This window comes from Pseudomonas rossensis, from assembly GCF_039888995.1.
Taxonomy (GTDB): domain Bacteria; phylum Pseudomonadota; class Gammaproteobacteria; order Pseudomonadales; family Pseudomonadaceae; genus Aquipseudomonas; species Aquipseudomonas rossensis.
This window is the reverse complement of record NZ_JBBWCB010000004.1, coordinates 56,612-114,282: the sequence shown is the minus strand read 5'-3', so window position 1 is coordinate 114,282 and position 57,671 is coordinate 56,612. Positions and strand designations below refer to the sequence as shown.

Here is a 57,671-nt window from a genome sequence, read left to right as displayed (position 1 = left end):
ACCACCGAGTGGCACGACATCGTCAACCCGGCAACCCAGCAAGTGCTGGCCAAGGTTCCGTTCGCTACCGCACAGGAAGTCGACGCCGCGATCAGCGCCGCCCATCGCGCCTTCCAGACCTGGAAGCTGACGCCCATCGGCGCGCGGATGCGCATCATGCTCAAGCTCCAGGCGTTGATTCGCGAACACTCCAAACGCATCGCCGTGGTACTCAGCAACGAGCAAGGCAAAACCATCGCCGATGCTGAAGGCGATATCTTCCGCGGCCTGGAAGTCGTCGAACACGCCTGCTCCATCGGCAGCCTGCAAATGGGCGAGTTCGCCGAGAACGTTGCTGGCGGCGTCGATACCTACACCCTGCGTCAACCAATCGGCGTTTGCGCCGGCATCACGCCGTTCAACTTCCCGGCCATGATTCCGCTGTGGATGTTCCCGATGGCCATCGCCTGCGGCAACACCTTCGTGCTCAAGCCGTCCGAACAGGACCCGATGTCGACCATGCTGCTGGTGGAACTGGCGATCGAGGCCGGTGTTCCGGCGGGCGTGCTCAACGTCGTTCATGGCGGTAAAGACGTGGTAGATGCGCTCTGCACCCACAAGGACATCAAGGCTGTTTCCTTCGTCGGTTCGACCGCCGTTGGCACTCACGTCTACGACCTGGCCGGTAAACACGGCAAACGCGTGCAATCGATGATGGGCGCGAAGAACCACGCCGTTGTTCTGCCGGATGCCAACCGCGAACAAGCGCTCAATGCGCTGGTGGGTGCCGGTTTCGGTGCGGCCGGGCAACGCTGCATGGCCACGTCCGTGGTGGTGCTGGTGGGCGCGGCCAAGCAATGGCTGCCTGACCTGAAAGCGCTGGCGCAGAAACTCACAGTGAATGCCGGCAGCGAGCCGGGCACTGACGTCGGTCCGGTGATTTCCAAGAAGGCCAAGGCGCGGATTCTGGATCTGATCGAGAGCGGCATCAAGGAAGGCGCCAAGCTGGAACTGGACGGTCGCGATATCACAGTTCCAGGCTTCGAGAAGGGCAACTTTGTCGGCCCGACCCTGTTCTCCGGCGTAACCCCCGAGATGCAGATCTACACCCAGGAAATTTTCGGTCCGGTGCTGGTGGTGCTGGAAGTCGATACCCTCGATGAGGCCATTGCACTGGTCAACGCTAACCCGTTCGGCAACGGTACTGGCCTGTTCACCCAAAGCGGTGCGGCGGCGCGTAAATTCCAGACGGAAATCGACGTCGGCCAGGTCGGCATCAACATCCCGATTCCGGTGCCGGTCCCGTTCTTCAGCTTCACCGGTTCGCGCGGGTCCAAGCTCGGCGACCTCGGTCCGTATGGCAAGCAAGTGGTGCAGTTCTACACTCAGACCAAGACTGTCACCAGTCGCTGGTTCGATGACAACAGCGTCAACGACGGTGTGAACACCACCATCCACTTGCGTTAAGGAGCCGGACATGAAAATCGCTTTTATCGGTCTCGGCAACATGGGCGCGCCGATGGCGCGCAACCTGATCAAGGCCGGCCATTCGCTACGGCTGGTCGACCTGAACAAAACCGTTCTGGCCGAGCTGGAGCAACTGGGCGGCAGCATCAGCGCTTCGGCACGAGAAGCCGCTCAAGGCGCGGAGCTTGTGATCACCATGCTGCCCGCCGCGGTGCATGTGCGCAGTGTGTGGCTGGGTGAAGACGGCGTGCTGGCGGGGATCGGCAAGGGTGTGCCGGCCGTTGATTGCAGCACCATCGATCCGCAGACGGCGCGTGATGTTGCCGCGGCGGCGGCCAAGCAAGGCGTGGCCATGGCGGATGCACCGGTCTCTGGTGGTACTGGCGGTGCTGCGGCCGGGACACTGACCTTTATGGTCGGCGCCACGCCTGAACTGTTCGCCACCCTGCAACCGGTATTGGCGCAGATGGGCCGCAACATCGTCCATTGCGGTGAAGTCGGCACCGGGCAAATCGCCAAAATCTGCAACAACCTGCTGCTGGCGATCTCCATGGTCGGTGTCAGCGAAGCCATGGCGCTGGGCGATGCGCTCGGCATCGACACGACGGTGTTGGCGGGAATCATCAACAGTTCCACCGGCCGTTGCTGGAGTTCGGAGATGTACAACCCGTGGCCGGGTATCGTCGAAACGGCGCCGGCTTCGCGCGGCTATATCGGTGGTTTCGGTGCCGAACTGATGCTCAAGGATCTGGGGCTGGCCACGGAAGCTGCACGTCAGGCGCACCAACCGGTGGTGCTCGGCGCGGTAGCCCAGCAGTTGTATCAGGCGATGAGCCAGCGTGGGGAAGGTGGCAAGGACTTCTCGGCAATCATCAACAGCTATCGCAAACCCTAATAAAACCTGTGGGAGCGAGCTTGCTCGCGATGGGGGCGGCACAGTCAACACTGGTTGTGGATGATCCACCGCCATCGCGAGCAAGCTCGCTCCCACAAGTACGGCATGTTCCTATCGACATTTACCGGGAAATCACGTCGGGTGATCTCCCGGTTTTTTTGCATCAGGCAAACACGAAATATTTGCGCACGGTTTCAACCACTTCCCACGTGCCTTTCATGCCCGGCTCAATGACGAAAATATCACCGGCGCGCAGATGGATCGGCTCCTTTCCCTCTGGGGTGATGATGCAGTACCCCTCGCGGAAATCGCAGTATTCCCACTTCACGTATTCCACATACCACTTGCCCGGCGTGCAGATCCAGGTGCCCATGATTTTGCTGCCGTCTTCGCTGGTGTAGGCGTTGAGGTTGACGGTGTGCGGGTCGCCTTCGAGTTTTTCCCATTTGCAGGCGTCGAGCACCGGCAGTGGGTGGGTGTCGCGAAGAACGGTAATAGGTGCGGTCATGTGGACTCCGGGGCAGTGGACTAGAGAACGGAAGTCGCACCCTATAGCGCCCGTCCACCGGTCAGTTGTCTGTGCTCGACATTGAGCTGTCCAGAAACGCGCATTGCCCTCAAAGACTGTTCAGCGGGCAATCGAATCGGCTCTGTTCGAGGCTGGCTTCGAACTCGACCAATTGCGAATGCTGCTGCGACAGCGCAGCGATCCGTTCGCTGATTTCCTGCTTCTTGGCGGCGATGACCTGATGGGCCAGTTCCCACGGCATTTGCGGCCCTTGATGACCGGCGAAGATCGACTGCAATTCCTTGAGCCTGAAACCCAGCTGCTGCGCGCACTTGATGAAGATCAGCAGGTCAACGCTTTGCTGGTCGTAGACGCGGTATTTGCCCAACCGTTGAGCGGCAGGCAGCAGGCCGATCGATTCGTAATGGCGGATGCTCTTGATCGTGGTGCCGGAGCGTTGCGCGGCTTGGCCGATGTACATGGAAAGTCCCTTTTCGCCGTGGTAGCCCGGTGCATTATCGGCAGACTCAGCGACTGGCGATAGCCTGGGCCTGCAGCAACCAGGTTTCACGCTGATCAGCGCTGGAACCGAGAATCGGGCCGAACGTGAGCGTGCGTTGTGGCTCGATGCCGCAGAACGCGAGCGTGGTTTTGCGTACCTGATGCAGTCCAGGCATGCGATAGATCCAGTTGTAATACCAGGGTGGCGTGTCCATGGTCACCAGCAAATGGGCGCTGCGGCCGTGCAGGAGTTTGTCGGGAAAGGCTTTGCCTTCGCGGTATTTGAAAGCGAAACCCGGCAGGAACACCCGATCGAAAAAGCCCTTGAGCAACGCCGGAACTCCGCCCCACCAGATCGGATAAACCAGCGTCAGGTGCTCGGCCCACACAATGTCCGCCTGGGCACGGCACAAGTCGGCTTCCAGCGGCTGGACCTGTTGATAGCCTTCACGCAGCACCGGGTCAAAGTCCATTGCGCCCAGAAACAACTGGCGCACCTCATGCCCGGCACGCACCGCCGACTGGGCGTAACGTTCGGCGAGTGCGCCGCAGAAACTGTTGCTCGCCGGATGACCGAGAATCACCAGAATTCGTTTGCCCATCGTATCTGTCCTTGAAGATGAAAACTCAAGGGTAAAGTCTGCCCCTCAGGGGAGAGTCAAGGCGTGCAGCAAGGCCTTGGCATAACCGGGCAATGCGGTGAAATCCCGAGCGCAGAGCAACAGTTTGCGCATGGCCCAAGGTTCTTGCAGGGCGAGGCTCTTGAAGGATTGTTCGCCGCGCCAGCGCTCAACTGCCGCGAGGGGGACGATCGCCAGCCCGGCCCCCCGGGCGACCATGCGCATCACGCCATCGAAACCGTCTGCGCGGATTCGGATCTGCAGGCGTGAGCCGGTGTGCAGCGCCTGTTCTTCCAGGTACACCGCCAAGGCGCTGTTGGCGTTCAGGCCAACGTAGTCGTGGTGCAAGGTGTCGCTGAAGCTTACGACACCTGCATGTGCCAAGGGGTGATCGCGGGGCATTATCAGCACCAGCGGATCGTCGCGAAACGGGCGGGTCTGCAGTTCATCGGTGTCCACGGCGTCCGAGACGATGCCCAGGTCTGCCGCACCTTGGCGCAAGGCGTGGGTGATGCGTGCACTGGGCAGTTCTTGTAGATCGATGTCGAGGTTGGGGTGGTCGCGAAGAAAGTCCGCGAGCAACTCCGGCAGGTACTCGGTAATCGCCGTGGTATTGCACAACAGTCGCACTTGACCTTTTACGCCGTTGGCGTATTCGGCCAGATCCTGCTGCATGCGTTCAGCCTGTTGCAGCAGGACGCGGGCATGTTGCGCCAGGGCTTTGCCGGCCGGGGTCGGGCTGACACCGCGGCGACCTCGCTCCAGGAATTCGATCCCCAACGAAGCCTCCATGGCGCGGATGCGCGCACTCGCCGCCGCCAGGGACAGATGACTGCGAGCCGCGCCGGCGGTGATGTTGCCGCTGTCGAGGATGTTCAGATAGAGGCGCAGGTCAGTCAGGTCGAAGTGCATCGCAACAAGCCCAGAATATTTGTTGTCTGAAAGGGCGCTTTCGCGAGCCTGCTCGCGAAAGGCGTCAGTAAAAACGACGAAGCCTTAAGCCTCTTGTTAAACAAGAGGCTGTCTCAGTATATGGCAGATTTCCAAGGAGCCGATCCAGGCCCACGATAGCGCCATGGATACTCTCGCCGCGTTCTATCAAAACATCGGTCTGGCCCTTTCCTTGATGGTCATCGCGACCTTTCTGCTGGCCGGCATGATCAAGGGCGTCATCGGCCTCGGCTTGCCGACCATCGCCATGGGCTTGCTCGGTCTGGCTATGGCTCCGTCACAGGCTGCCGCGCTGCTGATCATCCCCGCGACGCTCACCAATGTCTGGCAACTGGCATTCGGCGGGTATCTGCGGGGGTTGATCAAACGCCTGTGGCCGATGTTGCTGGCGATCTTCATCGGCACCGGAGCCGGCACGTTGTGGATCGGCATGGTCGGTGGTCATTGGGTCGTGCGGGGATTGGGTGCGGCGCTGTTGCTCTATGCGTTGAGCGGGTTGTTTCTGCCGACCTTGCGTGTCGGCAGTCACACCGAGCGTTGGCTCGGTCCGCTTTGCGGCCTGTTGACGGGCGTCATCACCTCGGCCACCGGCGTCTTCGTGATTCCGGCCGTGCCTTATCTGCAAGCCTTGGGCTTGAGCAAGGATGAACTGGTGCAGGCGCTGGGCCTGTCATTCACCGTCTCGACCCTGGCTTTGGCCGCCGGCCTGTTATGGCGCGGCGCACTGGGCGGTGGCGAGTTAAGTGCGTCGTTGCTGGCGCTGATCCCGGCAGTGCTCGGCATGTTGCTGGGGCAATGGCTGCGCCAGCGGATCAGCGCCGTGCTGTTCAAGCGTGTGTTCTTCATCGGCCTGGGCGTGCTCGGCGGCCACTTGCTGATCAGCGGGTAGCGGACGACGGGCTGAGCATGTCGATGGCGCGGATATCGAAATCCCGTTCCAGGTACTCATCGCGCTGCTCGAGGAACTGCTTCATGTGCGGCAGGTTCGAGTGCACGTCGAGGTGAGCCTGAGACTGCCAAATCTCGTAGAAGATAAACAGCGTCGGGCGGGATCGGTCGCGCGCTATGAGCAGCATTTGACCGAGGTGTTCAGCCTGCCAGCGTAAGGTTCCTTTTGCCCCGCATCCAGCTACTATCAAGCCAGTTTTGAATGAGGGGCATCCGTGAAAGCCAGATCCGATGAGTTGCAGATTTTCGTCTGCGTGATTGAATGCGGGTCGATTTCCGCTGCGGCCGAACAGGTCGGGCAAACGCCTTCGGCAGTCAGCCGCACGCTGTCGCGGCTGGAGGCGAAACTCGATACCACGCTGATCAACCGCACCACGCGGCGCATGGACTTGACCGAAGAGGGCAAGTACTTCTTCGAGCACGCCAAGCTGATTCTCGATCAAATGGACGAGCTCGAAGAACGGCTGACCTCACGCCAACAAACCCCATCCGGGCGTCTGCGGATCAACGCCGCATCGCCGTTCATGCTGCACGCCATCGTGCCCTACATCGATGAGTTCCGCCGGCTCTATCCGGACATCCAGCTGGAACTCAACAGCAACGATCTGATCATCGATTTGCTGGAGCAAAGCACCGACATCGCCATCCGCATTGGCACGCTCGCCGACTCGACCTTGCACGCTCGATCGCTGGGATGCAGTCCGCTGCACATCGTCGCCAGCCCGGCCTATCTTGAAAAACACGGTGTGCCGGCCGAAGTGGCGGATTTGTCCGGGCATACGCTGCTGGGCTTTACCCAGAACGAAGGCCTCAACCAATGGCCGTTGCGCTACGTGCATGGTGATCGCTGGCCGATTCAGGCTTCAATCAGCGCGTCCAGCGGTGAGACGATCAGGCACTTAACGCTGGAAGGTCAGGGCATTGCCTGCCTGTCGCATTTCATGACGATTGATGACATCCGCGCCGGTCGTTTGCAGGTGCTGCTGGCGGATTTCAACAGCGGCTATCGCCAGCCGATCAATGCGGTGTACTACCGTAACTCGCAACTTGCGCTAAGGATTCAATGCTTCCTGGACTTCATCCAGGGCAAATTGGCGGCTTACGCGAACGCGGATTTCAAGGGCTGATTCGTGACCCCTGCGCAAGAGTGAATTGGGCAACGCTGTCTGTTTCCACAAGCATCGGTCCTCGATACTGGCTGCATCACTTATTAACGCAGGGAGTTTCTCCATGAACGTATTCATTACCGGCGCCGCGGGTTTCATCGGCGGCTCCATCGCCACGGGTCTGGTCCGCGCCGGCCACAACGTCACCGGTCTGGTGCGCAGCACCGAACAAGCTAATGAATTGCGCGAACTGGGCATCACCCCGGTAATCGGCACGCTTGACGACAGCGCATTGCTGGCCGAGCAGGCCCGTGCTGCCGATGCCGTGATCAACGCCGCCAGCAGCGACCATCGCGGTGCGGTGGACGCGTTGCTCGATGCACTTCGCGGTTCCAACAAAGTGTTCCTGCACACCAGCGGCTCGAGCATTGTTGGCGATGCGTCGGGCGGCAAATCCAGCGACGTTATCTATTACGAAGACAACCTGCCGGCACCTACCGTCGACAAGGCTGCTCGCGTGGCCATCGACAACCTGATCCTCGCCGCAGCAAAGGACGGAGTGAACTCGGCAGTCATCTGCAACACTTTGATCTACGGCCACAGCCTGGGCGTCAAACGTGACAGCGTGCAATTGCCGCGCTTGCTGAAACAGGCGCGTAAAAGTGGTGTGCTCCGGCATGTCGGTACCGGCCAGAACATCTGGTCCAACGTACACATCGAAGACGTGGTTTCCCTGTACCTGCTGGCGCTGACCAAAAACGTACCGGGCACCTTCTACTTCGTCGAAAGCGGTGAAGCGTCGTTCATCGACATGACCACTGCGATTGCCCAAGCGCTGAATCTGGGTGAGCCAAAAGACTGGCCGCTCAAAGCGGCCGAAGCCGAGTGGGGTTATGAAATGGCCAACTATGGCCTGGGCTCCAACAGCCGGGTTCGCGGTAAAAAGGCGCGGGAGTTGCTGGGCTGGGCGCCGAAGCGGACATCGGTGATTGAATGGATTCGTGACGAGATGGTTTGAGTTCACTCTAGACCGCGTCGCTGCCTTCGCGAGCAAGCCCGCTCCCACATTTGATCTCTAGCCGACACAGATTGTGTACGACGAAGATCCACTGTGGGAGCGAGCTTGCTCGCGATTGCGTTTCTGGCGACCCAATAACTGGCCGGGTCGCCCTCAATTCCGTAACATCCGCCCCCTCTTTTCCCGCCTGTATTCTAGGTCAGCCATGAAACCCAAACGTCTGCGCGCCGATACCCTGGCCGGACTCACCACGTCTTTCGCCCTGCTACCCGAATGCATCGCCTTCGCGCTGGTTGCTCACCTCAATCCATTGATGGGGCTTTACGGCGCCTTCATCATTTGCACCCTGACCGCGCTTTTTGGTGGGCGGCCGGGCATGGTGTCCGGCGCCGCTGGATCGATGGCCGTGGTGATCGTCGCTTTGGTGGTGCAGCACGGTGTGCAGTACTTGCTGGCCACCGTGTTGCTGGGTGGGTTGATCATGCTCGCGTTCGGGTTGCTGAAGCTTGGCAAGCTGGTGCGCATGGTGCCGCACCCGGTGATGCTCGGCTTCGTCAACGGCCTGGCGATCATCATTGCTCTGGCGCAGCTGGAACACTTCAAGAGCGGTGACGTCTGGCTCAGCGGCACGCCGCTGTACTTGATGGCAGGGCTGGTTGCCGTGACGATGGCCATCGTTTACTTGCTGCCGCGTCTGACGCGCGCCGTGCCGCCGGCGCTGGTGGCGATTCTGGGCGTTGGTCTGGCGGTTTATCTGCTCGGTCTGCCGACTCGCACCTTGGGCGACATGGCGCACATCGCCGGCGGCTTGCCGACCTTTGCGCTGCCAGACATCCCCTGGAGCCTGGAAACCCTGCGCATCATCGCCCCTTACGCGATATTGATGGCGTTGGTCGGTCTGCTGGAGACCCTGCTGACCCTGAACCTCACCGACGAGATCACCGAGAGCCGTGGCTACCCGGATCGCGAGTGTGTGGCGCTGGGGGCGGCCAACATGGTCTCCGGTGTGTTTGGCGGCATGGGCGGCTGCGCCATGATCGGCCAGACGGTGATCAACCTCAGTTCCGGTGGTCGCGGTCGGCTGTCCAGTGTGGTGGCCGGGGTGATGATTCTGCTGTTCATCCTCTTCCTCTCGCCGCTGATCGAGCGCATCCCGCTCGCTGCATTGGTCGGGGTGATGTTCGTGGTGTCGCAGCAGACCTTCGCCTGGGCCTCGCTTCGGGTGTTGAACAAAGTGCCGCTGAACGATGTGTTGGTGATCATCGCGGTAACGGTCATTACGGTGTTCACCGATCTGGCCACTGCGGTGCTCTGCGGGATTATCATTGCGGCGCTCAACTTTGCCTGGCAGCAGGCCCGCGAGCTCTATGCTGACGCTCATATCGAAGCCGACGGCAGTAAGCTCTATCACCTGCATGGCACGCTGTTCTTCGCATCGACTGCGCCTTTTCTCAACCAATTTGATCCTGCCAATGACCCGTCCGTGGTGACGATTGACTGTCGCCACTTGAGCTTCGTCGACTACTCGGCCATCGCCGCGCTCAAGACCTTACGCGAGCGCTACGCCAAGGCCGGCAAGCACCTGCGCGTGCTGCACTTGTCCGAACGCTGCAAGAAGCTGCTCAAGCGCGCCCGCGTGAATCACGACTGAGAGTGACAACTGATCGTTCCCCCGCATGGGAACGATCATGTAAATAACTCCCCTTGATTTTCATAACCGGCGACCGCCCATACCTCAGCGCGACAACCCTTATCCCTCCACGAAAATTACTTTCACCTCGTTTGAAAATCACACCTCGAAATGTTTTATGAGTTTCACAGCCCATTCGACGTGACCCTTTCGAGGAGTACCGCATGACACCGTCCTTCGGCTATTGGCTGCTGGTTTACGCCGCCATTGCCATCATCGCGCTGATCGTTCTGATCGCCCGTTACCGACTCAATCCGTTCATTGTCATCACCCTGGTGTCCATCGGCCTGGCGCTGCTGGCGGGGATGCCACCGTCGGGTGTGGTGGGGGCGTACGAAGCGGGCGTCGGCAAGACGCTGGGCCATATCGCGCTGGTGGTCGCACTGGGCACGATGCTCGGCAAAATGATGGCTGAGTCCGGCGGTGCCGAGCAGATGGCGCGAACGTTGATCGACCGCTTCGGTGAGAAAAATGCGCACTGGGCGATGGTCTGCATCGCTTTCCTTGTAGGACTGCCGCTGTTCTTCGAGGTCGGTTTTGTACTGCTGGTGCCGATTGCTTTCACCGTGGCGCGGCGCGTGGGCGTGTCGATCCTGATGGTCGGTTTGCCGATGGTGGCCGGGCTCTCGGTGTTCCACGCGCTGGTGCCGCCGCACCCGGCGGCGATGCTGGCGGTGCAGGCCTATCAGGCCTCGGTGGGGCAGACCTTGCTCTATGCGATTCTGATCGGGATTCCGACCGCGATCATCGCCGGTCCGCTGTACGCCAAGTTCATCGTGCCGCGCATTCAACTACCGGACGATAATCCGCTGGAGCGTCAGTTCCTTGAGCGTGAACCGCGCGACAGCCTGCCGGGTTTCGGCATCACCATGGCGACCATTCTGCTGCCGGTGGTGCTGATGCTGGTCGGTGGTTGGGCCAATCTGATTTCCACGCCGGGCAGCGGCTTCAATCAGTTTCTGTTGTTCATCGGCAATTCGGTGATCGCCTTGCTGCTGGCGACCTTGCTGAGCTTCTGGACGCTTGGCCTGGCCCAAGGCTTCAACCGCGAATCGATCCTCAAATTCACCAACGAATGCCTGGCACCGACCGCCAGCATCACCTTGCTGGTGGGCGCGGGCGGTGGCTTGAACCGGATTCTGGTGGACGCTGGCGTCACCGACCAGATTGTCAGTCTGGCCCAGGTATTCCACCTGTCGCCGCTGTTGATGGGCTGGCTGTTTGCTGCATTGATGCGCATCGCCACCGGTTCTGCCACGGTGGCCATGACCACCGCGTCGGGCATCGTCGCGCCGGTGGCCATTGGTCTGGGTTATCCCCATCCAGAGCTGTTGGTGCTGGCGACAGGCGCGGGGTCGGTTATCTTTTCCCACGTCAATGACGGCGGCTTCTGGTTGATCAAGGAATACTTCAACATGACCGTCGCCCAGACCTTCAAGACCTGGACGGTGCTCGAGACCATTATCTCGGTCGTCGCCTTCGGCCTGACCTTGGGACTTTCTTATCTGCTTTAGCCGGAGCCGCCTGCCATGGACATCCTCTACCAGATCCGCGCCCGTCAGGATTCCTTCAGCGCCGGCGAAGGACGCATCGCTCGGCTGATGCTCGACGACGTGGGATTTGCCTCCGCCGCCAGCCTCGATGAACTGGCGCTGAGAGCGGAAGTCAGCACCGCCACGCTCTCGCGTTTTGCTCGCACCGTCGGCTGCCGCGATTTGCGCGATCTGCGGCTGCAACTGGCCCAGGCCAGCGGCGTCGGCAGTCGTTTCCTCGACCCGGCGGGCACACCCGAGCAGTCGGCGTTCTATGGGCAAATTGTTGGCGATATCGAGTCGACCTTGCGCCAGCATCTGTCTGCGTTCGACGAGTCGCGTTTCGCCGACGCGGTGAAGCTGCTGGGCAAGGCGCGGATGATTCACGCCTTCGGCATGGGTGGTTGCTCGACCTTGTGCAGCGATGAACTGCAAGTGCGGCTGGTGCGATTCGGCTATCCGATTGCGGTGTGCCACGACCCGGTGATGATGCGCGTCACCGCCGCGAGCCTAGATGCCGAACGCGCAGTCATTGCCTGTTCGCTGACAGGCATCACGCCCGAACTGCTCGAGGCCGTCGAGCTGGCGCGCAGTTACGGCGCACGAATCCTCGCCATCACCCGCGCCGACTCGCCGCTGGCGCAATTGGCTGATGTGCTGCTGCCGCTGCAAGGTGTCGAAACCTCGTTCATCTACAAACCCACGGCGGCACGCTACGGCATGCTGCTGGCCATCGACGTGCTTGCCACCGAGCTGGCACTGGCCAATCCTGAAGACAATCAAGAGCGTCTGCGGCGGATCAAACTCGCTCTGGACGATTACCGCGGCGGCGACGATCACTTGCCGCTGGGAGACTGACATGATGTACGACACGCTGATCCGCAACGCCCTGATTATCGACGGCAGCAACGCGCCCGGTTATCCCGCCGACGTGGCGATTCTGAACGGCCGCATCGAGCGCATCGGCGACTTGCACGATGCTAGCGCCACCGAAGAAATTGACGCCGCCGGCCGGGTGTTGGCGCCAGGTTTTATCGACGTGCACACCCACGACGACACCGTGGTGATCCGCCAGCCGCAAATGCTGCCCAAGCTCAGCCAGGGCGTGACCACAGTGATTGTCGGCAACTGCGGGATCAGCGCATCACCGGTGAGTTTGCGCGGCGATCCTCCCGACCCGATGAACCTGCTCGGCACCGCAGCAGCGTTCGTTTATCCGAGGTTCAGCGACTACCGCGCAGCCGTCGAAGCGGCGAACACCACGCTGAACGTGGCCGCACTGGTCGGTCACACGGCGCTGCGCAGCAATCACCTCGACGATCTGTTCCGCACTGCCACGCCCGATGAAATCACCGCGATGCGCGAGCAACTGCGTGAAAGTCTTGAGGCTGGTGCGTTGGGCCTGTCCACGGGGCTTGCCTATGCCAACGCGTTCTCGGCTTCCACCGATGAAGTGATGCAATTGACCGAAGAGCTGACCGCTTTCGGTGCGGTCTACACCACCCATTTGCGCAGCGAATTCGAGCCGGTGCTGGAGGCTATGGATGAGGCGTTCCAGATCGGTCGTCATGCGAAAACACCGGTGATCATTTCCCACCTCAAATGTGCCGGAGCCGGTAACTGGGGGCGTAGTCCGCAACTGTTGGCGTCCCTCGAACAGGCGGCGAAAACCCACCCGGTAGGCTGCGATTGTTATCCCTACGCGGCGAGTTCTTCGACGCTGGACCTCAAGCAAGTCACCGACGCTCATCGCATCACCATCACCTGGTCAACGCCGCACCCTGAAGTGGGTGGTCGCGACCTGATGGACATCGCCGCCGAGTGGGCCGTGCCGCTACTTGATGCCGCTCGACGCCTGCAACCGGCCGGCGCGGTGTATTACGGGATGGATGAGGCGGATGTACGAAGAATCCTCGCGCATCCGCTGTCGATGGTGGGCTCTGACGGATTGCCGGAAGACCCGTTTCCGCATCCACGTTTGTGGGGCGCTTTCCCACGGGTGCTCGGACACTTCAGTCGCGACGTGGGGCTGTTTCCGCTGCACACCGCGGTGCACAAGATGACCGGGTTGTCGGCGGCGCGATTTGGCTTGAAGGAACGTGGCGAAATCCGTGAAGGACATTGGGCGGATCTGGTGTTGTTCGATCCTGTAACGATTCGCGATGTGGCGGATTTCAATGATCCGCAACGAGCGGCGGAAGGTATCGATGGGGTTTGGGTCAACGGTGTCTTGAGTTACAGCGACGGGCAGGCGAACGGCAGAAGGGAAGGGCGGTTTCTGGCGCGGCAAGGGGACTTGCGTGATGGTTTCCAGTAAACATTCCGAGTGCTGCGTCACAGTGATGGCACATTGAGACTAAAGAAAGCCATCGCCAAGCCGAAGCGCTGACATCTCGCCCAGCTACACTCTGGGCCTTATCAGTCTGGGAGCAACTCCATGAGCTTCGGCAAAACCACCCCGATCCTGCGGATTTTCGATGAAATCAAGGCCGTGGAGTTCTACGTCGACTTCCTGGGATTCAAGATCGATTGGCAGCATCGCTTCGAGCCGAATTTTCCGCTGTACCTGCAGGTTTCCCGAGGCGAATGCGTGCTGCATTTGTCAGAGCATCACGGCGACAGCACACCGGGCTCGGCGCTACGTATCGAGACGGACGAGCTGGAGGCGTTTCAGCAGCAACTGCTCGCCAAGGAATACAAGTTTTCGCACCCGCAGATCCAGGCCATGCCCTGGGGGAGCCAGGACATGACCATCAGTGATCCGTTCGGCAATCGGTTGGTGTTCACCAACGCGATTAGCGTATGAGGTTCATAACCTTTTGTATGGGTTAGGGTGCTGTTGCAGATGAGTTATTGCATAGATGTCAGGAAGTAACGCGCTGGCATCCAGCCTGTTCCAATCGTTCGGGGGAACATTTGCGAAGTTGATGAAGCCATTATTTGTAACACCCCAAACGTCATTGGAGTGCTGTTGTGATGAAATTTGATTCCAGACCCAGCTGCTTACGCCGCTGGTGTTGAGATCATGTTGAATGTCTTGATCCAGAGGCCTGGGCAATGGTTGCAGTGGTCCGGTGTACAGAGGCGCGTGGGCGGCGACGTTGGCAACTGATATGTGAAATCTCGGGTCTTGGGGCATGGCCGCCGAGTTGTTGAATTGAATCAAGTTCGGGTGGTTGTAGCGGCTGGTCGAAAGTTTATCCGGGATCGGATAAGACACCCAGGGATCGACGACTACCGGATCCTGCACCGCCCTGTCACCGAGCAAGGTAAAGGTATGCCCGGGTATTTGCGCGATAAAGACAGGTGTTCCGAATCCGTGCAATGACGAGGCGGCCAAATGTGAGCTGACCGCTGCAAACTCATCGCACAGTCCGGCACTGGCTGCGACGGCATGTTCTGCCACCAGTTGGCTTGAAGCACCTGGGCCCAGGTTTGCTCTTAGATGCTCCGTCAGCATAGAAGACATCTCACCGCTGTTAAGTATGTCCCCTATCTGGTTGCCCGCTCCCATGTAGAGCAGACTTCGCGTTGTCCAGTTAAGGTCGTAGGCCAGTTGATGCCTATGTGTATCTTGCATGTTTGCTGTGAACGTCAATCCGTTCGGGTTGTAATTGTTGTGATTGGCAAGCTGGTGAACACTTGGCGGTACAGGTCCAGTCGCGCCGGCACTGTAGGGTACGATTTCGTACTTCATCAGACCCAAGTAATCTTGATGAGAGACCGGGTTGTTGCCGACGAACCTATACCTATTCAACCCATCCACGGCCCCCGCCGGGTCGGGGCTAATCCAGCGCTGCAACCACGGTGCGTAATAGCGACGGCCATAATAATAAAGGCCGCTGGCGTCGCGCTCTTTGCCTGAGTAGCGGATAGTTCTGTATTTCGCTTCGAGCTCGTTACGCGCGGCCCTCCACGCCGTACCACCAAAGGGGTAGTAGCTCTCCTCGCTGGTCAGTTCGCCGTCGACGTTCAGCTCCAGGGTCGTTGAGCCCAAATGGTCGGTGAAGTTGTGACGCAAAGCGTCGTTAGCGATTTTCGGGGGGATGCCTCGGCTCCAATGGAGGCAGTGTACCGAACAGCCTCCAGCCTGAAGGGTGATGACCTCCAGTTCTTGAGCGTCGGTGACGCGGATTTCCAGCCCCGGCAGATAGCTCACGTCTCTCACAGTGGAGAGGGTGCGCACTTTTTTCGTCTGTCGTTTGCGGGCACGCTGACCGTTGCCGTCGTAAAGATAGGTTTCGGTGTCCGCGGCCTCAGCGTCGCGTTCGATCAGTATCACGCTTTGTAATTGGTTGCTCGCGTTCCATTGCAGGGGTTGACCTGTCTGCAGCCACTGCAAGTTGCCGTTGCTGTCGAAACCTTTTGCAAAGTCGGGTGGCGACTCGTCTGATTTCCATGGCAATGCGTGATTGCTGTCAGTGGCGATATGCATTTCGCGGGTGTAGTTGTTGCCTTCGCGGCGGTGCTGCAGTTTGACCAGATTGGCGCGATCATCGTAGGTGTAGTGCTCAGTGAAGTTGAGCAGTCGGCTTCGGTCTCCCGGCCTTGCCGACCAATCGGGAAGCGGGGCACCTCTGCTTGCTTCCTGCTCTTCACGACCCGAAGCCTTGATCAGTTGATAGAGGCTATCGTAGACATAGGTGCTGATCGGCTCGATACGTTGGTTGGCGTTGTATTGGATCGGTTTGGTGTGGTCGTGGATGCTCACTACATTGCCGACAGCATCATAGGCATAGCGGATTTTTTGCAGAACCCTGCCTCGCTCGCGCGAAATCGTGCGCTGAGTCGCGCGACCATTTTCGGGTGTGTAAACTGCCTCGCTGACGATCTTGCCGTTCATGGTTTGCGATTCGATCTGCCCTTGAACGTTGTATATAACCTCATCAAGGATCAGTTTTTGCTCGGCGCTGCCCTTGAGTTGCAACGTGACTTTTTTGAGCTGGCCGGCGACATCGAACCAGAAACGTTGCACATTTCCTTTTGCGTCTTTCTGTTCCAGGTTTTCGCCCGTTGGTGCGTACCGCCAGGTGGTGGTGTAAGCGCTATTGGCTTCAAGCAGCTTGTCGCGGTCATCGGGCGCTTGCGGCCAGCTCACGCCCTGATGTTCTTTCACAAATTCTCGCGTCTCTTCCAGCACTCGCCCTGTCAGGTCATACGCAGATACCAAACGCTTTCCTGCCTGATCATCATGGCGAGTCAGACGTCCACACTGGTTGTTTCGCGCATGGGCACTGGAGTTGTCCGCGTAGGTAAAGCGCTGGATGGCCTGGCGGGGTTGGCCGCTGGGTTGTTCGTAAATCACTTGTGGACGTATCTGGTCGTCATAGTCCGTTTGCCAACGGCTGCCGCGAGAGTCCCAGCTCTGCAGCGCTTGACCGGCTTCGCCACACAGCGTCAGCCGCCACCCTGCATCGATACTTGAGGTCTTTAACAGAACACCCGACAAGCTATTGACCTGCATGAGGTCTGGCGTATCTCTGTCATTGGCGTGCGAGCGTTGCTCGAGCACCTGTCCATTGATGTCATGCAAATGACGAGTGATGCGTGCCTGGGGCCGGGTGATGGTTTCATTACATAAGTAGGTCACTTCGCGGACTTGAACACCACGACCGTCGACGACGTTCAACGTGGGCGTATGGCGATGAATAGACGTGCTCATTGAACACCTCCCTGAGTCACAGTATCTGGCTGGGTATCGTTTTCGTCCTCGGTCGTTGAATACCAGGGATGATAGGTATACCGACGCTCGTCGCCCTTGGCATTGATGACACGAAGCAGGCGGCCCATCGGATCGTAGAAGTGCTTGTCGCACAGCCCTGATTTGCGCAGGGCGTCATCCTTGACGTAGCGGTGGCGTCCGCTGAAATAGGGGCGATAAGTACGAATGACCAAGCCTTTGTTGTCGTATTCGATTCGTTCGCTGACACGCCATCGAAAGTTAACTTCACGCTCTTGCACTGTGTCGTTTTCAAGTTTCAACGTGCCGTCTTCATTGATGTCCAGGGCTTTACCCGGGTCCACTCGTTGTTTTTTTTGCAGTTGTCGGCCAAAGCCGTCCCAGCACACGGTGGTGATCCTTACCTGCTTTTCGCTATCTGAATAGAGCCTGTCCGCCTGCATCGTCACGCAGTGAACCGGTTCACGCTGCACGCTGGCCATCGCAGTTTGAAGCGTTTGCTCGTAGGGCGTTTTGGTGCTCAATCTGGCAAGGCGAGCACGGGTGCTTGCGCGTATGTGTCCGGTGGGCAGCAAATCACCTTTTTTTACGGCCTCTTCGTGCCAGATCTTGTTGTCCGCAATGTAGGGAACTCTGCCCATCCAACTCAGCGAGTCGTAGTAAAAAGTGCTCGCGATATCCTTGAGCGCAGCGCCAGGATCATTAATGGCGATGTCAGGACGGTCATCGGAGTTGCGCTGGTAAGTGTCCAAGGGTCTGAAGCCCGAACTGTCGTCCTCGTACCAGGTGAAGGCATGTACCTGTCCCAGAGCGCTGTACTGAGTTTCCTGTATGTTCGCGTTGGGGTCGATCAACCGTGTTGGCTGAAGTGTTCGATAGTCAATCCTGGACAGGTGAGTAGTGCATTGGTCGGGTAGTTTTATTGTTGCGGTCAAGCAGCAATAGGGATCTGAGGTGAGGGTTGTCAGGCCCTGTTTTTGGCTTTTCCTGACAGTCAATGGCCTGTAAAAACCTGCCGGATTATCGTATGTAATAAAACCGCGACGTGCGGACCACAGTTGATTCCGTTCATCCCAGCCTTTGTCAGTTGGTAAAGCGATGGGCATTTTTTGGTAGCCACTGCTTTGCAATTGCCCGGTCATATCAAAAGACGGCGTCGTTGCTTTAAGTCCGTTATAGGCAGCCAGGGCGACGTCATTGAATTCGGCGGTTTCCTGGAACGCAATTAAACCTTCAATGCTAGCCTCGCCTTCATCGTAATTGCTGTTTGCATCAGGTTTTCGGTAACGCTGTGCCGACAGACCTGTCATGACCTGCATGGTTTTCCAGGATTGCGAGGCGCTCAGTTCAAGCAACTGTTCATGGTCGATGGCTCCAGGCGATAACCCGTCGGTCAATGGCGCCTTCGGCAGCTTTAACGCATTGGTTCTCTGCAAAAAGGGCAAGCCCAGACGTTGTGCATCATCGGTAATGACATGAATGAATTGAGCCTTGGTTTCGCTCACGTAGTAATACTGTTGCTCCTCGTCATGGCTATCGTTCCACCATGTGTTCTGCCAGACATCTGTGTACGGCGAGGTGTCAGCAGGTGTTTTGCGCCGCGCGTAGCTGATCTCTACGCCGTGGGTGAGGTGACCATACTCGTCCCATTCAACGTTGATTGTGTGGCTACAGCGAGGATCTTCAGGGATGCGCTCATACTGATAGCGGATGGATTCCGCTACCAACGGCTGCACGATCGAGTAGGGTTGATAAATACCCCTACTCTGGAGTTCAACAAGCCGATATCGATGATGCACAACCGAATAGGGGGGCTTTTGTTTTTCGTTTTCTTTGTCGAGGCCGAACGTTTCGACTCTTAATGTCCGCCCGCTCAGCGCTCGAGCGAACTCGCGCTTTCGGTTGTTCGTCATACCGTCCGCCATCGAGTTTTTGTCCAATGACAGGATTGTTTTTTTGAGCGCGATGGCTGCCTTGTCACTTTGGTCGTAATCAAGGTTGAGTGGGTCTATGACCTGGCCAGTATGGAACCAGGTCTTTGTCAGGATGGGTGGGTTATTCAGGCTGGCTTGTGCATCAAGGCCGGCCGTAGGGTTATCGGTTTGGATGAGCAGCCCGAAACCCCGGAACTCTCGCTCGACACTGTCGTACACACCACGACGATATTTGAAGTGTTGGGTCAGTTTATTACCGGTAATTTCATCGTTCTGGCTCTGATTCGTCACCAGAAACAGTGGAAATGGTAGATGAGAAATCACCGGTTTATTGTCTTCGAGCAACTGCTTCTTTTCATCCAGCCATTCCTGGGCAGAGCTGCGATAACTGACGCTGCAGGCAGCCCCCATGTTGTTGTTGCTGGTATCGAGCAAGTAAGGCTTGGTGTCGACAAAGTCGCAGCGCCAGTGACGGCGAGTATCCCCCGGCACGGTAAACACAAGACTTGAACAGCCAAGCCCCTGCAGATCGATTGCGCTGACCTTGCAGAATCGGTCATGGCGTAGCCCTTCAGGCCAGGGTAAATCCACGGCAGGCGCAAAACTGTTGCCGCCGCGGTTCATGAAAATCCTTGCGCAATCGGGTTGTAGATAAATCAGGTCTGCGGAACCCGAGCCATCCAGGTCGGCCAGCAGGATATGCGATGCATCGAAGTGCTCGTTGGAAAAGTCCAGAGAAGCCATTACGCGACCCTTACCAAAGCGACCTTGACCCAAATTGGGCCAGCATTTCACTTCGTTGTGTCGAATACGAACCAAGTGTTGTTGACCGCTGCCCAAAAGATCGCTGAAAGCCACCAGCTCACCGGGTAAGTTGCCGGGCAGCGGTAAATCATCTTCTTCGCGACTTCGTGGCATTTCGGTGGCGGCGCCAAACTGGCCTGTTTCCTGATTGCAATACAGGCGCACGCTGCGGGGCCCGATCAATATCAGATCGTTACGGCCAGTCCCTATTACGTTCGCCAGCTGTCCTTGAGGATGAAAAAACTCGTTGGGAACCGCGTCAAAAGGTGTGAAGCCGGACCAATTTCCATTTGAATCCTGTGTGAAGAAACCGCATAGCTCAGGGTGAGCTACGATCCAGTCTGGACGACTGTCCCCATTCAGGTCGGCCAGATACTGTCGTGTGGGTTTTCGGTGGTCTGACATCGGGATCTGAGGCAGCTCGCTCCAAGGTGCATACGTCACGTGATCGCCACCTTTCTCATCGCGCACAGGCGAGCTGTATCGCCAACTTTTATCCGTTCGATGAAGAATACCGGGCAGTCCTTCTCCTCTTAGGTCAATGAGCTGGAATTGCTCTTGGTGATTGAGCTGGCTCAACGCCTCAAAGGGTTTAAAGGGGCGTCCCTCTGGCGTTAGCGTGAAACCGGTGTATGTAAATTCCAGAGGCGGCTGGTACATATCAGTGAATGTGGCGCCATAGGAGCGGGGCAATGCCGCACTCAGGCAGCTATAAGACAATGCGCAAGTCTGGTACGTGAGCAAGAGACGACGCACCAGTACCGGTTTGGCACCCATTGATGGTTCATTGGGGAAATGATGAAACATCAGGACTTGCCGGCACAGACGTCGAGTGCCCAATTCAAAGCCATACGCGAAGTGCGAAAACGGATCGCTGCGCAAGAGGCTTGGAGCCGTCACTTCATATGCAGGGGTGTCCTGCAGCCCAACACTGCGTTCGCCATAGTCGAAACACAGGTCGAAATGCCATTTTTTATCGGTAAGGCCATCAACGGAGCGCAGATACAACTGTGAATCGGCGTTGAAGTTGCCATAGCGCACGCGAGATAGATAACGTTGTGCCCGGTAATCGGCAGGGCCCTGATTTGCCGCTGTATCAACGCTGTATTCGTAAAGAATATGTTCGCCATGAGCATTCATGCTTTCTTCGAGCAGCCATTCTCCTACCCGTGAAGAGGTGTCGGGGTCCGCGCACCGTGCCGCCGTGGTTTTTCCGAACAGATGTTGACTGCCATCCGCGCTGCGTATCAACCAATAGCCCGCTTTGTCGGTCGCGCTGGACCAGTGCTCGATCAGGTCGAAAGTGCTCTCGACCCGCGGGCGATATCGCACGACAGCATGTTTCTCCTGCGTACCCCTATTGCTGCGCGTTACCTGCCTGGAGATCAGAACGCCGCTTGTCTTGTTTCGCTCAGGTAACCAGACCTCACCATCGGGGCCGTGAAACAAGTCGCTGTCGGTGTAAGTCGGCGCGCCCAGGTGAGTGCGCCGTTTGATTTTCCCCAGGGAAAGATTCCAGCCAAGGCCAAAGACGCCGTTGCCTTGAGAGCTGCTATAACGCAGCGCCAGTGCCGGTGCATACCCGCGCCCCGGCGTCACTGGTAAGGGGATTTCAAAGGAGGCGGCGCCACTGGTCCCGACGGCGCCCATCTCGTTACCGATGCTTTGAATGGCCCCCCCGCCCTTGGGCAGAGTCGCGGTGGTAATCGGGATGGAAGTCGCATTGATCATTGCGCACCTCCAGCAGCCCTGGCGGTGTACCGCACATGCACGATGATATCGGTCAGCGATTCGAGCATGGCTCTCTGAGCGCTGGGGTTGGGAAACGACAGCCTCCATTTTGAAATTGCACCGGTGTATTCAAAAGGAAGGTAGCGTTCGTCCTGAAAGTTCAGTGTGAACAGACCGTTGTCATCGATACCTGTCGAAAGAGCAATTTGTTGATTGGCCCGTTGAGTGCTCTTCGGCTGCTCGGCGGTGCTGCTCTCCCAAACCTCGGCGCTGACCTGGGTCAGGATGGCGCGGACGTCCTCATAAGGCCCCAAAATGGCAGGAAAGGAGATGCTGATGCTTTTTATGCGTCGTAGATAGTGACCGGGGTAATCATGGTCAAACAAGGGTTTGGTGAGTTCGAAATCACATGCGCCTTTGATGATGTCCGCCTTGAGTCCCGAAACGATCGGCCCAGCATCAGTTGAGTCATCCTTCGGCACCGCATCAGTTGAGTCATCCCATGGTTTGTTCAGGGTTTTGTTTGCAATCGTCTTGTTGTTCAGCTCGAGTATCGCATCTTCCTTTTTCTTGAGATGGCGCAACGACACGGTCTTGCGGATCTCCAGTTCGCGCTCACCACCGGCAAGGTAGGCATTCTTCATCTTCAGTAATCCCACTTTCATAGACTCACCAGGGCCCAGGCCGCGGTATGTACTGTTCCAGGTCTGCGGCTGAAAAAAAGATTGTGCCGATTCGTCGGCCATCTCGTAGCGCCAACACGATTCGGCAAGTCGGCCCAACGACAACGCTTCGTCATACACCTGCTGATGGAAGCTGGAGAGTTGGCCAATGAACCATTGATAAAGCTGCGAATTGGTAAAGCGCTTACTCAAGAACTCGTAGGACATTTTGGCTTGGGCCAGTGCTTTTTGGGTTTGTTGTAACTGCAACAAGGAAGCGGTTTCGCGTTCGGCTTCAACGCGCAGCAATGTGTCCAGATGCGCGATTTCAAGCCTTGCCTGATCACGCGCGAGTGTCCACTCTTGATGGCGACGCCGGTATTGCGCAGTACGTTCCAGGGTCTCCCCCGTACCATGAGCCACTGCCGCCAGGCTCTGAGCACCTGCCATGAACGCAAAGGGCATGCCTTCGACACGATGGCCCCCGTCCGCCAGGCCGAAGATATTGGGCAGGAACTTGACCCCTTGACCGATCGCTTGGGCCGCATAGCCAGAGACTTCTGCAAGGCGTCCCGTCAGGTGCAATGCGGCGGCCATTACTTCTTCCGGATTGACCACTTCATCGACCAATTGACTGTAGTGATTCAGACGGTCTTCGATAATGTTCCTGCTCGCCAGCAAGGCTTCCTTGTTTTTCTGGTCGACCTTCAATGCCTGGGTTTGAATCTGTACTGCGACGTTTGCCAGGTCCCATAGATGTTGCTGCTGAATTTCCTGATAACTGGATTGCTCGGTTCGCTCGATGAATGACAGCAACGTATTTGAAAACTGGATCACGGTGTCCACGGCATTCGTGGCTTGGGCGTGTATGACACTGAAGCGGTAAGGCGGGATGTCATTCCGCTGACGTTGGTAAACACCGGGCTCGGCAGCGCGTTGAGGATTAGTGCGCAGCAGATTTGCCGGCGCGGCGACTTGCGCAAAAAGCGGGAGTCTCAATGGCTTGCCGACGATATCGAGGTTGTGCCTGAGGTTGTGCAGGCGAGTTTCCAGCTTCTCCCAGCGAGCGATCAGCGTCGGGTTGAATGGCAGGCGCAAATGAGGGGTATCGATAGCGTGAACCGACGGTGCAAAAGCATAAGGTCGTACACACACTTGCGGAGCCAGATGGGGGGTGTCTGCTGCAGGCTTGTGTTTGCCCTCTTTGCCCAGTTTGTTTTCGAAGTCGCGCAGTGACGAACTTTTCCCGTCGCTGAAAGTTTTCAGTTTGACGCGTGCCCAGACATCGGTTTGTTTGAGATCCGGGCGAGGGCCCAGCAAATCCAATGCGCGAATGTACCTCAGCTTAGCCTCTGTCAATCCGTCCGGCGTCAATGTGCGGTAAGCCGCATCACCACGATTGAGCAGGATATCGATGTAGAGCATGTACAAGGCTTTACGAAAATGTACCGGGTGGCTCAGGGCAATTTGATGAGGATCCTGAGGGCCCTGGATTGCATAGCTCAGTTGGCCGGGCGCTGGGGTTGAAGAGGCGTTGAGCAAGGGTACGGCGTTCCAGTAGTCAGGATTGCCACCCGCAATTTTTTTACGGCCCGGGTCGAACAGGTAGTGCAACCAGCGTTCGGCTTCGTTGTATTGAGATGACTGGTTGAAACGGTGGGCGATCAACCATGGCAAGTACACAAACAACTCCACGAAGTACCGCCCATAGGCACCGTAGAAATTCATTTTTTCCGTTTTACCGCCGCTTTCCAGCAACGGTTCTTCAAGATGCTGAGTCTCCCAGCTCAGCAATGTGTTCATGCTGGTCTCGGCACGATCGATCAAATGTCGGGTGAAAGTGATGTTCAGCCGAATCCCGGAGCGTTTGAGATGACCTTGAGTCTCTTTCTTCTTCCCGTCACTGAGTTCGATTGTTGACGATGAGAAGTCGACGTACTGTATGTTGCCTGATTGCTTGTCGAGGCGGTTTGCGATTATTGGAGGTTTAAAATTTTCAAGGCTTTTTTCATCAGGAAGTTTGTATTGCAGTGTTCGTGTAGAACCACCCAATTTCTCGGTAATCGATCGGATTTTCTTTTCAATGGGATCTTCGCCCTTTTCGGAAGGTTCTCCTGTGAGCGAACTGGAGGTGGTATTGAAGTCTTTGTCGATATCCACTGACATCCAGAAAAAATTGTTCGCTGTATCGTTATCTTGAGAAGGCTTGGCTTTAACGTACAGTGCGAGAAACAGATGCTTGTCGTTCTGCGTGGCAACGGTGTTAGTGTACTTGTTGATTTCGCTTAACGTCAGGGCATGCAAGAATTCCTTCGAAGCGTAAGCTTGCTGGCAAGTTTGTGGAGTACTCCAGCTGTCGTCATATTTTTTGTAACACAGGTTCAAACGAAATTGCGGGCTCGTGGGGTTTCGGCTGGGTTCTGCTGGACGGGGCTCTGACACTTGCCTGGCAGCATGAGTGTTGTCTTGAAAGATGCATTCGGCCCAGATGACGTATAGGCGATTGTTAAACATGACCGGGCGGATGGTTTGTTCAATCGTGTTTTCGTTGATGGGCAAATTGATACGGTGCCACTCTGACCACGCCTGGGGCTCGGGCGCATCGTACTTGGCCTGAGGGACGCCCGTATTGGGGCGCTTTGCCATATCCAGAGATCGCCAGTAATAGGTGTTCGCTGCGCGGGATTTGGCAATGAAGTAATAAATGCTGTTGGCGAAATCTGTCCCGTCTATATAGCCGTTGAGTGTATTTAAGTTGGCCACTTCCTCGAGTCTGCCCAGATAAGCCAGTACTGCCGTTTGTACAGACTCAGCGCTAAGTTGGTTTTGGTTGATGTCATTTTCCAGACTCTGGAAGCTTTCGGTTCTGGTTTGGCGAAGGGTCGGGTCCAGATAAACCGCCGGGAAATAATGAAGCTGCTGATTTGCCGCCCACGTGGGGTAGTGATGCATCACGGTACGCCAGGTTTCGATCTGGTCTGCCGGAATGTCCGCCGTGTGATAACCGGGTTCCATGTTGGCGAGAATACTGTTGATGTATTGCTGCAGGCTTGCAATGGCACAGGCTACCGGGGTAGTGGGCACGTCCTGACTGACCAGGACATCCAGCAACCAGTATTGGTACAGGTCGTTGGCGGTAAGTAAATGCTCTGCGATCCCAAGTTTCACCAAGGTCTCGTTTGTGGGCACAAATTCGTGCAGGTACAGGGCAAGCTGAGTATCACGCAGGGTTTCGTTAAGTTGCTTTTCAATGGTTGCGGACATGTTCATTCCTTGAGCATGTAATGGGATCAATGACTGGCGGCCATGACGGCTTCACCGGCAGCCTTCCAGGCGCTGGCTGGACTGTTGTTGTTCAGGGCGGTAGCGCCGAGAAGTGATGCGGCGGATAGCCCCGTGGCTGTGCAGGCGGTGAGGGAGCGCATGACCCAATCCAGGTCCTTCATCGTGCGCGCATGGTGATCTGGCAGCTTTGCGGTCAAGATGCTGATTTCAGCTTCTGACCCATTCAGCAGTTTGGCCAGAAAACCGTTCATGGTGGCCGAATTGGCAGAGTCTGAATTGGCGAGGCGCAGGTAACTCAGCAAGTCTTCTTCAGGATGGTGATAGGTGGTCATGCAATGATTGAAGCGATCCAGCCAATACAAGTTGCCCAGGGTCATTGCCAACCGCGTATTTGCAGGTTCCAACCAATCGGGATGGCTTAGGAACTGGCGAAGGGCGCTGTTGCTTAGATGCAGTTGAACGGCTGCTGCGGCGTGGCGCATAACGGGTGCAAGTGTCTGGGCAAGCAGGGCTGGTAGCTCGTTGTTCAGAGCGTCGGTCAAGATTGTGTGGGTCGACGTGTTTGCCCAATACAGCACTGCCTTTGCGCAATTCATCGGGAGCATGCAGATTTCTTGCAAAAGCTTTTCGATCAGGTGCAGTTGCCGCTCATGGGCAGTCAGCAGCAGGTCTTTGAGTTTTTTTGTGCAGCTGTCCTCAATTGCCTTGGCTAGCTTTAACGGATTGAGCATGCTTGCTAGCGCAGCGTCCAGTTTCAGTGGCACATCGTCTTCGATGGCGGGTGCGATATTTTTTACCAGGCCCTGGGCATCCAGCAGTCCAGCTGCCACCAGAGTGGGCAATTCGATTGGTTTGGGAAGCGACAGCTTTGCCATTTCTTCCGGTGTGACCGCGCACTTCACGGTGTCGCTCTTCAATTTTGTCAGGTACTGCTGCAAGCCCCGAAATGAATGATCATCGTCGCTTATGGGCGCCAGTAGATATCGCAATGTAGGGATGTTGTACACCGATTCGCTGAGCCACTTCGTGATCCAGTCCATTTGTAGAATTACATCGGTAATGTTGAGTTCATCGATTTCTTGACGGGCATCCGTCAGCGTCACATCGGTATAGTTACTCGTTTCAGGGAGGTCTTTCGAGCCTTGACTGCGTGGTAACAGCGCTATGATCGCCGACAGGTTTTCATTTTGTATAAATGCATCAAGAATGCTGCCTGGCAGCTCTATCAAGTACCCCTCCAGAGAGATCGACGTATTGGCTGCTACCGTCGGTAACTGTTTGATTGCAATGCTGGGGACATCATCCTCATCGATATCTTCATCAGTCTCCGTTCTCGGCAACTGGATGAAAAGTGATCCCGCCATTTTGCTGTCGGCAAACTTCGAAGTAATGGTTGTCAGGGTTGATCCGGACATGAGTCGCGTTGTGGCCTTGGAAGCCGTCTGGCCAGGCATGCGAAAACGTGCAATGAGCTCAAATGACTCGCCGGAATTACTGATATTTATCCGAATTGTCTGGATGTCCCGGACGTGTCCGATTGCCAGGCATTTAGAAGCGCTTTCACCCGCCATCAAACGTGCGAGCGCTGCGCAGTCAGCGACCGAAATTCCAAACATTTGGGCTATTCGCGCTTGTCGGTAAATTGATGACAGGGTGCGCAAGTCGCATTTCAGAGGGCCAAGGTGTCGCTGCGTATTTTTGACTATCAATAACAGCGAATCATCGGTCATGGGCTGACCAAGGCTCGCACTCAAATGCTGCAGTATGGTGTGAGAGGCAGAGGTCGCATCGTCGGTGGAGAATGTCCGACCATCGAGTGCCAGTGGCGTGTCGAACAATCGGGCGGGGTTGAATACGCGGTCGAACAAGGCCGGAGTATCACTATTGGTATCGGTTGATACCTGATAAAGCAAGGCTGCGAATTCTTCAGCGGTGATCGAGTACTGTCGGTTCAGGTAGCGATAAACACCCAAAGTACGTACGGTATGAGTATCTATCTGCATGAGCGCGTTGCGCGGAACTTGCGATTCAAAGGCGCTGATGATCAGTGCGTCCAATTCAGCAAAAGAAATGCCCGACCAACGTTGCAAGCGGATCATCCGTTGCAGGCGTATTAGTCGTTGCTCTGTCGCTTGGGCAATTGTTTTTTTGCCCGCTTCGTCAAGAATTGCCAAGTTGGAGCTGGTGGAAGGGCCGTTTATAAAAAGAGCACCATAGGGAGGGGGAGGTGTACCGTTCTCTGGGTAATTACTCGGATGGCGCGGAGCATGTTTGCCTAGTGAGAGCAGCGCTTCGATTTGCTGGGCATTCAATTCGGTACGCTTCATAAAACCAGTCATGTTGCTCAGGCTGGCGGGTTCGGATGTGCCATAGAGGTTTGTCCAATATTCATCTTTGCGCTTCTGTTGTTCTGCGGTGAGCGTTGTTCCGGTCTGCGGCTGCTCGTCCAGCGCAGGTTCGGTCAGTAGCGTTTGTTGTTGAGGGCTTAGGCCCGACAACAACTCTTGGGCTTCGGCGGGAGAAGATGAGAGCACTTGACCATATTGATTGTCGAAGTGCTCACTCATGGGCAGTCGAGTGCTGATGAGGTAGTTCAAGGCCCCCAGGGATGGTTTATGACCACTGAGGCCCAGCAGGCACTGATGGTGGGAAACGTTATAGGGCAACGCAAAGGGATAGCGTCTTTTTGCCAATACGCTGAATGTCGATATGCCCTTCTCGGAGGTGGTCTCCAGTGCCTTCTGAATACTTCTATCCAACAGCTCGTTAATAATCTTGAGCATGGGTTGCGGGTCGAACGTGCTGCTTTGATCTATCCATAAATCCGCGAGATCAGGGCGTCTGTTTTCCAATAGCAGTCGTTTGTCTTTATCCGTTGCAGGCGAACCGCTGGTTTCCAGTTGCGAGGCAAACAGGTACAGCGCCCTGAGGTAGGTAACTGGAGAATCAATGGCAGCGATCGAATCGACTTTGCAGGAGTCGTCCCAGTTTTCCTTGAATAAGTTGGTGTAGCTGGGGCCTTGCTTTTCGACAGCACGAATTCCTGGAGGATGCCAGTGGTGCTGCGCTTCGCCGGAAGACAGCTGTTGCTCTCTGTATAGGTGAGCGACCTGCGCAGAAAAACACTTGGCATTATCGTAAAGTTTTTTGACGTCGATAATTGATGGCGTTGCTTTTAGCTTTTCATCAATGGCCATGGCTGTTTCGACCTTTGCCTTGAAGTCAGCCTCGGTCAGCCGGGTGATATCGAAAACCGATGTGATCTGCAGCTTGTCCTTGAAAAGTTTTTGCACATCCGCATCGTTGCTTGTGGTGTTTTCCTTGATCAATGTCTGGAGTAGCGGGTAGTTGTCCATGACGATGAGACTCCTGGTAGGCGGAGCTCGACCTTACTGCGTCATGACGGCAAGCACCGTCAGCCGTTCGTTTTATGAGTGAATGGAAAACTCGCTGCTTGGTCGGGGAAAAATCTCGACGAATCGTAGGCCGTTTTAATGCTGTGGTCTTGCCCGAGGCCAGCGCCATATTTGCGTGGGTTGGCCGGATGCCCCCGGCAGCATCAGGTTGCCGGGGTCCGGTTGCGCGAGGGATTACACCCGGAAGTGACTCACCATCATCTGCAACTGATTACCCAACCGCGCCAGTTCAACACTGGACGCAGCGGTTTCATCGCTGGCGGCGGCGGTCTGTTCGGACACGTCGCGCACGTTGATGATGCTGCGGCTGATCTCTTCGGCCACGGCACTTTGTTGTTCGGCGGCGGCAGCGATCTGTTGGTTCATCGACTGGATGTTGGACACTGTGCGGGTGATGTTTTCCAGTGACACGCCAGCCTTGCGGGTAAGCGCAACGCTACTGTCGGTCAGGGCGCGGCTGTTGTTCATCACCGCCGACACTTGTTGCGTGCCGTTCTGCAGACCGGCCACCAGGCCTTCGATTTCTTCGGTGGATTTCTGTGTGCGCTGAGCCAGGCCACGGACTTCGTCCGCAACCACGGCAAAACCACGACCGGCTTCACCGGCACGGGCCGCTTCGATGGCGGCGTTGAGCGCCAGCAGGTTGGTCTGTTCGGCCACTGCCTTGATCACGTCCATGACGCTGCCGATCTTGTCGCTTTCCTGTTGCAGCACGCTCATGGCTTCGGTGGAGCGCGCCACTTCAGTGGCCAGGCGTTCGATCTGGGCGATGGCTTCGTTCACAACCTTGTCGCCTTCGCGGGCTTGGCCATCAGCAGCGGCCGCCGCCTGGGAGGCTTCTTCGGCGTTGCGCGCGACTTCCTGCACGGTGGCAGTCATCTCGTGCATGGCGGTGGCCACTTGATCGGTTTCGATCTTTTGGCTGTTCACGCCGGCGCTGGTTTGCTCGGTCACGGCAGACAGTTCTTCGGCGGCGCTGGCGATCTGGGTGACGCCGTCGCGGATGCCGCTGATCAAGTCGCGCAGGGTCACACCCATGCGAGCGATGCCTTGTTGCAACACACCGAGTTCGTCGCGGCGAGTCACTTTGACGTCCTGGGACAGGTCGCCGCTGGCGATGCGTTCAACCACGGCCAAGGTGTCGCGCAGCGGGCCGGTAATCTGACGGGTGATGATCACGGCAGCAATGATGCCCACCAGCAACGCCAGCAAGGTGCTGATCAGCTGCAGCGTGCGAGCCTGGGCGCTTTCGATATCACGGCGGTCGAGCTGAATCTGGTACAGCTGATCGCTCAGGGTCACGATGGCGGCGCCCTGGTCGGTCATTTCCTTGCGCGCCTGCACCGCATCGCTGTTCGCCGCTTTATAAGCCTGCAAGGCGCTGCGGTAGTTGGTCAGTGCGGTTTCCAGCTGACGCAGGGCGTCTTGCTGAGTGTCGGCGAAATGCACATTGAGGGGTTTCAGGCTGGCGATCGCCACGTCCAGTTGGCCGACGGCTTTTTGCTCGGTCTCGGCGCTGGTGGTCGCGGTGTAGCCGCGCACTTCGTAGCGGGCGAGCAAGAAGGCTTCCTTGGCCGCCGTGATGGCCTGGAATTGTTCGAAGCGTTGGTCGCTCAGAGGCATTTGCTGCACGCGGGTGTTGATGGCGTTGATCAGCGTGTTGGCGGCGTCGGCATTGGCGCCCATGGTGTCGCGCGCGCTGTTACCGGTGCGGTACGCGCTGCGCATTTTGTTCAGGGACGTCTTGTAGGCGTCGATGACGGCGCCTTGCTCTTTGAGCAGCTTGAGGTTTTCCGGGCTCTTGAATTTCACCAGCAGCGCTTGTTGCTGAGCGGAGAACGCCTCGAGGGTGGTCTGGACGTTCTGTGCGGCGGTTTCGTCGCCGTTGGTCAGCATGTATTGCAGGCGAACCACACGCAGCTTGGTCAGGCCGGCATTGAGCTGGGTGATGTCGCTCATCCAGTTGCTGCGGTCAATCAATCCGCCCAGGCTCGTCCAGCCGGTCAGGGCGAGGATGCAGGTCAGGGCCAGGACCAGGCCGAACCCCAGGCCCAGCTTCATGTTCACGCTGATATTGCCGAACCAGCTATTCATCAAAAGTCCTCCAGGAACGTTGTGCTTCTTGATCGTCGGTTGGCTGGAAGATTGTTGTTTTTGGTCGCCAGCAAGGTGTGTTGCAGGTGTATATCGGCAGTAATTGCGAGAGCTGAATGGTTTCTGTAGGACAGATGTGTAACAAGGCCTTTGTGCAGGTCTTAAGCTTTTTTTCACATGAGTTTCACCGGCTGCCGACGCCAGCCTCTCTACCCTCGCGGCATCGAATGAAATTGATGCGTGCCGGCGAGGCGGCTTGATGTGGAATTGAGACTGAGTCTGTTCGGGATAAAACGCTCGATTGATCTGAGCCGTTTTGCCCGCTATCGCAATGCGGCTGTCGTGCTCGCCTCGGCGCTGTTGGTGATTCCGCTGACGGTGTGGCTTTTGCAGCCGGCCGCTGTACCGGACCTGGCCCACGGTAATGTGGCCGGCGCCCGGGCGTTGGCGGCCGGTTGGGCCAAGGGCGACGTGATCGTGCTGGTGCGTCACGTCGAACGCTGCGATCACTCCAGCGCAGCCTGCCTGAACGGTAACGATGGCATTACCGATCGCTCTCGCAGCGTCGCGGTGGGTGTTGGTGCGCAGTTCGAACAACTGGGGCTGAACAAGGCTGACATCTACAACAGCCCTGTCATCCGTACAGCGCAGACCGCTGGCTACATGTTCAACAAGGTCGGGGTCGGTGAGGACTGGTTGATCAATTGCAAGGGCACCATGCTGCGTGACGCTCTGGCGCACAAGGTGGCCGGGCGAAACCTGATTCTGGTGACCCACAGCGAATGCATGTCGCAACTGGAGAAAGACCTCAAGTTGCCGGCCTCTACCCTCGGTTACGGCGCGTCTTTGTTTATCTCGGCCGAAACGCCTCAGGCACCGCGAATGCTCGGTTTCATCGAAGCCTCGGACTGGCGCTCGGTGACCGCCGAATGAATTCACTTTCTGGATCAGGACACACAATGCTGACTTCTTCCCGCTACCGCTTTTACTGGGTGAACTTCGGCATTCCGCTGGCCTGTGCGGTCGTGGTTTTCCTGCTGTTCGACCTGACCAAAATCGACATCGCTTTCAATGATCTTTTTTATGACCCGGTCACGCAGACGTTTCCGCTGGATCATGTCCATCTGTTCGAAAAGATCACCCATAAATGGGCGCGGATCATCCCGAACTGGACCGGAGAGTTAGCGATCGTCGGCGCCTTGCTGTCGTTTCTCTGGCCGCGCCTGAAGGCCGAAAAGCATTCGAAAATCATCGCGTTTCTGGAAAAAATCAAAGTCGCGCCGGTGCTTCGGTTCGCCAGCAAGCACCGTCGGGACTTTCTCTATGTGGTGTTCGCGTTCTCTGTCAGCACCGGTGTGATCCACTACCTCAAGGGGCACACCAGCGTGTACTGCCCGATCGAAACGACCCAGTACGGCGGGAAAATCGAGCACAAGGAGTGGTATGAGAATTTTGATCTGCTGAAAGTCGCGGGCGATGGTCGCTGCTGGCCGGGCGGACATGCTTCGGGCGGTTTCACTATGCTGGCGCTGTACTTCGTGGCGCGCCGCTACCGCTGGCGCTATTCCAAACCGGTGATGTATGGCTCGCTGTTGCTCGGTTTCGTCTACGGCACCACGCGAGTTCTGCAAGGCTGGCACTACATGTCCCACACCTTCTGGGCTGGAATCTTCGTATGGCTGGCGTGTTTGCTGACAGCGTTGGCGTTCTATGGGCGAGCGCGGCTGGAGCAACCGGTGTTCCAACAGGCTGCGCGACCCATCGCTGAGCCGCTCAGAAACTTATGAAGTTCGAACAAGGGAATGGGAAGCCCGAGCAGACGAAGTATTACGAGAGGCGTCTGGACCAGCGCTGTTCCGGTGCTTCAAAGCGATCATTGATCAACGCCGTCAACACATGATCCTGCCAGCGCCCGGCGATACTCAGGTAGGCCTTGGCGTAGCCCTCACGTTCAAATCCCAGCCGCTCCAGCAGCCGCGCACTGCGTTCATTGCCAGGGATGTAATTGGCCATGATCCGGTGCAGCTTTTGCTCATCGAACATGTAGCCGATACCTGCTTCCAGTGCTTCCTGCATCAGGCCCTGGCCCTGATGAGATTCGTCGATGTGGTAACCGAGATAGCAGGCCTGAAACGCCCCGCGAGTGATGCCGCTGAAGTTGCAGGCGCCGATCATCTGGCCGTTGTCCGGATCCAGCAACGCGAAATGCACCGCCAGACCGGCATGGAAAGCGCTGGCTTGCACCTCAAGGCGTGGGCGGATGTTTTCAGGGCTGTGGTAATCGGCGGGGCGAATCGGCGACCACCGGGCGAGATGCCTCTGGTTGCGCCGGTAGAAGTCGCTTTCCAGCGCCGCCTGCTCAGGGTCTAGCACTGCCAGCGTCAAGCGTTTACAGGACAGGGACAACAGCGGCATAGGGCGCTCCGGTTCGCGGGGATCGTCGCGCAAGCATTGCGTGGCCAGCGGAAAAACTCAAACCGCCAGCGGCAATGTCACGATAAAGGTGCTGCCTTTGCCGTCGCCATCGCTCATGCCGATCACTGTGCCGCCATGGGCTTCCACCAGTTCGCGAACCACCGTCAGGCCAATGCCAAGACCCGCACCGTTGAAGCCGGCGGCGTGAACATCCTGCACAAAGGGCTCAAAGATAAACGGCAGCGCCTTGGCGGAAATACCGATGCCGTTATCGCAAATGCTCATCTCCAGCACGTCGGCTTCAGCGGTCACCGACAGCGTGACATTGCCGTGCGCCGGTGTGTATTTGGCCGCGTTGCCCAGCAGGTTGCCGAGAATCTGCGTGAGGCGCACCGGGTCACCATTCACCGCCAACGCGCACTCGGGCAGTTCAGCGGTGAAGTGCAAATGGTGAGCAGCCATCACCGGGCTGCACACATCGATGGCCTGATGGATGATCTGCACCATATCCACGATTTGGCAATCGAGGCGCAACTTGCCGGTGCTGGCGCGGGAGACGTCGAGCAGATCGTCCACCAGCCGCGACATGTGCTGCACCTGGCCTTCGATCAGCGCCTGCATCCGCGGCAGTTCCTCACTGGGTACACGCACCAGCCGCCCGGCGATCATGCTGATGGGCGTCAGCGGGTTGCGCAGTTCGTGGGCCACCAGGGTGAGGATGTTGCGTTGTTGTTCCAGGGTGTGTTCGGCCGTGGCTTGCAGGTCTTGCGCGCTGAGGGCCGCGATCACCAATTGCGCGTTGGCTTCACGCATCTCCAGGAACAGTCGTTGTTCTTCCTGCGTGCGTTTTGGTGTTTCTGCATCGGACTGCGCCAGCAAAATCGCCAGCACCAACTGCTGATTGGCCTCGATCAGTTGCTCGACCTGCTGGCTATCGACCAGCCGGGTGTTGGCGTCGCTCAGCTCTTTTTGCAACGCCGCCAGCACTGCCCGTGCCTCAACAGTTTTCTGGCCGAGCAGGAACAGTTCGCGAGCGGCGGTGGCCATCGCTTGCTCGTTCTTGCCATTGGCCTCACTCATGATTTTTGCTCATCCGTCGTCTTTGCTCAAACGCTGCCGGGTAGGCCGGCCACCGAGTAAGCCTTCCTGCTCTGGCAACATCTCGCCGATTTGCAGGCCGTTCTCGTCGATGTGGTACTGGCGCAACTCATCGGAATGGGCGCTGGCCCGCACCTTGACCACGGCCATGATGCGCAGTAAACGGCTCTGCACTTCAATGTAGCGCTGAACGATGATGGCGTCAGTGAGAAATGCCGTGCCGTAAGGGCTGAAACGCAGGTCGGTGTAGCGGTCTTCCAGCTCTGAGGTCATCAACACGCTGACCCCGACGCTCGTCAAAGCAGTGACCATGCGCGACAGCGACTCGCGGAAGTCTTCGCGGAAGGTCGGCGCCAGCGCCAGTTCGAAGCCCGACAACGAATCGATCACCACGCGGGTGGCTTTCAGTCGGCTGATCTCGCTGAGCAGCAACTGCACGATTTCGTCGATGGACAGGTCCGGGGCGCGGCTGTCCACCAGCCCGACCTGTCCGCTCTGGATCAGGCCCGCAAGGGTGGCGTTCTGGGAGTGATTAGGCCGTTGTTCAAACACCGCGATCACGCCGGTTTCACCATTTCTCGCGCCTTCGGCCAGGAAGGTGGACGCCAGAATGCTTTTGCCCGAGCCCGATGGCCCGGCCACCAGCAAGGAGTAACCACGAGGCAGGCCGCCGCCGAGCATCTCGTCGAGCTGCGGCACACCCATTTTCAGGCGTTTGATCGGGAACTCCAGCGGTGCTTCAACCGAGTTGTGCACAGCGGGTGCAAAGACCTTGATCCCCGACGTGGCGATACGGAAAGTATGCAGCCCTGGCAGCGTCGGCTGGCCGCGCATCTTCATGATTTCCATCTTGCGCACCATGGAGTTGCGCTGAACGCTCTGGCGCAGCCAGATCAGGCCATCGGCCACGGTGAAAATCGGGTTGGTGTCGGTTTCGGTGAAGTATTCGCCAATCAGGAAGGTCGTCGCCTGCCAGGTGGTCATCAACATGCCCAATTGCTGAACGAACTGCGGCAGGTTGTTGTTGGGGTTGTCCTGGGTCTGGCTCGCCAGCACCACCGAACGGAACGAGTCGACGAACACCAGTGACGGGGAGTGAGCCTCCACCTCGCTGACGATTCGCCGTAGCACTTCATCCAGATTCCCGGCCAGGGTGTCGTCAGCCAGGTTGACGTATCGGATCGACTGGTTGATCGCTTCGCTGTCGAAAAAGTCGAATTGCTGCTGATAACGCAACATCTTCAGCGGCGGCTCGCCGAGGACGGTAAAAAAACAGCGCCGGGCGCTCGGGCGTCGCCAGGGCGAACATCATCTGATGCGCCAGGGTGGTTTTGCCACAGCCAGGGGGACCTGCGATCAGGTTGAACGAAAACTCCGGCAATCCTCCGCCCAGCACCTCGTCCAGTCCTGGCACGCCGGTGGCCAGGCGGTTGATAGTCACTTTGGTGCTCATGGCGAATTTTCCTGCGAAGGGGTGTCGCTCAAAGAAGGTTCCCACACGCCACGAAGCAAACGTGCGGTGAGCGAGGGCCCGATCAGCGTGGTCAGCAGCTCGTAAAACGTGGTCAGCAACAGTTCACCGAAAAACAGCGCATCGGTTTCGCTTTGCTCAACGAGTACGGACTTGAGGGAAGTCAGATCCAGGGAGGCCTGCACACTCTCATAGGTGCCGGCCAGGCGCGGATGCCTGGAGGCGCACAGATGAAGGCTGCGGCGATAAAGCGCGACAACCCCTGGCTGGCCGATGATGGGCGTGAGGGCTGCGTCCATATCCTGCAATATTGATGCGATCGCTTGCGCGACTGTTGCAATGTCAGCGTTGGGGCCAACGCGGTGCACCAGAGAAGCTACGATCTGGCGGCTCTCTTCGCTTAGCGTGGACATAGCTAACTGATATCTGATGGACAGTGTTTGATGGTACACCCTATGGCAGTGCTGGGAGTGATTTGCGTCAGAGGATTGCGGCAGGGCCCGAAAACCTGACTCTTTCTAGTGCATGGCTCTATAAAGGCCCTCCGGTTAGCTGCACAAACAAGGAAACATCGCCTGTTTTGGCGAAAATGGAATCCGCTTTTACTTTAAGGATGATGCATGGAGCTTTCGTTACCCCTGCAATTGCACTCAATGAGCTTGAGGGCGCCCGACCCCAGCCTGTGTAAACCGCTTCAGGAGGCCCTGAATGCCAGTTATGTCGCCCACTTCGAGTTTCTGCCGTGGGCCAGGTCCCACACGTCCGAGGACGAAGCACGCGCGTTTTTGCTGCGGGCGGCTGTTGATTTCAACAGCGAAACAGGCGAGCGGCGCCTGTTTATCGTGGCCGATGACGGGCAGGCGGTCATTGGCTGTATTGGGTTGAAACCCCGCCGACGCAATCGATATGTTGTGGGTTACTGGGCCAACACCGAGTACTCGGGGAAAGGTTACATGCGACGGGCGCTTGAGCTATTAGTCAAAAGTCTGCCCGGTTGTACGTTTTACCTGACGACATCCTCGGCCAATGGGGCGAGTCAGCAGCTGGCTAAAGCCTCTGGGTTTGAGCTGATCAGAATGGCCCGGCAAGCGCGGCATTCGGAATGCCATGGCGTCCAGGACACGTATTTGTATCGTTTGAAGCTCCCGCAGGAAATAAAACAGCAGGCAAAAAAAAGCCCGCGGGAGGGCGGGCAAACCGTAGTTTCTTGAATGAGCGAGCGCAATGTACCCGTTGGTGAGAGGTCGTGGGGTGAAGAAAAATTCATGTCGATGAGTGCCCGCCGTTTCACGCCCTGAGACACGCCTAAGGCAAATGATCCGCCGCAAAGTCCGCTTCCGAGCGTGTCCGCAAACGGCCCTTGCGGCAGGCCTGCTGGAATCGTTCGAAGTCACGCTCATTCTGCTCGGTGTAGCTTTGTGCATACTTGAACAGCGCGTCGGCCAGCGCATCGCTCTTGCCGATGTAGCCGCTGATGTGTGCGGCGTTTCCCGACGATTTGGCGTGGGCGCGAGCCAACGCGCGGCCACAAACGCGTCCGTAGGCGGCAAAGGTTTCAGCGTCGAACGTCTCGAGTTCAGCCGAGACTTTCATGTCGCGCAATTGGCGCACATAGAAGTGTCGCCCGCTGGGGCCGGTGGTCCAGCCGAGGAACAGGTCACTGGCCGATTGCATCAACCGTTGGCCATTGACCACGCGCTGACCGTTATGCCGCACCCGCAATTTAGTCTTCACATAATCGGCAAGCACTGAGCGCCGTGCTTCCTTGAATTGCAGGAACAGCGGGAACTCCTGATCATCGGTCAGCAGGGCCACCAGGCATCGAGTCCCGACGCTGCCCACACCGACCACTTTGAACGCCATGTCCTGAACGTGAAAACGCGCCAACAGCTCACGACGGTCGGCTTGCAGTGTGCCGGGATAGTCGCGCATGAACGCGTCGTAAAGCGCACGCCAGTTCGACAGGCGCAGCCAGTCGTCGTCGGCATCCAGCAGCGTGGTGTTTTCGTGTAAATGGAAAATTTCCGGCAGGTCATCGCGAATGATCAGTCGGCCATGTGCGTCACGTTCACTGATTTTCGGTAGCAGTTCAGCATGGGTACGCCGTTCGGCTTTTTCGATGGCGCGCTCTACATGCTCAAGTGTCGCTTTGCTCGCCTGCTGCCGCAGATCGCGGTAACTGATGGACTCATACCAGGTTTCCATGGCGCTTTGTTCGGCGCATTCGAGCATGGTCTGCTGGTAGGCGCCGACCACCTGGCGGCAGACCGTTTCTTCGACCGTGTCGCCATGGCGCAGGTCGCGCGCTGCCACCACGAAACTTGCCACCAGCCGTTTCAAGTCCCACTCCCAAGGGCCGGGATGGGCTTCGTCGAAATCGTTGACGCTGAACAGCAGATTGCGTTCCGGCGTTGCAAAACCGCCGAAGTTCATCAGGTGACTGTCGCCGCAGATGGGCGATACCAGACCCATGCTGGATGTTCCGGCCAGGTCGTGGGCTTGCAGCAGCGCGTTGCCGCGATAGAAGGTGAACGGCGAGACCAGCATGCGGCCGTAGCGCAACTCGACCAGCGACGTGATCCGGCCTTCACTGGACGTTTTGATCAGCGACAGCGGATCGCGATTTACTTTCCCTATGGCCGCCTGCGAACTGCGGGAGCAGTTCTTGCGAGCATCCTTGCCTTGCTTCAAACGGTCTTTGAGGGAGGTCATGTGGGCTCGTATGGTGAGTGTTTTAGACGTGTGAGAGGTGAGTGTAGAAGGGCTTCGGGTCTTCATCCGAAGTGTTTTGGCTTTGACCGTGGGGGCGAACGGGAGCAACTCACCAACGAGCATCCTTCAATACTCAGTCGTCCCCAAAGCCCTCAAAACCCACCCGGCCTCACCAGGCATCAACGTGTACTGAACCTGCCGAATTTTCCCTGTCCTGCCCGCGTCGGCATCCGTGCTGTCATAAACCGGGAACCGCTGCACCAACGCATTTTCCACCACGGCTAACTCGTCCTCGCCCTGGTAGCCCACCGCTATTTTTGGGTTCTCGCTGACAGGTGGTAGATAAATCTCGCTAAGTGACTTCTTGCGATTGGCAGCGTAAGCAATGAGCTCGCCCGGCATCCCGCGCCCCGGTGACCTGATGAATACGTAAATCTCTGGAGAGCCATTGCGATCAAGGTCGGCGACCTCTGCTCGGACGATGGTGCCGGTGAGGGGGCGTACGATCTCTGAGTTATCGATTTCCAGACCTCGGGGTGCAATGCGCAGAGCACGATTTCCATCGGCCGACACGCTCGTCACGTGAAAGCCAATGCCCTGCAATTCAAATGTCTGGTCGAACGGCTGGTTGCTGTCCGTCGCATTACCCGAGCTCAGGCTTAATGAAAGGCTGTAGTTGGCCACTTCATTGCGCCGAGCAGCGTTGCGCATCAGGTATACCTGAACCGTATATTCGCCATCGGCGGGCAATGGTCCCAGAAAGTGATTGCCCATGATCGATCCGTTAAACAACGCATAGTCCGCACCTTTCGCGGTGATGTTGAAGTAGGCAGAGGTGTTGGAAGACTTGAAGTCCACGGTCATCATTTGGCCGGCCTTCGCGTTTAGGCGGTACTGCGCGGTGAGCGGGCCTTTGATGGAACGGGCGGATCTGACGGTGTCGGAGCCCTTTTTGAAGGTGACCTGCTCGACATGAGGAGCGATCTCGGTGGCGGCGTGTACTGGCACAGAAACCATGGCGGCCAGGACGGCTGCGATCCATACGTTCATGTTGATCTTCCAGAGTTCGTTGGTTGCTCAAGCGGTTGCAGGTAAACCCGCAGCATAGGTCCGGTTGCGTTGAATCGCCGACTAATACGTTGATGACAGCTCACTCGATTTGAGCGTGTGCTTGAAATGATGCTTCCAAAGCCTGACACCCAACGCTCCTGTCAGGCCTGCTTTTGCCGGGGAGGGTGATGCTGCCTACAGAAATGACCAAACCCCAGATGCAACAAAACCCGCACTTGGCGGGTTTTGTTTTGCTTCGTATTTGGTGGGCCGGGGTAATTTGAATCCGTTCAGTAAGATATTGATTTATAATATTAATATCGATTTTTATTTTTAGTTGGAATACCAGTTGGAATACCAGTTGGAATACTGCACTCCACTTGACTACCCGTTTGCATTCGATCTGACCACCGATTGCATCGGAGTTGACCAGCACGCTTCGTAACCATGATCGGCAGTGAACTGCCCATGGCTACCGGTTGTGACAGGCAGAAATCGGCCCCGGCTGTGAAAAAACGTAGGCAGCATTTTGAAGTCTGCGCTGAACGTAAAATCTGCCAGTTCTTGGTTAATCAGCGGACTGGAAATTCGCACAGGAACGCAAAACCATTGCCGACTTTCGCAAAGATAACGGGAATGCCATTCGCAGCGTCTGACGGCAAATCGTAAACATCTGTATCAAATCGTTGCGGCAACTCTAAGTGCCAACTCTGTTCGGTTTGTCACTTCTGCCTTGCGGAACAACGTATGGATCTGATTTCGGACCGTATTTGGGCTTGAGCCTAATTCTCGGGCGATCTGCTTGTTGCTGATTCCGCTGGCTACTAGCTTCAGAATTTCAACCTCCCTGGTCGTAAACTGATACCAATCCAGCCCTGCGCCTATCTGCTCAAGTGGCACACAAGGTTGGAAATCGTCAGCTGCGTGAATTTGAGCAGCATGTTGAACTAGTAATGTGACTAGGCTTTTCGCAGTTTCAACGTTGTTCCAGCGCTTAGTCGAACTAACGACAGCAAAGAGAAGGTTGTTCTCGTCGAGTTGGGTGGCGTGGACGGCAAACCTTCTACCAAGGGTCGGCTCCTGTAGGAGCAAGCGACGTCCTATACAAGTGCATTTGCCGAGATCTATCAAGGAAGGCGCTCTCACTGCAGCCCATAGGGCGAGCAGCGAAGCACAGTGGCTCTGCAGAGTTTCGGGCTCTTCGTGAATTTCGCCTTCGAGAAATAGGATTTTCTTGAAGTGAACGGCGGGGCCATTCACAGAGGCGATACCAATGGCAGTGCAGTCCACGTCCAGGTCTAGAAAGGATGGCGTTCTGATGCTTGTTTGAAGCATTTGCCAGCTGTTCCTGACGCTTTCCATATTCGCTCTCCCTGCCCGATGTAAGCACATCAGGTGCCCAGTTTCAGGCACCTGATGCACTTTGGATTTCGATTATATGGCCAAATGGTATCCCTCGCGACAGGTCTCGGCCGATTGGTACTTGTCTAGCAACATCCGCTTTCTGTGGAGCAGCAAGCTGCTGCCTGAGCCCCTTGAAAAGGAGCCAGCCCTTTGGTCACCTTCGGATCTCGAAGAGTAGGAGTGTTGCAATCGAAAGGCGCGGCCTGACCCAGCGGTGGTTCGTTCATGCTGCGAAGTCCGAGGAAGGCTCCTTGGTAAGGAGCACGCATCATCAGGTCATATGTTTTTGCACATACAGCGACCCGCTCACCACGGCGATACGCATGTCCATCATCATCGTGCACTTCAAGCCAAGGACCGCGATAGATAACGGCCTGTCCTAACTCCCAGCATGGGCCTTGTTTACCTTTGTATGCCTTGACGGTGCACATGCGTACTTCAGCATCGCCAATTCTGTCGATAGCGCTTGCTGCTGTTGGCGACCAATGGAAGGTGATGCCATGGAAGCCGGCTTGTTCGAACGCAGCTATCACAGCAGTTTCTGAAGGTAACCGAAGTGGCGCTCCGGCAGGTGCGGACCTGACGGTATGGTGAGAGGTTAAAGGTTCATCGCTTACAAGTACTGCGCAGACCACGCAACCGGTTACGTTCAGAGCGCGGAATGCTTCTCCCAATACCTGTTTTTCATCCTCAGCATCCACACGATTGAGGGTGAAGTCCATCAGGATTCGACTGGCCCAGCCATCAGAAACAGCGGGCGAACGCTCAACACCAAACCGCAGTTTCTCCTCCAATGCGATGTAACCATCGATGTCACGAAGTAATGCGCCCTGGAGTAATGGTTCAATAACGTTGGCGTCACGTGACAAATCAGAAAGTGCCATTAGGCGCACGCTGCGAGCGTTGTCCATCATCGCGGCGCTTTTGCGTAGTCGTCGTGGATCGCTATCAGCGATGATCAGTTCGCCGCGCATCTTATCTATACACATAGACAGCAATTCAGAATACGCACCTCCCCACCAAAGGATATGAGGTGTGGAGTCAGAGTGCTCATCAGTCTCGAGAGCGCCGTTCGCTATAGCTGCGGTGTGGATCAATTCACGTTGCCAAGGTTCCAGTCGAAAGGCCGCGGTATCAAGCTTGTTCATTGGCAGAAACGTCCCAGGTATCGAGGTGGTCACGGTACTCAGTTCGAACAGGCAGGTCCGCGCCGAAGCGCTCAAGGTACCGTTGGATGGGCTGAGAGGAACGTATAAATCGGTCTTGGCAGATCTGCAGTGTGCTCAATGTCGTTTCAGTGAAGTTCAGGCCACGCTGGCTCAAAACCTTGAGCCACTGACGGTCGAACTGCCAAGGGTAGGCACCGATTTCGAGGTTGGTCTGAGCGAACGTCATGTAGCCTCGCTGGCGAATGTTGATGGCCTTTAGATCAACCGCTTGGAGGCTGGCGTAGAAAATTACGGTCTTAGGGCGCGTGACTTCGCAGAATAGTCGCCATAGGTCTTTCATCGACGGACTGGTCTGATCGTCAACGACCAGGTTGACATATTCACCTTCGGGCACCCACCGAAATACGCTTGCGATGCTGGCTTGGAAAACGTCCTGGTGCAGGAGATTGAGCGCTTGGTCCGTAGCGACCGTATGCAGTTCGGCGTGATGGCGATCGGAGAGCAGCCTTTCGATACCCATCCATTGTTGATAGAGGCCATAGCGCTTACCGCTGTAGCGACCATCAGCAGAGCTACCAATCACGATTGATGGTCTGACAACAAGGAATGGAATTCCACATTCAGTAACTACGCGCTCAGCTGCCCGCTTGGTCAGCGTGTAGTTGGTAGGATCGCTGGGCGGTTCATTCAGCGCCGTTTCTGGCACTACACCTCCAGAGTAGCCAGCGGAGTAGGCCGTGGAAACGAAGATAAAGAAGCTCACTCCCGCTTGTTTGGCCGCGATAGTAAGCCTTGCAGTGAAATCGACGTTCAGAGCTTGCAGCGCCTCATTATCGAAGTAATCGAGGCAACCTGCGCAGTGGATTACCGTGTCCACATTTCCTGAGCGAAGCATGCTCTCCAGCAGCTCTACCGATGCCGTTTCAGCACCCTGCCAGTAAACAGTGGTCACCTTTTTCTCGAATTCGTCAGCACTTCTTCCCAATGCCAGAAGCTCACGCTGCACTTCTTCTGGAATACCAATCTTATGGTCACCTCGCCTGGTCGGGATGACCAAGTGATCTGCCCAGTCATCGCTAAGCACTTGAGCGGCCATGAGTGCTCCGAGGAATCCCGTACCTCCTGTTAGGAAGACACGTTTTCCGTGGCGTGGGGTCTGGAGAGGCGTTTTCATCGGACCTCTCCACTCGTGAGACCAAGGTTGGTTTCAGAAGCTGCAACCAGTGCGTTATGAATCATCGCTTGGTCTGGCTCTCCACCGTAGGAGACCAGAGTCTGGTCAACAATGACGATCGGGAATGCACTCAGACCATGAGCCATGAACAGCTCCGTGACTTGCTGGGCTACCGCGCCTTCTTTTGCGTTCAGCTCTGCAGATAGCTTCGGAAGGATCGATTGCGCAGTAGTCACGGTAATTGTGAGGACCGGCCAGTCCAGCTTGGCCTGCGTCAATGCGTTACGTGCTGCCGCTTCGATCTGTTCGTCAACCTGCGTAGTGCCCGGCATACAGCAACTTGCGGAAAGCACCACGATAGCTTCGGGCCCCAATGCGCGTTTGACTTGGGTGATATCTGCATCCGAAGTCTTTTTGAAAAAATTGAGCATGTCTTGCCCTCTTTATTTAGATGGTTACAGCACGAGTGCGACAGCCAGGCCAAGGACCAGAGCGCAAACAATGACTGTTAGCGTGTGGGCTATCACCAGTGGGAGTTTGAAAAGCCTGAACAGCAGCATGATCTCGGGAGGGCTTGTGCCAATTGCCGCCACCAAAAAGGTCACAAGCGGTCCGACTGGAAACCCTTTCTCGATTAGGGCAAATCCGATTGGCAGTGCTGCTATGGGAGAGATGTACAGCGGTACGCCGACCAAGGCGCATGCCAGATACAGCCACCCGGCCGGTAGCCGATCGACGAGGCTCATCAGTGTGTCTTTCGGTACGGCACCGTAGATCAAGCCTCCGATGAACAAACCGATCAGCAGATACGGCGCGACCGTCCGCAACTCCTGCCTCGCTGCAAGCCAAGCGAATCGACTCGCAGGTTTCCAACCGGGCCAAGTTCGAATCCCCTGGCCCAGGAAGGCGGCACTGCTCTTGGGGGCAGGTGCTATCGTCACGTGTCTTGCCAGTCCGAGCCTTCCTGCTACTACACCAGCAGCGGAAGTCAGGGCCAGGCCGCCGATGATGAAAACAGCGCCAGGGACAAAACCCACAGTGAGGAACAGCAGAATAAACACACCCTCGTTCACTACTGGCGAGGCCACCAGAAAAGCGAAACTGGGCACGAAGCCAACGCCTGCCCTGAGCATGCCGCTCAGCACTGGAATCGTGGAGCAGGAGCAAAAGGGCGTGATGACGCCCCCAACACTGGCGGCAAATGCCGACCGCCAGCCCGAGGACCCAAGCAGCGAGCCTTGTGTCGCTTGAAAGGGCATACGTTGTTGCAGCATTACCACAAACCAGGTGACCAGCAGGAAAAGCCCAATGAGCAGGGCACCGTCCATGAGCAGAAACTCGAAGAAGGCTTGAATACCCTGCGTTAAGGTTGTGTTATCGGACATATGAGCTCCGCCGGTACTGATGAGAGCGGGCTGATGCAACGCGTCAGGCGTTGGCCAGCCCAGCGTTCATTGACGGGGTGCCGCCATAGGTTTGCATCGACTCGATCAGTGCCGCCGTGACAACCGGATCGAAGTTCGCCTTATCGAGGGTTTCTACGTAGGTGTCCAAAGCTTCGATGCGAATTTCGTCGATGTCGGTCTTCAGATCACCAAGTGAAAGAGCACCGCAGTCAATGTTCAGTCGGTCGCAGAGGAAGTGGCAACTGGTGCTCACCATGCTGAACAGCTCTGGCATTACACGATGGTGGGCCCATTTAAGGCTCTCATGAACACCTTCCGGGTCTTTGGCGATCAGGCCACGGATACGTGCCAGGCCGATTTCCAGATGTTCCAGTTCGTCTTCCAGGATCTTTCCGGCCAGTGCTGAAGTGTCCGGATCGCCCTGGCGCTGCAGGGTGCGGTACAGCACGATGGCCATGGTTTCGGTCATCAGGTCCTGAATGATCAGGCACGCAGCCAGGTCCTTATTTTGAACAGCAGCGCTGAAGTGGCGGCGGATATTGAACCACTGCGGCTCCACGATCTCACGCATCACAATGTAGTCGTGGCGTTTGCCCAAGCTGGCCAGCATCAGAATATGTTTTGATTCTTCGTAGGCTTGTTTGACGGTTTCGATCTTACTTTCGGTATCTGGCATCAACGGCACCATTTCCGAATAGTTCTCTACCGCCATCACCTCTCCAGCGATTGCGTTGGAAGCGATGTACGCGATCAGGTTGAAATAACCGTCGCTTTTGTTGTGCTCAGTGCTCAGTTCTTCTCGGCGGTTTACAGCACGTAAGTCGACTGGTGCGCGCTGATTTGGCTGTGTGCCGGCAGAAACTTCGTTCATTTTTATATCCTCCCATTAGGCTCAAGGACATTCCCTTGCCGCGGCAATTGTCAGGAGGCTGCTGGCGTACTGCCATAGTACATAGCTTCTATTCAAAGTTCGGTCCGTTCCGCCTTACGATTAGTCAGATATAGACGCATCGGTCACTCGATGTGTCCCATGGAAATCGGGGAAGAAATGAATACAAGAACCTGGACTGCCCGGCACGTTGGCGTGCCTGCGCTGTGGATGCTGGGTGCGTTGCTCTGCCTGTCAGGCTGCAATCGTGAGACGGATCAAAAGACTGAAGCCAAGGCCGTGCGTGTCAGCGTTGTGGGGGCTAGTACTATCGCACCGCTGATAAGTGAACTCGCCAAAGCTTACGAGCGAGAACATCCGGGCATTAGAATCGAGGTCCAGGCAGGCGGTAGTGCTCGGGGGATTATGGATGTGCGCAGCGGCACGGCTGTGCTTGGCATGGTTTCCCGAGAGCTCAAACCTGAAGAGCAGGATCTGCAGCATGCGCTGATTGCCAAAGATGGCATCGGCATGATCGTCAATAAAAGCAACCCGATAACTGGTCTGACAAAAGAGCAGGTTGTCGGAATCTACACAGGCCGGATCACCAATTGGAAAGACGTGGGGGGAGACGATTCGCCTATCACCGTCGTGAGCAAGGCAGAGGGGCGATCTACCTTGGAAATTTTCAGTGGGTTTTTTGGTATTCCCTACAAAGATATCCGCGCCCACGTGATTATTGGAGACAACCAGCAAGGTATTCAGACTGTTGCAGGCTCTCCCGCTGCAGTCGGCTACGTGTCCATTGGTTCGGCTGAGTATGAAGCCGATCAGGGCGCTGCAATTCGGCTAATCCCTTTAGGAGATCAGATTCCATCGACAGCAGCGGTTGCGTCGGGCGAGTACGCGATCAGCCGAGACCTGAATTTGGTTTACAAAGCGCCTCTCACAGAGCCGGTTCAGGACTTCCTGGCGTTTGCCCGCTCCAATGAAGCTGCAGCCTTTGTTACTCGTATGTACTTCATTCCGGTGACGAAATGACGGCCAGGCGCTGCTGAACAGGCTCTCTTCATGACTTTATTGACAGATGAGGTGGTCGCGAAGGTCCATCCCACGAAGCTGCGTGGATGGGCGTTCTGGTCGGCCATGTCCATGCTCGCTCTACTAGGCGCGGCAATCGTGTTTTTGATCGTCGCTTTCTTGTTGAGTGAAGGTTTCCCACTAATCGCGCTGGGAGGGCCTATAAGATTCTTTACGGACGAGGGGTGGTGGCCGCGGGACGCTAGCTTCAACATGACCCCAATGGTATTGGCGAGCCTTTACCTGACCATTGGTGCGCTTGTCGTTGCAACACCACTGAGCCTGGCCATTTCGCTGGTCACGACATTCAAAGCACCCGCGCGGCTTTCTCACGTGCTGCGCAATCTTGTGGAACTCAGTGCTGCAGTGCCTACCGTGGTCTACGGACTTTGGGGCGTCAGTTCGATCGTTCCGATAGTGAACATCTGGAGCCCTCCAGGTGCGAGTTTATTGGCCGGTGTCCTCATTGTTGCACTGATGATAATCCCAACGATCACGGTGTTGACCCAATCAGCCCTTCAGACGGTGCCGACAGCTTATGTCCAGGGAGCGACAGCGCTGGGCGTTTCAACAAGCCAGACATTGCTTCGTATTGTTATCCCTGCTGCCAGGCAGGGCATTTTTTCCGCAATGGTACTCGGTGCTGCCCGAGCAATCGGCGAGACAATGGTGGTGTTGATGGTCTGTGGCAACATTGTGCAGGTACCGACTTCGCTGTTTGATCCAGTACGAGCGTTGACTGCGAACATTGCCTTGGAAATGCCCTACGCGATGGGGGATCACCGCGCCTCCCTGTTCGTAGCCGGGCTGCTGATGTTGCTGTTGGTCAGCGCGTTGGTTGCTGTGGGCGAGTGGGTCGGTATGCGTCAGAGGAAGATGATCTCATGAGGCGCTTCCATGTGTTCGGTTTCGACTTTCGGGATTTCGTCTGGACCTTCGTGATGTATGGTCTGACGTTGACAGCAGTTGCGATGCTCCTGTGGCCGCTGCTAACGGTGTTCGGTAACGGACTTCAGGTTCTGAGCTGGGACTTTCTGTTGGCGAGCCCGGAAGATGCAGGCCGCAGCGGGGGGATCGCACCAATTCTCGTGTCCACCCTGGGAATTGTGTTGGTCAGCTTAACGGCCGCCTTGCCCTTAGCGTTTGGCGTCGCGGTAATGTTGACTGAAGGTTTTAATCCCGCAGGTTGGCCGGCTACGATACTGCGCTGCAGCCTCGACATACTGGCGGGCATTCCTTCGGTCGTGTTTGGATTATTTGGACTCAGCCTGTTCTGTAGGCAATTGGAATTGGGATATTCAATTCTGGCCGGCGGGCTGACCTTGGCCTGCATGATCCTGCCCACTTTGGCGCGTTCACTGGCATTCTCCTTAGAGTCCGCGGGTGTTGCCCATCGCGCTGGCGGAGCAGCGCTCGGCCTCTCGAAACAGTCAGTTTTATGGCATGTGTTGGTACCGGTAGCACTGCCTGGCATATGCGCAGGTGTTGTGCTCGCGTTGACCAGAGCCCTGGCGGAAACTGCTGTACTGCTCTTCACCAGCGGTTATTCCGACAGGATGCCCGAATCGGTTCTCGATTCCGGGCGCAGCGTCTCTGTTCATATTTATGACCTATCGACCAATGTGCCGGGCGGTACCCCTAACGCTTATGGCTCGGCCTTGGCGCTGCTGCTGCTCTTGGCCTTGCTCAGCTTCACTGTGCATGCCTTAACTCGTTGGATGCAGCGACGCATGACTGGCAACACGACACGGAGTCTCTGAATGATGATCAACGACAATAGAGCTATATCGCTTGAACCGTTTGTACGAACTGCATCAAGCGTGCACGGGACGGTTACTCACTTGAGTACTGCTGCGGAAGGGCATATCGATATCCAAGACCTCTCCGTGAGTTATGGCAAGCGCACAGTCGTTGAGGGAGTGACGTTGCGCGTTCCGCGCAATTCAGTCACCGCACTCATCGGCCCATCAGGGTGTGGGAAGTCGAGTTTGTTGTATTGCATCAACCGCCTGAACGATCTCGTGCCGGGCTGCTCGGTAGAAGGCTCGATCAACTTCAGCTGGATGGACAATAAGCATCTGGCAAAAAACTCGACCCAGTTGCGGCGTCAGGTTGGGATGCTGTTTCAACGTCCCAATCCATTTCCATTTTCGATTCGCAAGAACCTTGAGTTCGCGCTCAGGCAGCACGGCATTAAAGCGCAGGCCGATATCAATAGCCGTATTGAGTCGTCATTACGGGAAGTGGGGTTGTGGGACGAGGTTCATGATCGTCTCGACAGTTCGGCCATCGCGTTGTCCGGTGGGCAGCAACAACGACTGTGTCTTGCTCGGGCGCTGGTTTTGAATCCAGATGTTTTGCTGATGGACGAACCATGCAGTGCTCTAGATCCGATCTCGACTCAAAAAATTGAGACGTTGATTCTGAGCCTGGCTCAGCGACGAACGATCATTCTTGTGACCCATAGCCTAAGTCAGGCACGACGTGTAGCAGGCCAGGTAGCAGTTTTTTGGAAGCTGGAGGGGGTGGGCAAGCTGATTGAATGTGGCAAAGCAAGGGATGTGTTTGATCGGCCGCGCCATGAGTTGACTCAGACCTACTTGCAGTTTGCTTGAATTGAGCAACAGGCACGTTGTCGCGCCATGGTACATCGGTTCCATTGTGGGGGGAGTGCGGCGATTTCTACTATGGCCGCATGAACAAATACTCTTCTAATACCGTGCAGTACCCTACCGCGAGAGTGCAAATGCTCTCGCTTCATGTCCATGACCTGCTCAAACATGCCGCACAGGTGCATGCAGCGGCAACGGTAACCTCTGTATCTCTAGAAGGCGTGGTTGAAACTCAAACCTATGCTCAGTTGGCAAAAATTGCGAATAACTGCGCCACAGAGCTTCACTCCATGGGGCTTCGGTCCAGAGATGCAGTTGTCAGTTTTGGCTTTAGTTCACTCGATCAAATGGCTTGGCTATACGCAGCGCTAAGCCAAGGCGTGGTAACTCATTTTCTGAACCCTCAGCATCGCGCGGAAGATCTAGGTCGTTTTCTTCAGCAGGTGCGACCTGGCGTGTTGTTGCATGATGCGGCTACAGCGAGTGCTGCCCAGGCATTCGCAGCATTGGTTCCTGGTACCCCGCTACGCGCTATGGCCAAGCTTGGCACTGGAGGTGGTAGGGAATACACCACTACTGAGTTTGCGGAAGATACCTTATCCCATGTCTGCTACTCATCCGGGACCACAGGGGTTCCGAAAATCGTTGAGTACACGCACCGTTCAACAGTGTTGCATGCCTGGGCCTGTGCCTTGCCCGACGCGATGGGGTTGAACAGTGCCGATCGGGTTATGCCTCTCATGCAGAATTTCCACGCTAGTGCCTGGGGCGCTCCTTTTGTTTGCCCGCTGGTCGGTGCTTCGTTGGTGCTCGTACCACCGCATCGCGATCCTGCGCAGTGGTTCCAATGGATCGAGGAACACCGCATCACGGTTTTGGGGGCAGTCTCTGCACATTGGCTAGCGCTTGTTCGGTACATGCGAACCAGCGGATTGAGCTTCAGTACCCTGCGCCGCACGGTTGTCGGTGGTACTCGACTACCGTTTGATGTTGCTCAGTTCATCCAGGAAGAGCTTGGTGTCGAGGTATGTCATGCCTGGGGAATGACTGAGACATCACCATTGGCCACCATCGAGCGCTTCGATAGCACCAGGGCATCTCTGCGCCACGGCAAGCCGGTATTTGGAATCGAGTTGGCCGTGCAATGCAAAGGCGGTGCTTGCTCGGCGGAAGGCACCGGTGAGCTGATGGCCCGTGGGCATTGGGTTGCCCACAGCACAGCAAATAATAGTAACTGGTTGGCAACCGGGGACTTTGCGACGCTGCACGAAAACTCAGAATTAGAGGTCATCGATCGCATGGAAGATTCGTTGATCGTTGATGGCATCCCTCTCAGTTCAGCCCTTGTGGAGCATCAGGCTCGATTGGTTCAGGGTGTTGCAGATGCAGCATTGCTGGTGACCGATGTTGCCAGTGGCCGGAGCGTGCTTGCCTGGGTGGCCATGCCTGAGGTCGATACCGCTTCAGTAACTGTCGAGCTCGAAAAAATCCTTTCCAAGACCTTCAACGGGTGGCGTCCAACGCAATACATCGTGGTGGATGCGTTTCCGTATACAGCGTCTGCAAAGGTCCAGAAACACCTTCTCAAAGATCACATCGCTCGGCTTCACGAAGACGACGTGGCTTTAACTCCTAATTCCTCCTGCTAATGCCTGACTTATGACGCAAATAACGAAAACCGCAGCGGTAGATTCTGTTCACGAAAACTCCAGCAAGAGCTCATTGCCCTTGGAGCAGTATGTGACTTGGGTGGTCGATCATCGGCGGTGGGTTATCGCCCTTGTGCTGGCTCTATCAGCTTTCTTCGGCTTTTTTGCAGCCAAACAGCAAGTCATCATCAATCCTGCCGCGGTTGTCCCGCAGAGCCATCCATACATAAAGGCCACCAACACCATCGAGAAAATCTTCGGATCGAAGTACCTCGTGGTAATAGGACTGACACCAACCCAGGGTGATGCACTGCAGCCGCAAGTGCTCGAAGCCGTAAAGCGCATTACGGACAAGCTATATGCCGCGCCATCGGTTACCAAGCAGACTCTACTTAGCCTCTCATCGCGGCAGGCCAAGAGTATCCGTGGTAACGCCGAAGGGTTTGAGGCAAAGCCTCTGCTCGATGACCAGATCCCCACGACAACCGATCAAATTAGTGCGTTAAGGTCGGCCATTGAAGCCAACCCGGTTTATCGAGATACGGTTATCTCCAGCGACTGGCGAACCGCTACGATCATGCTGGAGTTGAAGGAGAACCCTAACGGTTTCGGGGCGATGCTCTCGGATGTTCACCGGATCCTGAGCCAGGAGAACACGCCGGGCGTCGAGATTTCTTTGAGTGGAAACCCGGTGTTCCTGCAGCAGGCTGAAGTTTTTGCAGATCGGATCAACTGGCTGTTCCCCATCGCGGTGCTGGTGATTGGCTTGCTGCACTACGAGGCCTTCCGTACGCGCCAGGGATTGATTCTTCCCTTGGTGACGGCGTTGCTCTCAGTGGTTTGGGGCGTCGGCATCATGGGATTGATGAAGGTGCCGATGGATATCTTTAACTCGCCCACGCCAATCCTGATTCTTGCCATTGCGGCTGGGCACGCTGTTCAATTGCTCAAGCGCTACTACGAACACTTCATCGAATTGGTCAACGGACAGCACATTGCCCCAGAAGTGGCTAACCGGCTGGCGACGATTCAATCGCTCGCAGCAGTGGGGCCCGTTTTGGTGATCGCCGGTGGTGTCGCAGCTTTGGGTTTTTTCTCGTTGGTAGTGTTCGAGCTTGAAACCGTCCGGGCCTTCGGCATTTTCACTGGCATCGGCATCCTCGCCGCAGTGCTACTGGAATTCACTTTCACTCCGGCAGTTCGTGCCAGTCTGAAACCACCTTCGGCGGCACAGATTGATACCGAGACCAAACCGCGAATTTGGGATCGCCTGAGTGCTCGCATTGCTCATTTGGTGATCACGCCGCGTAGTCGTCGGTGGATCCTGGTGGCTTTCGTCGTACTGATAGGTGTTGCGATTGCTGGCTGGCCCAAGGTGCATGTCGATAACTCGAGCAAGAGTTTCTTCTCTGACTCACTGCCACTACAGCGGGACGATAACCTGCTGAACGCACAGACTGGCGGCACCAACGTTCTGTATGTAATGGTCGACACTGGGCAGGCCGACGGAGTGAAAGATCCACAGATCCTGAATGCTATTCGGGAGCTCCAGGCTGATGCCGCGAAGCGCTCGATCGTGGGTAAGACCTTGTCCATCGATGACTTTCTCCAGCGCATGCACGGCGCTGCATCTGGGGACACTGGTGCTATTAATCCACTACCTGATGATCGAAATCTGATTGCCCAGTACCTGTTCCTTTACTCGATGTCTGGCGACCCGGAAGACTTCTCGGCGCATGTCGATTATGACTACCAGCGAGCGAAGATCTCGATCATGTTGAGGACCAACAGCAACGCTGAAATTGATCGCCTGGTAAACGAGCTGCGTGAGGTTGCGAACCAGCGCTTCCCCAAAAATGTAACGGTTTCGTTCGGCGGGGAGGTGGCGCAGACACTGGCAGTAACCGATGTGATGGTGCACAGCAAACTGCTGAACATCGCGCAAATTCTCGGTGTGATTTTTGCGGTATCAGTTATTGCATTCCGTTCGTTCACCGCAGGCCTACTGGTGCTGTCGCCGCTACTTGTGGTTCTTTCGCTGGTCTTCGGCGTAATGGGCTACTTCGGTGTCCCTCTGAACATTCCCAACTCGTTGATCTCCGCCATGGCGGTAGGGATTGGCGCTGACTACGCGATCTATCTCATATACCGCATTGGTGAGTACACAGCCCAGGGCAAGGCCTTGCCTCAGGCCGTCGAAATGGCAATGAAAACCGCTGGTAAAGCCTGTCTGTTCGTTGCCACTGCTGTGGCAGGTGGCTATGCCGTCCTCATGTTCTCCTATGACTACAAGGTTCATATGTGGCTTTCTACTTTCATCGTGCTGGCTATGCTGGCAAGCGTGTTGGCAACTCTGACCCTCATTCCGAGCGCCATTCTGACCTTCAAACCAGCATTCATTTTCCAGCGTCGCTCGGGTGATCGTGGCGCAGTGCTGTTGATCATCCTTGCTGCTATCGGCTTCCTGACTTACTCACAGGTAGGTTGGTCTGCAGAGCTGGAGGCGAAGCAAATCATGGAGCGCAATGCTGCTGTAACTCGCTTCAGCACTTCCACGGCGGATGCAGAGTTTGTGCTGCAGACCAAAGATGGTGGTAAGCGCGTTCGCAAGTCGAACATGGCGTCGAAACTTCAGGAGAATGGGCAAGACACCATGCGTCTGGTTCGCTTCGAAGCGCCGGCAGACATTCGCGGGACCACGACTTTGCTTGTTGAACGCTCGGCCCAGGATGACGATATGTGGGTATACCTGCCGGCGATGAAACGTGTGCGTCGCCTAGTGGCCTCGAACAAAAAAGACAGCTTCATCGGTACTGACTTTAGCTATGGCGATGTTATGGGGCACAAGGTCGGCGACTGGAAGCACACCTTGCTCAGCCAGCAGGCACGTGACGGTGTTGAGCATTACGTCATTGAGTCGGTACCCGCTGAGGATAGCGTTCGCACTAACTCGGGATATGCCAAGCGCGTGACTTGGGTGCGCAAGGACAATTTCGCCACGACTTACGTGGAAGCCTCGGATGCCAGTGGGCAGCCTTACAAACAGTTCTCCTTCGCGGACATCCAGCTGGTTGATTCAGCGAATAGAAAGTGGCAGCCAATGAAAACCGAGGGCAAGAACCTGCAGAGTGGGCATACCACTACGATTACTTTCTCCAACTTCAAGGTCGGCGAATCGCTGAGCGACAGCCTCTTCTCCGCGAACAACATAGCTTCCAAATAAGGAGAGGAGATGAGCGGGTCCTTTTTGCCCTGGTGGCGGGCCGGTGTTGTCGCGTCCCTGATTATCTCCGCGTGTGCTTATGCCAGCGCTCCGGAAGTGACAGGTGAGGTCGCTTCAGGCGTGTGGTCATCCAACCGGATGTTGGATGACAAACACGCGGTGTCCTCCAATCGTGCCAAGCTCAAACTGGATTGGCAGGCGTCCGAAAGCCTGCAGTTGAACAGTGAGGTCTGGGCGCTATCGTCACCGGAGCGTCTGGATGAGAAGCGTGAAGACGCAGGAGTCAATGAGCTGTATGTGAAAAGCAGCGAGACGGTGTGCGCGCCTGCCCTGGGTAAAAAGCTGGTGATGTGGGGGCGTGCTGATGGGATCAATCCCACCGATCAGATTTCACCGAGCAACTACCGAAGGTTGACCCCTGAAACTACTGATCAGCGCACGGGAAACTGGGGGCTGCATCTGGACTGTGAGGTGGGCGCGGGAAAGCTGCAGATGCATGTATTGGATCGTTTTCAATTTAATGATGTGCCGCTGGAGAAGACACCTGGTGTTGTTTTCAGGGAGCAAGATCCGGATGTGCGTCCTACAGTTGCGGTGAAGTATGACGTGCTGGGCTCTGATGCTGATTGGTCGGTGAGTGTTATAGACGGTCATGACTTGTTTCCGACCTTTGCAGTACGAAATGCCACGCCTGAAGGCATCACGCTCGGTCAGCACGCTACTCGCATGCGCATGATCGGTAGCGACTTCACAATAGTCCGTGGGGAAATGGCGTATAGGGGAGAAATTGCTTGGGTGGATTTCGAGCAGTCATCGGATCCTGCTGTTGCCCGTCGACAGCCCTATACCTCAGCAATTGGTGGTGCTGAGTGGTATATCGGTGACCGCGAGACTGTTTCGTTACAGGGATTTTGGCGGCACTTGAGGTCAGTTTCGAGTCTGTCGAACAACCCGTTGCTTGCTCAGGTACAAGCGGCACAGGCGCTGATCAGCAATGAGCTCGACCGTGATCAGTATGGGATTACGCTCAGGTATGCCAAGCCACTGTTCGACTCAAAAGCCGACCTTGATCTCTTTGCGGTTTGGACTGAGCCTCGAAACGATTGGATGCTGCGAGGAAGACTCAAATACGCATTAACGGATTCGTGGCGGGTGAGCACCGGGTTCGACATCTTCAGAGGGCCCCAAGATTCCTTCCTTGGTCATTTGAGAACCAACTCATTAACGTTCGTTGAGGCAAGTTACATCTGGTGATACAGAGGCAGCAGCGCCAGTAGAGTCTAGTGTCTTCACCATGTAGACCGCCGAAGCAGGGCACAGCGCCGCGAACTCCGTCGAACTGGATATCGCTTCCGGTGCTTGGGATCGCTCCCTGCGTTCGTACCCTCGAGTTTGGAAAAAGTCTTCCGCCGTGTTTGTCAGAAGGTGAAGGTGCAAGGCTTCATCGGCCGCAGCTATACGCTCAAGTGCGTGTAGCAGCAATGTTCCTGCACCGACCTGCCTTTGAGCCGGAACAACGACCAGTGAGCGCAACAGTCGGTCGGGACCGTTTCCTTCAATTCCACCGTAGCCCAGCGTCGTATCTCCATAATGGAAGGAATAGAACATTCGATTGGGCTGCAGCAGGTCTTGGGTTGGTAATCCCGCCGAGTTCAGCTGAATCGCCAAACCGTCGATTTGGTCGACATCAAGTAGTCGAACAGAAATATCTGACTCGTTCATGGGGGGGCTCTGAAGAGAGACTGATTGGGGCTCAGTATAGGTCCGAGTTGAGGTTTGGCTTGATAAGCCGCCAGAGGCAGTCTGATATTAATATGTGCTTTACCGCATATGTGGTTTTTCGTATATTCGGTTTCCCGGATATTTTGGCCGCCACGCTAGTGAGCGTCCCCACCAAGAGGTCACATGCAGGAAACCTTGACGCCCCCCGCCGTTTTCAAGTGTTTGGCTGACGAAACTCGAGCTCGTATGACCTTGCTGATTGCAAGAGAGGGTGAGCTCTGTGTCTGCGAGCTCACCTGCGCACTCGATCAAAGCCAGCCGAAAATTTCCCGTCATCTCGCTCAGCTGCGAGAAGCCGGAATCTTGATGGATCGTCGTCAGGGACAGTGGGTGTATTACCGCCTGCACCCATCCTTGCCTGAGTGGGTTGGAACGATGCTGAACAGCGCCGTCGATGCTAATCAGGACTGGTTGAACACAGATGCCATGCGTCTCGCCGAGATGGGGGGAAGACCCCAAAACACGGCCGCTTGTGTTTGACCTCCCTTTTTTGCTGATTGAGTTGTGCTCATGTTGATCGCGTTTTTGATTTTTCTTGTGACGATAGTTCTCGTTATCTGGCAACCCAAGGGGCTTGGTGTAGGTTGGAGCGCAGCACTGGGGGCATTAGTTGCACTGCTGACTGGTGTGGTTAGCTTGTCTGATATTCCTGTGGTTTGGCAGATCGTGTGGAACGCCACTGGCACGTTTATCGCCGTCATCATCATTAGCTTGTTGCTGGACGAGGCGGGTTTTTTTGAATGGGCTGCTTTGCATGTGGCTCGGTGGGGCGCTGGTAGCAGTCGCAAACTGTTCGCCTTCATCATTTTGCTTGGGGCGGCCGTATCCGCATTGTTCGCCAATGATGGTGCGGCCTTGATCCTTACCCCTATCGTCATTGCGATGCTGCTGGCGTTGCGTTTTTCACCGGCGGCGACACTGGCATTCGTCATGGCTGCTGGTTTTATCGCCGACACCGCAAGCTTGCCTCTCGTAGTGTCCAATCTGGTCAACATCGTTTCAGCCGATTATTTCAACATCGGCTTCAGTGAGTACGCGTCGATCATGGTGCCGGTGAACCTGGTCAGCATTGCTGCCACTTTGGCCATGCTGCTGTGGTTCTTCCATAAGGACCTACCGCGCACCTATGACCTCGATCAACTCAAGGCACCCGAAGCTGCCATCCGCGACAGGGCTACCTTTATTGCTGGAGGGTGGGTACTCGGGCTTTTGTTGGTCGGCTTCTTCGTTATCGAGCCATTGGGCGTGCCAATCAGTGCCATTGCCGCAGTCTGCGCTTTGATCCTCTACTTGATCGCCGCGCGCGGCCATGTCATCTCGACACGTAAGGTACTCAAGGAGGCGCCCTGGCAGGTCGTAGTGTTCTCGCTTGGCATGTACCTGGTGATCTACGGCTTACGTAACGCCGGCCTCACAGATTATCTATCGCAGATCCTGAATGTGTTTGCTGGCTATGGCATATGGGGCGCTTCCCTGGGTACGGGGTTACTCGCCGCAGGACTGTCTTCTGTTATGAACAACATGCCCACCGTCTTGGTGGGGGCGCTATCGATACATTCCTCTGAGGCTACTGGTGTTGTTCAACAAGCCATGATTTACGCCAACATCATCGGCTGTGACCTCGGGCCAAAAATAACCCCGATCGGTAGCTTGGCCACCTTGCTATGGCTGCATGTGTTGGCCCGCAAGAGCATCGTTATTACCTGGGGCTACTACTTCCGCACAGGCATCGTCCTG

Annotated in this window: 46 protein-coding genes and 2 pseudogenes (2 of these 48 running past the window's edge); 22 read left to right on the top strand and 26 right to left on the bottom strand. The window is 56.5% G+C overall.

The window, feature by feature from the left end; genetic code table 11:
* Positions 1–1,446: the 3' portion of a CoA-acylating methylmalonate-semialdehyde dehydrogenase gene (locus WLY71_RS02710; protein ID WP_347802400.1), read on the top strand. 81 nt of this gene lie to the left of the window's left edge; only the last 1,446 of its 1,527 coding nucleotides appear in the window; its start codon lies off the left edge, out of view; its stop codon occupies positions 1,444–1,446.
* 10 nt (positions 1,447–1,456) lie between these two features.
* A complete protein-coding gene (gene mmsB / locus WLY71_RS02705; RefSeq protein WP_347802399.1) occupies positions 1,457–2,341 on the top strand; it encodes a 3-hydroxyisobutyrate dehydrogenase in 885 nt (294 codons plus the stop codon).
* A 163-nt stretch (positions 2,342–2,504) separates the two neighbouring features.
* Here the strand turns inward: mmsB and WLY71_RS02700 are convergent, their stop codons facing one another.
* The 4 genes from WLY71_RS02700 to WLY71_RS02685 all read right to left on the bottom strand — a co-directional run bounded on the left by WLY71_RS02700 (position 2,505) and on the right by WLY71_RS02685 (position 4,882).
* Positions 2,505–2,849, bottom strand: coding sequence for a cupin domain-containing protein (locus tag WLY71_RS02700; protein WP_007946320.1), 345 nt, complete (start codon positions 2,847–2,849; stop codon positions 2,505–2,507).
* A 109-nt stretch (positions 2,850–2,958) separates the two neighbouring features.
* On the bottom strand, positions 2,959–3,330 hold the full coding sequence (locus WLY71_RS02695) for a MerR family transcriptional regulator (protein ID WP_150658680.1): 372 nt from the start codon (positions 3,328–3,330) through the stop codon (positions 2,959–2,961).
* Between the two features lie 46 nt (positions 3,331–3,376).
* Positions 3,377–3,952: an NAD(P)H-dependent oxidoreductase gene (locus tag WLY71_RS02690; RefSeq protein WP_347802398.1), complete on the bottom strand. Its 576-nt coding sequence runs from the start codon at positions 3,950–3,952 to the stop codon at positions 3,377–3,379.
* Positions 3,953–3,997: 45 nt separating this feature from the next.
* Positions 3,998–4,882 carry a LysR substrate-binding domain-containing protein gene (locus WLY71_RS02685; RefSeq protein ID WP_347802397.1) on the bottom strand — a complete coding sequence of 295 codons (885 nt, stop codon included), beginning with the start codon at positions 4,880–4,882 and terminating at the stop codon, positions 3,998–4,000.
* Between the two features lie 163 nt (positions 4,883–5,045).
* Between WLY71_RS02685 and WLY71_RS02680 the strand changes: the two genes are divergently transcribed.
* Complete coding sequence (locus WLY71_RS02680; RefSeq protein ID WP_347802396.1) at positions 5,046–5,810, top strand: sulfite exporter TauE/SafE family protein; 765 nt, start codon at positions 5,046–5,048, stop codon at positions 5,808–5,810.
* Here WLY71_RS02680 and WLY71_RS02675 read toward each other — a convergent pair.
* A pseudogene (locus WLY71_RS02675) lies at positions 5,800–5,982 on the bottom strand (putative quinol monooxygenase); the annotation flags it as partial. The gene WLY71_RS02680 and the pseudogene WLY71_RS02675 sit on opposite strands and share 11 nt — an antisense overlap.
* A gap of 102 nt (positions 5,983–6,084) precedes the next feature.
* Here WLY71_RS02675 and WLY71_RS02670 point away from each other — a divergent pair.
* From WLY71_RS02670 to WLY71_RS02640, 7 genes are all read left to right on the top strand, one after another.
* A complete protein-coding gene (locus WLY71_RS02670; protein ID WP_134422098.1) occupies positions 6,085–6,996 on the top strand; it encodes a LysR family transcriptional regulator in 912 nt (303 codons plus the stop codon).
* A 103-nt stretch (positions 6,997–7,099) separates the two neighbouring features.
* Entirely contained in the window at positions 7,100–7,993 is an 894-nt protein-coding gene (locus WLY71_RS02665) for an NAD-dependent epimerase/dehydratase family protein (RefSeq protein ID WP_347802395.1), read from the top strand.
* Between the two features lie 205 nt (positions 7,994–8,198).
* Positions 8,199–9,644: a SulP family inorganic anion transporter gene (locus WLY71_RS02660; RefSeq protein WP_347802394.1), complete on the top strand. Its 1,446-nt coding sequence runs from the start codon at positions 8,199–8,201 to the stop codon at positions 9,642–9,644.
* A gap of 203 nt (positions 9,645–9,847) precedes the next feature.
* Complete coding sequence (locus WLY71_RS02655) at positions 9,848–11,197, top strand: GntP family permease (protein WP_347802393.1); 1,350 nt, start codon at positions 9,848–9,850, stop codon at positions 11,195–11,197.
* A 15-nt stretch (positions 11,198–11,212) separates the two neighbouring features.
* On the top strand, positions 11,213–12,073 hold the full coding sequence (locus tag WLY71_RS02650; RefSeq protein ID WP_008149080.1) for a MurR/RpiR family transcriptional regulator: 861 nt from the start codon (positions 11,213–11,215) through the stop codon (positions 12,071–12,073).
* Between the two features lies 1 nt (position 12,074).
* Positions 12,075–13,532 carry an N-acyl-D-amino-acid deacylase family protein gene (locus tag WLY71_RS02645; RefSeq protein ID WP_347802392.1) on the top strand — a complete coding sequence of 486 codons (1,458 nt, stop codon included), beginning with the start codon at positions 12,075–12,077 and terminating at the stop codon, positions 13,530–13,532.
* Positions 13,533–13,652: 120 nt separating this feature from the next.
* Positions 13,653–14,021 carry a glyoxalase superfamily protein gene (locus WLY71_RS02640; RefSeq protein WP_347802391.1) on the top strand — a complete coding sequence of 123 codons (369 nt, stop codon included), beginning with the start codon at positions 13,653–13,655 and terminating at the stop codon, positions 14,019–14,021.
* A 3-nt stretch (positions 14,022–14,024) separates the two neighbouring features.
* On the opposite strand, the gene WLY71_RS02635 is transcribed toward WLY71_RS02640, so the two are convergent.
* From WLY71_RS02635 to WLY71_RS31230, 6 genes and pseudogenes are all read right to left on the bottom strand, one after another.
* On the bottom strand, positions 14,025–16,877 hold the full coding sequence (locus WLY71_RS02635; RefSeq protein ID WP_347802390.1) for an RHS repeat domain-containing protein: 2,853 nt from the start codon (positions 16,875–16,877) through the stop codon (positions 14,025–14,027).
* Positions 16,874–21,364 carry a SpvB/TcaC N-terminal domain-containing protein gene (locus WLY71_RS02630; RefSeq protein ID WP_347802389.1) on the bottom strand — a complete coding sequence of 1,497 codons (4,491 nt, stop codon included), beginning with the start codon at positions 21,362–21,364 and terminating at the stop codon, positions 16,874–16,876. The genes WLY71_RS02635 and WLY71_RS02630 overlap by 4 nt, the downstream gene beginning before the upstream one ends.
* Positions 21,361–25,290: a Tc toxin subunit A-related protein gene (locus tag WLY71_RS02625; protein WP_347802388.1), complete on the bottom strand. Its 3,930-nt coding sequence runs from the start codon at positions 25,288–25,290 to the stop codon at positions 21,361–21,363. The genes WLY71_RS02630 and WLY71_RS02625 overlap by 4 nt, the downstream gene beginning before the upstream one ends.
* 26 nt (positions 25,291–25,316) lie before the next feature.
* The gene (locus WLY71_RS02620; RefSeq protein WP_347802387.1) at positions 25,317–28,667 is read right to left on the bottom strand and encodes a Tc toxin subunit A; all 3,351 of its coding nucleotides are present in this window, start codon (positions 28,665–28,667) and stop codon (positions 25,317–25,319) included.
* 234 nt (positions 28,668–28,901) lie between these two features.
* Positions 28,902–29,615: a methyl-accepting chemotaxis protein gene (locus WLY71_RS31235; protein ID WP_425589907.1), complete on the bottom strand. Its 714-nt coding sequence runs from the start codon at positions 29,613–29,615 to the stop codon at positions 28,902–28,904.
* Positions 29,616–29,759: 144 nt separating this feature from the next.
* Positions 29,760–30,686, bottom strand: a pseudogene (locus WLY71_RS31230) (methyl-accepting chemotaxis protein); the annotation flags it as partial.
* Between the two features lie 396 nt (positions 30,687–31,082).
* Here WLY71_RS31230 and pmrG point away from each other — a divergent pair.
* Both pmrG and WLY71_RS02605 read left to right on the top strand, forming a co-directional pair.
* Positions 31,083–31,754, top strand: a complete 672-nt coding sequence (pmrG, locus tag WLY71_RS02610) for a lipopolysaccharide core heptose(II)-phosphate phosphatase PmrG (RefSeq protein WP_347802385.1) — start codon at positions 31,083–31,085, stop codon at positions 31,752–31,754.
* A gap of 26 nt (positions 31,755–31,780) precedes the next feature.
* Positions 31,781–32,608, top strand: coding sequence for a phosphatase PAP2 family protein (locus WLY71_RS02605; RefSeq protein WP_347802384.1), 828 nt, complete (start codon positions 31,781–31,783; stop codon positions 32,606–32,608).
* Between the two features lie 40 nt (positions 32,609–32,648).
* Here WLY71_RS02605 and rimJ read toward each other — a convergent pair whose 3' ends face one another.
* From rimJ to WLY71_RS02580, 5 genes are read right to left on the bottom strand one after another with little or no spacing between them, the layout of a single operon-like run.
* Positions 32,649–33,236, bottom strand: coding sequence for a ribosomal protein S5-alanine N-acetyltransferase (gene rimJ / locus WLY71_RS02600; protein ID WP_347802383.1), 588 nt, complete (start codon positions 33,234–33,236; stop codon positions 32,649–32,651).
* A 57-nt stretch (positions 33,237–33,293) separates the two neighbouring features.
* Positions 33,294–34,316 (bottom strand): sensor histidine kinase, encoded by a 1,023-nt coding sequence (locus tag WLY71_RS02595; RefSeq protein ID WP_347802382.1) that lies wholly within the window; start codon positions 34,314–34,316, stop codon positions 33,294–33,296.
* Between the two features lie 9 nt (positions 34,317–34,325).
* Entirely contained in the window at positions 34,326–35,573 is a 1,248-nt protein-coding gene (locus tag WLY71_RS02590) for an RAD55 family ATPase (RefSeq protein ID WP_347802381.1), read from the bottom strand.
* Entirely contained in the window at positions 35,494–35,787 is a 294-nt protein-coding gene (locus tag WLY71_RS02585; RefSeq protein WP_347802380.1) for an ATPase domain-containing protein, read from the bottom strand. Before WLY71_RS02585 ends, WLY71_RS02590 begins: the two co-directional genes overlap by 80 nt.
* Entirely contained in the window at positions 35,784–36,257 is a 474-nt protein-coding gene (locus tag WLY71_RS02580) for a hypothetical protein (protein ID WP_347802379.1), read from the bottom strand. The genes WLY71_RS02585 and WLY71_RS02580 overlap by 4 nt, the downstream gene beginning before the upstream one ends.
* A 168-nt stretch (positions 36,258–36,425) precedes the next feature.
* Here WLY71_RS02580 and WLY71_RS02575 point away from each other — a divergent pair, with 168 nt between their 5' ends.
* Positions 36,426–37,016 (top strand): GNAT family N-acetyltransferase, encoded by a 591-nt coding sequence (locus WLY71_RS02575; protein WP_347802378.1) that lies wholly within the window; start codon positions 36,426–36,428, stop codon positions 37,014–37,016.
* 94 nt (positions 37,017–37,110) lie between these two features.
* Here the strand turns inward: WLY71_RS02575 and WLY71_RS02570 are convergent, their stop codons facing one another.
* The 9 genes from WLY71_RS02570 to WLY71_RS02530 all read right to left on the bottom strand — a co-directional run bounded on the left by WLY71_RS02570 (position 37,111) and on the right by WLY71_RS02530 (position 45,591).
* Entirely contained in the window at positions 37,111–38,517 is a 1,407-nt protein-coding gene (locus tag WLY71_RS02570) for a DUF2252 domain-containing protein (RefSeq protein ID WP_347802377.1), read from the bottom strand.
* Positions 38,518–38,643: 126 nt separating this feature from the next.
* Positions 38,644–39,567, bottom strand: coding sequence for a hypothetical protein (locus WLY71_RS02565; protein WP_347802376.1), 924 nt, complete (start codon positions 39,565–39,567; stop codon positions 38,644–38,646).
* A 100-nt stretch (positions 39,568–39,667) separates the two neighbouring features.
* Positions 39,668–40,003 carry a hypothetical protein gene (locus WLY71_RS02560; RefSeq protein WP_347802375.1) on the bottom strand — a complete coding sequence of 112 codons (336 nt, stop codon included), beginning with the start codon at positions 40,001–40,003 and terminating at the stop codon, positions 39,668–39,670.
* A gap of 242 nt (positions 40,004–40,245) precedes the next feature.
* Positions 40,246–40,929, bottom strand: coding sequence for a response regulator transcription factor (locus WLY71_RS02555; protein ID WP_347802374.1), 684 nt, complete (start codon positions 40,927–40,929; stop codon positions 40,246–40,248).
* Between the two features lie 125 nt (positions 40,930–41,054).
* Positions 41,055–42,119, bottom strand: coding sequence for a DUF8838 domain-containing protein (locus WLY71_RS02550; protein WP_347802373.1), 1,065 nt, complete (start codon positions 42,117–42,119; stop codon positions 41,055–41,057).
* On the bottom strand, positions 42,106–43,314 hold the full coding sequence (locus WLY71_RS02545) for an SDR family oxidoreductase (protein WP_347802372.1): 1,209 nt from the start codon (positions 43,312–43,314) through the stop codon (positions 42,106–42,108). The genes WLY71_RS02550 and WLY71_RS02545 overlap by 14 nt, the downstream gene beginning before the upstream one ends.
* Complete coding sequence (locus WLY71_RS02540) at positions 43,311–43,745, bottom strand: hypothetical protein (protein ID WP_347802371.1); 435 nt, start codon at positions 43,743–43,745, stop codon at positions 43,311–43,313. The genes WLY71_RS02545 and WLY71_RS02540 overlap by 4 nt, the downstream gene beginning before the upstream one ends.
* Before the next feature lie 24 nt (positions 43,746–43,769).
* Positions 43,770–44,699, bottom strand: a complete 930-nt coding sequence (locus WLY71_RS02535) for a permease (RefSeq protein WP_347802370.1) — start codon at positions 44,697–44,699, stop codon at positions 43,770–43,772.
* Between the two features lie 43 nt (positions 44,700–44,742).
* Positions 44,743–45,591, bottom strand: coding sequence for a long-chain fatty aldehyde decarbonylase (locus tag WLY71_RS02530; RefSeq protein WP_347802369.1), 849 nt, complete (start codon positions 45,589–45,591; stop codon positions 44,743–44,745).
* A gap of 159 nt (positions 45,592–45,750) precedes the next feature.
* Here WLY71_RS02530 and WLY71_RS02525 point away from each other — a divergent pair, with 159 nt between their 5' ends.
* The 7 genes from WLY71_RS02525 (at position 45,751) to WLY71_RS02495 (ending at position 55,406) form a co-directional block, all read left to right on the top strand.
* Positions 45,751–46,629, top strand: coding sequence for a phosphate ABC transporter substrate-binding protein (locus tag WLY71_RS02525; RefSeq protein WP_347802368.1), 879 nt, complete (start codon positions 45,751–45,753; stop codon positions 46,627–46,629).
* Between the two features lie 30 nt (positions 46,630–46,659).
* Positions 46,660–47,556, top strand: a complete 897-nt coding sequence (gene pstC, locus WLY71_RS02520; RefSeq protein WP_347802367.1) for a phosphate ABC transporter permease subunit PstC — start codon at positions 46,660–46,662, stop codon at positions 47,554–47,556.
* The gene (pstA, locus tag WLY71_RS02515) at positions 47,553–48,428 is read left to right on the top strand and encodes a phosphate ABC transporter permease PstA (protein ID WP_347802366.1); all 876 of its coding nucleotides are present in this window, start codon (positions 47,553–47,555) and stop codon (positions 48,426–48,428) included. Before pstC ends, pstA begins: the two co-directional genes overlap by 4 nt.
* The gene (locus tag WLY71_RS02510; RefSeq protein ID WP_347802365.1) at positions 48,429–49,283 is read left to right on the top strand and encodes a phosphate ABC transporter ATP-binding protein; all 855 of its coding nucleotides are present in this window, start codon (positions 48,429–48,431) and stop codon (positions 49,281–49,283) included. It abuts the gene before it with no gap.
* An 80-nt stretch (positions 49,284–49,363) separates the two neighbouring features.
* Positions 49,364–50,929 carry an AMP-binding protein gene (locus tag WLY71_RS02505; protein ID WP_347802364.1) on the top strand — a complete coding sequence of 522 codons (1,566 nt, stop codon included), beginning with the start codon at positions 49,364–49,366 and terminating at the stop codon, positions 50,927–50,929.
* A 10-nt stretch (positions 50,930–50,939) separates the two neighbouring features.
* Positions 50,940–54,152, top strand: a complete 3,213-nt coding sequence (locus WLY71_RS02500; RefSeq protein ID WP_347802363.1) for an outer membrane lipoprotein-sorting protein — start codon at positions 50,940–50,942, stop codon at positions 54,150–54,152.
* 9 nt (positions 54,153–54,161) lie between these two features.
* Positions 54,162–55,406, top strand: a complete 1,245-nt coding sequence (locus WLY71_RS02495) for a hypothetical protein (protein WP_347802362.1) — start codon at positions 54,162–54,164, stop codon at positions 55,404–55,406.
* On the opposite strand, the gene arsN2 is transcribed toward WLY71_RS02495, so the two are convergent.
* Positions 55,374–55,874 (bottom strand): arsenic resistance N-acetyltransferase ArsN2, encoded by a 501-nt coding sequence (arsN2, locus tag WLY71_RS02490; RefSeq protein WP_080772026.1) that lies wholly within the window; start codon positions 55,872–55,874, stop codon positions 55,374–55,376. The genes WLY71_RS02495 and arsN2 overlap by 33 nt on opposite strands.
* Positions 55,875–56,057: 183 nt before the next feature.
* Here arsN2 and WLY71_RS02485 point away from each other — a divergent pair, with 183 nt between their 5' ends.
* Entirely contained in the window at positions 56,058–56,414 is a 357-nt protein-coding gene (locus WLY71_RS02485) for a metalloregulator ArsR/SmtB family transcription factor (protein WP_038978877.1), read from the top strand.
* 30 nt (positions 56,415–56,444) lie between these two features.
* Positions 56,445–57,671, top strand: the 5' portion of a protein-coding gene (locus tag WLY71_RS02480) for an arsenic transporter (protein ID WP_347802361.1). Its footprint extends 57 nt past the window's final position; the window shows 1,227 of its 1,284 coding nt (coding positions 1–1,227); it begins with the start codon at positions 56,445–56,447; its stop codon lies off the right edge, out of view.

Excerpts from the sequence above, each read along its gene's own strand:
- pstC (WP_347802367.1), top strand. The coding sequence starts at position 46,660 with ATGACTTTATTGACAGATGAGGTGGTCGCGAAGGTCCATCCCACGAAG.
- WLY71_RS02505 (WP_347802364.1), top strand. The coding sequence starts at position 49,364 with ATGAACAAATACTCTTCTAATACCGTGCAGTACCCTACCGCGAGAGTG.
- pstA (WP_347802366.1), top strand. The coding sequence starts at position 47,553 with ATGAGGCGCTTCCATGTGTTCGGTTTCGACTTTCGGGATTTCGTCTGG.
- WLY71_RS02700 (WP_007946320.1), bottom strand. The coding sequence starts at position 2,849 with ATGACCGCACCTATTACCGTTCTTCGCGACACCCACCCACTGCCGGTG.
- WLY71_RS02665 (WP_347802395.1), top strand. The coding sequence starts at position 7,100 with ATGAACGTATTCATTACCGGCGCCGCGGGTTTCATCGGCGGCTCCATC.
- WLY71_RS02680 (WP_347802396.1), top strand. The coding sequence starts at position 5,046 with ATGGATACTCTCGCCGCGTTCTATCAAAACATCGGTCTGGCCCTTTCC.
- WLY71_RS02595 (WP_347802382.1), bottom strand. The coding sequence starts at position 34,316 with ATGAGTGAGGCCAATGGCAAGAACGAGCAAGCGATGGCCACCGCCGCT.
- rimJ (WP_347802383.1), bottom strand. The coding sequence starts at position 33,236 with ATGCCGCTGTTGTCCCTGTCCTGTAAACGCTTGACGCTGGCAGTGCTA.
- WLY71_RS02625 (WP_347802388.1), bottom strand. The coding sequence starts at position 25,290 with ATGTCCGCAACCATTGAAAAGCAACTTAACGAAACCCTGCGTGATACT.
- WLY71_RS02545 (WP_347802372.1), bottom strand. The coding sequence starts at position 43,314 with ATGAAAACGCCTCTCCAGACCCCACGCCACGGAAAACGTGTCTTCCTA.
- WLY71_RS02575 (WP_347802378.1), top strand. The coding sequence starts at position 36,426 with ATGGAGCTTTCGTTACCCCTGCAATTGCACTCAATGAGCTTGAGGGCG.
- WLY71_RS02585 (WP_347802380.1), bottom strand. The coding sequence starts at position 35,787 with ATGAGCACCAAAGTGACTATCAACCGCCTGGCCACCGGCGTGCCAGGA.
- mmsB (WP_347802399.1), top strand. The coding sequence starts at position 1,457 with ATGAAAATCGCTTTTATCGGTCTCGGCAACATGGGCGCGCCGATGGCG.
- WLY71_RS02685 (WP_347802397.1), bottom strand. The coding sequence starts at position 4,882 with ATGCACTTCGACCTGACTGACCTGCGCCTCTATCTGAACATCCTCGAC.
- WLY71_RS02695 (WP_150658680.1), bottom strand. The coding sequence starts at position 3,330 with ATGTACATCGGCCAAGCCGCGCAACGCTCCGGCACCACGATCAAGAGC.
- WLY71_RS02570 (WP_347802377.1), bottom strand. The coding sequence starts at position 38,517 with ATGACCTCCCTCAAAGACCGTTTGAAGCAAGGCAAGGATGCTCGCAAG.
- WLY71_RS02635 (WP_347802390.1), bottom strand. The coding sequence starts at position 16,877 with ATGAGCACGTCTATTCATCGCCATACGCCCACGTTGAACGTCGTCGAC.
- WLY71_RS02605 (WP_347802384.1), top strand. The coding sequence starts at position 31,781 with ATGCTGACTTCTTCCCGCTACCGCTTTTACTGGGTGAACTTCGGCATT.
- WLY71_RS02645 (WP_347802392.1), top strand. The coding sequence starts at position 12,075 with ATGATGTACGACACGCTGATCCGCAACGCCCTGATTATCGACGGCAGC.
- WLY71_RS02640 (WP_347802391.1), top strand. The coding sequence starts at position 13,653 with ATGAGCTTCGGCAAAACCACCCCGATCCTGCGGATTTTCGATGAAATC.
- WLY71_RS02590 (WP_347802381.1), bottom strand. The coding sequence starts at position 35,573 with ATGTTGCGTTATCAGCAGCAATTCGACTTTTTCGACAGCGAAGCGATC.
- arsN2 (WP_080772026.1), bottom strand. The coding sequence starts at position 55,874 with ATGAACGAGTCAGATATTTCTGTTCGACTACTTGATGTCGACCAAATC.
- WLY71_RS02565 (WP_347802376.1), bottom strand. The coding sequence starts at position 39,567 with ATGAACGTATGGATCGCAGCCGTCCTGGCCGCCATGGTTTCTGTGCCA.
- WLY71_RS02630 (WP_347802389.1), bottom strand. The coding sequence starts at position 21,364 with ATGATCAATGCGACTTCCATCCCGATTACCACCGCGACTCTGCCCAAG.
- WLY71_RS02530 (WP_347802369.1), bottom strand. The coding sequence starts at position 45,591 with ATGAACGAAGTTTCTGCCGGCACACAGCCAAATCAGCGCGCACCAGTC.
- WLY71_RS02500 (WP_347802363.1), top strand. The coding sequence starts at position 50,940 with ATGACGCAAATAACGAAAACCGCAGCGGTAGATTCTGTTCACGAAAAC.
- WLY71_RS02550 (WP_347802373.1), bottom strand. The coding sequence starts at position 42,119 with ATGAACAAGCTTGATACCGCGGCCTTTCGACTGGAACCTTGGCAACGT.
- WLY71_RS02660 (WP_347802394.1), top strand. The coding sequence starts at position 8,199 with ATGAAACCCAAACGTCTGCGCGCCGATACCCTGGCCGGACTCACCACG.
- WLY71_RS02510 (WP_347802365.1), top strand. The coding sequence starts at position 48,429 with ATGATGATCAACGACAATAGAGCTATATCGCTTGAACCGTTTGTACGA.
- WLY71_RS02525 (WP_347802368.1), top strand. The coding sequence starts at position 45,751 with ATGGAAATCGGGGAAGAAATGAATACAAGAACCTGGACTGCCCGGCAC.
- WLY71_RS31235 (WP_425589907.1), bottom strand. The coding sequence starts at position 29,615 with ATGCACGAGATGACTGCCACCGTGCAGGAAGTCGCGCGCAACGCCGAA.
- WLY71_RS02535 (WP_347802370.1), bottom strand. The coding sequence starts at position 44,699 with ATGTCCGATAACACAACCTTAACGCAGGGTATTCAAGCCTTCTTCGAG.
- WLY71_RS02690 (WP_347802398.1), bottom strand. The coding sequence starts at position 3,952 with ATGGGCAAACGAATTCTGGTGATTCTCGGTCATCCGGCGAGCAACAGT.
- WLY71_RS02650 (WP_008149080.1), top strand. The coding sequence starts at position 11,213 with ATGGACATCCTCTACCAGATCCGCGCCCGTCAGGATTCCTTCAGCGCC.
- WLY71_RS02655 (WP_347802393.1), top strand. The coding sequence starts at position 9,848 with ATGACACCGTCCTTCGGCTATTGGCTGCTGGTTTACGCCGCCATTGCC.
- WLY71_RS02495 (WP_347802362.1), top strand. The coding sequence starts at position 54,162 with ATGAGCGGGTCCTTTTTGCCCTGGTGGCGGGCCGGTGTTGTCGCGTCC.
- WLY71_RS02620 (WP_347802387.1), bottom strand. The coding sequence starts at position 28,667 with ATGGACAACTACCCGCTACTCCAGACATTGATCAAGGAAAACACCACA.
- WLY71_RS02485 (WP_038978877.1), top strand. The coding sequence starts at position 56,058 with ATGCAGGAAACCTTGACGCCCCCCGCCGTTTTCAAGTGTTTGGCTGAC.
- WLY71_RS02555 (WP_347802374.1), bottom strand. The coding sequence starts at position 40,929 with ATGGAAAGCGTCAGGAACAGCTGGCAAATGCTTCAAACAAGCATCAGA.
- WLY71_RS02540 (WP_347802371.1), bottom strand. The coding sequence starts at position 43,745 with ATGCTCAATTTTTTCAAAAAGACTTCGGATGCAGATATCACCCAAGTC.